Below are 57,671 nucleotides of genomic sequence, written 5' to 3' on the forward strand. Positions count from 1 at the left end.
CCCGGCCAATGCTGGTCACAGTAGCTGCACTACCGTTTGCCAGGCTATGTACGCAATCAATTACAGCTTTTTGTCTGGTGGCATGCATTTTGGGTGTGACAAATGAAACGATATTGGTCAAGATAGCGCGAACATTCATGGTTGTTTGGTCTCGGTGATGTTTGGCGATAGATCTGATCATCGAACGCCATGAATGTTCCTTCCGAGTTCATCTTTTTGTTTTAGCTGATAATTTTGTGGGGATACCTCAGACTCTGACCCTATTGATCCTATTGATCCGTCAGAATCAATGACTCTGACCCTATTGATCCCTGACCCTATTGATCCCCGATCTTTCAATTGTTACTACTGGAGCGTGAAATGTGGCATTTATACGCGGATTGATGATTAGTCTTTTTGTGGTGTGTTTTGCAGTTGACTCTGCTGAGTTGCTGCTGCATTTTGAAAAAGAAACAGACCGTTTATTGGTTGTGGTTGTTAATGACAAAGATGAGCCTTTATCGGTTGATCAGGGCTCATTTCGCATATCATCTTTAGGGCAGCTGCATTTTGAGTTCAAGCAAAATAAAGGAGGGTCGTTTACTCTAGTCGCATTAGTGAACGATCGGTCTGCACCTTCTGTAACAACGCTAGAGTTTGGTGATGCAGCGGGTCGATTTTTTTATTTAAGGCATTTATTAGCTGATTATGGTGTGATTGATCAGGGGAAATATACTGTTACAGCCTTCATGTGTGATAAAAACAACGCGGCCTATGATGATGAGTTACTTAAAAGAGATGGTGAAACATGTTTAATCAGCAATCAAGTTGAGTTTGATAAGTAATTCGCCAAGAACCTTCAATCAATAGCAATCAATAGGGTCCAATCAATAGCAATCAATAGGGTCAGAATCAATAGGGTCAGTGACATTGATTTTTGGACCTTAGCGGGCTAGCTTTTATCAGGTATTTCACGGAGGAAATCTGATGGCCCGCTTGCCCCACAGTTCATCCGCTCAGCGTTTTTTCGGGATCCAGGCCCAGGTCATGCTGGCGTTAACCGGCTCTATTCCGGCGCTGTCGGTGATGCTTACCGCTACTGTTACTTCGCCTTTATCTTCGTTATGCATCGCCGCAATTTGTTGATCAGTTAAGGTTGCCACTGCGGTTAAATCGCCGCTTGAGCGTTTAATATAGTCAATTTGCATTTGTTTTAGCAGCGGTAACTTGTTGTCTGGCAGGTGAATACCCACTAAAAAGCCGGTGGCCGATTCAGCCAGTAAGCCGGTGGCGGCCGCATGCACCGAGCCGATATGATTCTGGGCTTTTTTACGGTTTTTTAATCGCAATACTGAGCGGGCGCCTTTTAATTCCAGCACTTCTACCCCGGCGGTGCCGGCAAATTTAATCACCCGGCCAAATACCGTACTTAAGGCAAAAGCCTGTAATGCAGTAGGCAATTGGTAACACTTGCTGACAATGCGTTGTAGTTTATTGGGTTTGGTTGCCGTTTGCTGTTGCGACTGGGTTGGGCTCATGGTGGTCTGACCTGATGGTTGTTTTGCTTACTATGCCTTTGGCGAACGGCAATTGCAAGCCGCTGCTACTGTCACCAGAGATAGCTAACACCACAGCTCACTCACCGGAGTATCCGGGCTATAGCGATGACTTAGTTGCGCCTGCAATAATTCAGCGCTGGCGATAGCATCCGTTACCGCATGATGGGGCCGGTAAGGCGGTAACTGATAGCGGCTGCGGCTGGCATCCAGCCGGATAGAAACCTGCTGGCGCCGGCACAATTTATCCCACCAGCTAAGTGGCCTGGCACGGTGCAGGCGGGCTTCCAGCTCCAGGGTATCGATTACCGGGAATAAAATACTTTCCCCTAACCTCACTTTTACACTGGCAGCCAGAAAATTGCGTTCAATCTGGCGGTAGTGTACCACTGCTACTTTACCTGCAAGCAATGGTAGCAGGTCCGGCAATACGGTACTGAGATCGGGCGCATTGCTTACTTCAGAATGGGTGATCCGGTGCACAGTAACTGAGTTGTCAGTCAGAGCAAAGCGCGGTTTCAGCAACCACTGGCGGGCATGTGAGCTGAAAATTCGCTGCAGATTAAAAGGTACCAGGCCAATACTGACAATACCGTTGTCTGCTGCACTTAAGCCGGTGGTTTCAAAGTCGATGGCAACCAGCGGCACCCGGCTGATTGGCGTGCTGGCCGCTATCATACCTTTACTGTAAAACTGTTGTAGCAACGGATGTTTAACTATGGCAGCTTGCTGTTGATAGAACTGCTGCCAGTCGGCGCTGGTATTATTCTGTTTAGTATTGTCAGTCTTGTCGGGTCCGAGGTAAAGCATGCTTATCTCAGGCTTTAAAATGAAACTTCAGGAATTTCTGAGCATTGCTCAGCACCTGAAAGGCTTCTTTTAAGTGCTTGCGCTCAAATTCCGACAGTTGCTCGGGCAGCACGTTATTATCGGGCTCCTCGCCGTTGCTAAGCGCCGCCGCCTGATGACGAATACGGGTCATGGCGATAACTTCAAAGGCATCTCTTAAATCTTCGCCGCGGCCTTTAGGCAGTAATTCTGCGGCAATAATTTGCTGCAGGCGGCTGAATGAGTTGCTTTCGGTTGAGCCAATAGCTAACGCATGAATGCGGATTAAATCGACAAAGGGCGCGGTGCCGCGGCGCTTTATATTTAAAATATTGTTTTGCTTGCCGTCCTGTTCCATGACAAAGTCTTTAAAAAAGCCCAGCGGCGGGGTGCGGCTTAGGGCGTTGCGGGTCATGCTGGCTAAAAACAGCGGGTGTTTTTGGGCCAGGTTGCTGACCAGTTGCTGCAATTGCTCAGCCCACTGGATCTGACCCCATACGCCATCCAGATCAAAAAAAATGGAGCTGTGTAATAAACGTTCAGCTGAGGGTTGGCTTATCCAGTTCTGAAAATATTGCTGCCATACCTGCAATGGCTGACGCCACTGCGGGTTAGTTGCCATTATCTTGCCGGTGCAATAGGTATAACCGCAGGCGGCTAAGCCGTCAGAGACAAAGTTGGCCAGTTGTTTAAAATAATCGTCGTGCAGCTTGGGGTCAAAGCGGTTGTCCAGGATCAGGGCATTGTCCTGATCGGTCAGCACAAGCTGCTCGTCACGGGCCATCGAGCCCAGTGCCAGAAAACAATAGGGTACCGGTGGTGGCCCCAACTCGGCTTCAGCTAACTCCAGTAGCCGTTGTTTAAAGCTGCGGCCAATGGCTGCCATCGCGCTGCCAATCATTTGTGAGTTGGCATCTTCGTTTACCATTCGTACGAAGCAGGCATGCACATCCGGCACCAGTGCCTGCAGTTCATCGACGGTTTGCTGGCGGAAAATACGGCTAACCACATACAGGCTGCTTTGTGATTCGAAACGGATAATATCGGAAATGGCGATTACGCCGACCGCTTGCTGTCGTTTTAACACCGGTAAATGATGCAGATTATGGCGTAGCATCAGCATCATGGCTTCAAAAATATACTGTTGCTGTTCAATCGTCACCGGGTTGGCCGACATGATATCGGTGACCGGAATTTCTGACTTTAACCCGGGTGCCACTAACCGGCTGCGGATATCTTTATCAGTAATAATGCCGGCCAGGTGCTGCTCCGTATCTAAAATAAGTAAGGAAGAGACATGTTGTTCGGTCATCAGCTGTGCCGCCTGCCAGACACTGGCATCACTGCCGATGGTAACCGGTTCCCGGCTTAGCAGGGTGCTTACGGTAGCGCCGAGTAAATCAGCCCGTGCCTGGCTGCCAGCCTTACTGGTTTTACGCCGTTCACTGTCGCCAACCTGGACATAGTCTGCAAAAAACTCATTTTCATCAAACAGCTGCTGAAATGTTTCATCCGGAATAAAGTAAATCAGGGTATCTTCCAGTGCCGTTGCCGGAAAGCGCACTTTGGCACCCCGTAATAAACCTTGCTCACCAAAAAAGCCGCCTTCGCTCATCCGGTTGTATAAATCACCATTGCGCCGGTAGGTTTCAACCGCGCCACTGCGGATCAGATGCAAAGCATGCAGTGGCTCGTTAAAGCGCAGGATTTCGCTGCCTGCTTTGAAATAGCCGATATCAATACTAAGCGCCACTTGTTTTAGCTGCTCAGCAGGTAGCTCCTGAAACGGCGGGTGCCGCTTCAGAAACTCCAGGATTTCAATCTGCTCAATTTCCATGGCTGCTGAACCTAGTTGCCACGGGGTTCAGACATCAGCCCTTTTACTACTGCCATACAGGAGGCCAGCAGCACTATGGTAAACGGGAAGCCGGTAGAGACTGCCATCGCCTGCAATGCGACCAGGCCACCACCCAGAATAAGGGCTATCGCAACCAGGCCTTCAAAGGTACACCAGAACACCCGCTGCGGCGTGGGCGCATTAACCTTGCCACCGGCGGCAATGGTATCGATAACCAGCGAGCCGGAATCTGATGAGGTAACAAAGAATATCACCACCAGAATAATGGCGAGAAAGGAAGTAATACCCGCTAGTGGCAGAGCATCCAGCATGCTGAATAGCTGCAACGGCAGGGCGGCCTCAACTGCTGCCATGTAACTGTCTTGCACTACCTGGCTTATAGCGGTACCACCGAAAACGGTCATCCACAGTACGCAAGCCAGCGACGGAATAAGCAATACAGAAATTAAAAATTCACGTACTGTGCGGCCACGCGATACCCGGGCGATAAACATACCAACAAAGGGTGACCAGCTAATCCACCAGGCCCAGTAAAAGGCAGTCCAGCCCTGAGAGTAGTTTGCATCTTCCCGGCCAATTGGGTTAGCCAGTGCCGGTAAATGCTGCAAATACGCACCTAAGTTGGAAAAAAAACCGGTTAAAATGGCCAGAGTAGGGCCGACGATAATGACAAACAGCAACAGTAACGCTGCCAGGGTCATATTTATTTCTGATAAACGCTTAACGCCTGCTTCCAAACCAGCCAGCACAGAAACCAGCGCTATCATGGTAATGCCAATAACCAGTAGGATCTGGGTCGTCACGCCTTCCGGCCAGTTAAACAGGTAGTTTAAACCGGCACTAGCCTGCGATGCACCCAGGCCAAGCGAGGTGGCCAGGCCAAACAAGGTGGCAAAAACCGCCAGAATATCAATAATATGCCCCGGCCAGCCCCAGACCCGTTCACCTAAAAGTGGATAAAACACTGAGCGGATCGTCAGCGGTAAGCCTTTATTAAATGAAAACAATGCTAAACCCAGCGCTAAAATGGCATAAATCGCCCAGGGGGGCAGCGCCCAGTGGTAGATAGTAGCTGCCATGCCTAGTCGTTCGGCTGCTAATGCATCACCGGCGGCACCGGCTAATGGTGCCCAATCTGTCCGGACACCGTCTACCACAGTGGTACCGGCATAGGCGCTGTTAAAGTGAGACAATGGCTCTGATACGCCATAAAACATCAGGCCTATGCCCATACCGGCGGCAAATAACATCGAAAACCAGCCAATGTAACTAAAGTCTGGGGTGGCTTCAGTGCCGCCGAGGCGCACCTTGCCCAGCGGGGAGACAATTAACACCAGACAGAGCAGTACGAAAATATTGGCGGCGCTGATAAAGAACCAGTCAAGGTTACTGGTAAGCCAGCCGCGCATATCGCTGAAAACCGTTGCCGCCTGGCTATGAAATATTAAAGTAAGAAGCACAAAAACGATGATAGACAAGCCGGAAATCAGAAATACCCGGTTATGAATATCCAGACCAAAAGGGCCGACTTTAACAACGATGTTGTCCTGGCCAACCTGATAATCGGTATCTATCGGATTAACTTTGCCATCCGGGATCATCGGATCCTTTTCAGTTGTCATTAGTATATCCTTGTTGTGATTTTAGAAATAATAACCAATGTTGATATTGAATCGACGTTCGGTTTCACTGCTGTCGCCACTGGCACTGCCACCGACAAAAGGTTGGTTTTTAGCATGCACTAAATCGAAATAGGTAAAGAAACCACCGGCTGCTACCGATACGCCGGTAACATTCATCATGGTATCGCGACTGCCATCAGATTTGTCGTAGACCAAACCATAGTTGTTATAAAACTGCAGGCCGCTAACCGGGCCCCACTCTACTGGCAGGCTGTAGGCCAGGTTTACCGTGGCTGAGTTGGCTTCGGCAGCAATAGAGTCGTAAAAGGCGTAGGCACCAACGGCCATCCGGTCTGCGCCATTGTCAACATCGTACTGATACCTGGTGTACTGTAACTGCAGGTTCCAGTTGAAGTAGTGGCTATTGCTGTGCACTGCCCAGGCATGGTAATCACCGGCACGGGTCTGGCCGTTATGCAGCCCGCCCGCTAACGCCGATACACCCAGCTCGGTTTTCAACTCGCCCTGGCTGACATGGTAACCAAAACGACCACTCAGAGTATTGTATTCACCTAAAGGCTGCGCCGGGTCATCATAAATCCCGTCACCAGGTAAGCGGGTACCGACGATATCATAAGAATAGCGGTCAGCCCGGCTGCCGACATAACCATCTACTCCGCCCAGCTCATCGTTTTTGAAAACCCTAAATCTAGCTGCCAGTTATCACTCAGTTGGCGTTTAAATAAAATACCCAGATCAAAGTCATCTTCCAGCCCGATATAATAATTAGTACTGAAAAACCAGTTATGAGAGTTATAAGGCCAGTTGCCAAATGGCACCTGAGTAATACCGGCCTGCACCTGCCAGTCATCAGTAAACTGATAACCGACATAGGCATATTTCACCGCGGTCATATAATCAAAAAAACGAATTTCGGCATTCAGTAACACATCACCGATACTGCCGTTTAAATTAAGCCGGAAAATATCAAACGCAAAATCGCCACCGCGGTTTTTATTACCATCACTGTATGAGGTGTGGCTGTAATTGGTGCGGATGGCGCCGCCCAGTTTAATACCGTCTTCGCTTGCTGCTGCCGACTGTTCAGCCGACTCATTGGCCGCTAACTCAAGCTGCTGGCTGTTTAGCTCAGCCTGAGTTTCTTCTTGCTCTGCCAAGCGGGCTTCCAGCGCGGCAATCTGCGCTTTTAGCTGGCTGAGCTGTTGTTTTATGTCGTCTGTGTCGGCAGGTGTAGCGGCGAAGGCTGCTGGCGTAACTAAATATCCAGCAGCAGCGATCAGGGCGATTCTGCAGTGGGTTTTCATAAGCGGGCCTTATTATTAGCGGAAAAACAGGTAACGCAGTCGGTATAAGGATAGTCTAAATAGCCGGTTATACCAAACCGGAATTCGAGATTGACGAATCGGACACCGCTTCGATAACAATGATTTAGCTTAGCAACAGGCTTAAATTAAAAGATATTGGCCGACAAATAGCGGTCACCGCGGTCGCAGATAATCGCCACTATAACCGCGTTGTCGTATTGCTCAGCCAGTGTAATTGCAGCATGCACCGAACCGCCGGAGCTGACGCCGGCAAAGATTCCTTCTTCTTTAGCTAAGCGGCGCATGGCGATGAGTGCATCGTCCTGGCTTATATCGATAATTTGGTCAACCCGGCTTTTTTCAAAAAAGCCCGGCAGGTAAGCTTCAGGCCAGCGCCGGATCCCAGGAATGCTGGCGCCCTCGGCCGGTTGCAGGCCAATAATCTGAATAGCCGGGTTCTGCTGTTTTAAGTAGCGCGACACCCCCATAATGGTGCCGGTGGTGCCCATACTGCTTACAAAATGAGTAATGCGCTGCTGGCTTTGTTGCCAAATTTCCGGCCCGGTACTGGCGTAATGCGCCGCCGGGTTGTCGGGGTTATTAAACTGATCCAGCACTATACCCAAACCATCGGCCTGCATTTGCAGGGCCAAATCGCGGGCACCTTCCATGCCTTGCTCTTTGGTCACTAAAATCAGCTCAGCGCCATAAGCGCGCATCGAGCTTTTACGCTCTTCAGTGGCGTTATCGGGCATAATCAATGTAATGGCGTAGCCTTTAATTGCCGCCGCCATCGCCAGGGCGATACCGGTATTGCCACTGGTGGCTTCAATAATCCGCTCACCGGGTTTTATGGTGCTGCGCAGCTCGGCCTGAACAATCATATTCAGCGCCGGCCGGTCTTTAACCGAGCCCGCCGGGTTATCGCCTTCCAGCTTCAGCAGCACCGTGCTGTTAGTGTGGGCGGCCATCCGCTGCAATTTAACCAGCCGGGTGTTGCCAACAGCATGCTCGATAGTGGGAAATGTCATGGTAAAACCGCCAGCCTTGTTACATCACAGTGGCGCTAAGTTTAACCCAAAGCAGGCCAGCTGTTAATGGCTAAGCCTGAGCAGGTTATCGCAGATAACCGCTGCGGCGATGCCGACATTCAGTGATTCAGCGCCGCCAAAGGCCGGAATGGTGATTTCGCGGCTGATATGCTGGCCAATATCGCTGCTGATGCCATTGGCTTCATTGCCAAGCACAATAAAACCACCCGCTTTACTCAGCTTTAGCTGATGGACATTTTCCCCGTCCAAATAAGCGCCGTACACCGGCATGCTGGCGTGGGCTAATACTTCGGCCAGTGGCAGATAATGTAATTGCACCCGCAGGAATGAGCCTTTGGCGGCTGCTATTACTTTAGGGTTGTAGCAATCGGCAGTGTCGGGCGAGCATAGAATATGCTCAATCCCGTACCAGTCGGCGATGCGGATAATGGTACCGAGGTTGCCCGGGTCGTTAATGTTATCCAGTACCAGGGTCCAGCTGTGCGCTTTTGCGCTAAATAGCGGCCACTGCGGTATTGCAACTACTGCCAGCGCGGCATCATTGCTACTGAAGGTTCCATTTTTTACCAGTTCGTCACTGCTGCATGGCTGCAGCAATGCAGCAGCTTTTACCGCCTGACTATGCTGCTGAATAAAGGCTTCGGTGGCAAATAACGCCGGCACTGTCCAGCCTGAGGCTAACACTTCCAGCACCGCTTTTTCGCCTTCGACAAAAAACAACTGCTCGGTTTTACGGTACTTTTTCAGGTGCAGCGATTTAATCAGCTTGGCCCATTTGATACTTATCATGCTGTTGGCTTTAGTCGGTGAATATTACGGCTATTTTAACCAGACTTTGCTGTGCTGTCTGATTTAATCGGCGATAAATTATTAAGGCAGGCCTTGAGTGTGACGCTGAACGTCTCCAGATATGTAGTAGCAGCATGCAACCATTCGACACGGGTGGGGTCTGTAAAAGCAGTCCCGACTCAGAGTCATCAACAGGAGTAGTCTATGCAAGTTCAAATTAACAGTGACCGTAATATTCAGGCCGACGAGCGATTGGCTGAGTTTGTGCGCGAGACATTACACACTAAATTAAGCCGCTTTGCCGATCACGTAACCCGGATTGAAGTGCATTTAAGTGATGAAAACGGCAGTACCAAACACGAAGGAAACGATAAGCGTTGTCTGCTGGAGGCCCGGCCAGAGGGGATGGAGCCAATAGCAATTACTGAGCATGCCGCGACAGTGGGCCAGGCAGTAACCGGCGCCGCTGATAAACTGCAGCGCAAGTTAAGTTCGGCCGTAGGTAAGCTGCGCGATAAACAGACCCGGGCCGGTAGCCCGGATTTCTCTGAACCCGCGCTGGCTGATGAGCCGCTGGACGAAGTCAGCTAAAGGTTAAGCCGCTGGTTAGTCAGCCGCAGTGTTGTGTTCCAAGCCACACTGCGGCTTTTTCTTTGGCAGCACTTTGTGACCATAATGCAAATCCCATTGTCTGAGTTTAGGTGCCATCAGCCGGAACCATAATGGTGGCAGTAATGCCAGCAACATGGAACCAAGATAACCAGTGGGTAAATCCGGCGCGTCCGGATAAGCTTTTAACTGGTAAAATGGCAGCTGCGCCCGGGCATGGTGGTGTGAATGACGGGTCAGGTTAAAACTGGCCCAGCTGCTAATCCGTTTTGTGCTGTTCCAGCTGTGGTAAGGTTGCACCGGCTGGTTTACAGCCCTTTCAATACCGTAGTGTTCAATATAATTCACCACTTCCAGCACGGCTTTCGCCAGCATGGCACTGGCGCAAAACAGCAGCAAGCCGGCCCAGCCCGCCAGAATAGCGGCCAGAATACAAAGCAGCAACGACATCGCCGCACCCCGTAACATCCGGTTATGCACGCTAAAAAGTGGTTGCTGCCGGCGAGCCAGCCGCTGTTTTTCAATAAGCCAGGCACTGCGGTTGCCGGCAAGGGTAGAGTGCAGAATGTGTCGGTACACGGTGCGCCCTCGTGGCGCGGTAGCCGGATCCCGTGCTGTGCCAACATAACGATGATGGCCATACACATGTTCAATAGCAAAGCTACAGTCAAAGCTGAAGGCCAGTAACCAGCGGCCGGTCAGCATCGCCAGCGGATCAGCGGTGCGGTGGGTCAGCTCATGCGCGGGCACGGTGCCTACCATTGCTATTAACAGGCCGGCGCCGAGCCATACCGGCACAAAGTGCCACCACTGGTTGGTTGCGCGCGCTGCCAGCGCATCATAGCCGGTTAGCTGCTGCACCAGCTGGCCATAGCCAAACAGATCTGTGGTGGCGACACTCCATAAGAAAGCACCAACAATTAATAAGATAAAAAGTAACGAGCTGTACACCAGGCCATGCAGCAACCAGGGCTTTGTGTAGGCAGGCTCTGCCCGGTCATCACCCAGCAACAGATCGCCAAACACCACCAGCAGCAATATTGCCGCCAGCCCCAATGCCATCCAGCTGCCGCCGAGGGTAATGCCAATAATAAAAGGCAGCGTTAGCAGGTGAAACAGACTGAACTTGATATAGTTAAACATGGATTTTGCTCTGCAGTGACTATGCAACAAGCTTAAGCTAACGTTGGGGGTGATGGCAGGGCCACAGCAGCCAGCTTATGGTCATTTGCGGCCAGAATATGCCGCGGTTGAGCACAGTAAGGTACACTGAACACTACCGTTTTGGCTGGCGACACTCAGGAGTAGCCGCTTATTATGTTCAGCAGTAATGTTATAGCCAACAGTAAAATAGCCGGCAATCAGGTTGCTCTGCCCGGCCATTACCTGCGTAACCTGCTTGAGCTGATTCAAAGCCGCGGCGCTGATCCGCAGGCGGTACTGGCGCATGCCGGGCTACCCGTAACTTTGCCAGAGCAGGTCGATGCCACCCTTAGCTGGCAACAATTTCAGGCAGTAGTTACACGCTGTTGTGCACAGACGAAAGAGCCGGCGCTGGGGCTGTATCTGGGGAGTCAGTTAACCATTACCACCCATGGTCTGTTAGGCCTGGCAACGATGAGCAGTGGCAACCTGCAGCAGGCTCTGGCCTTAATCTGCAAATATACCAGCACCCGCAGCCCGCTGCTAACCCTGGCGATGCAGCAACAGCGCCAGCAGGTGTCACTGGTTTTGACCGAGCTGCAGCCTTTGGCAGACATTCGCCAGTTTGTGGTCGACACCTTTGCGGTGGCGTTGCATGCCATTCTGGATTTTGTCTCCGGCCACCAATACCGGTTGCGCCAGGTGCATTTTGCCTATGCCGGGCCGGCATACCGTGCTTTATATCAGGCATTTTTCCCTTGCCCGGTGCTGTTTGCGCAAAAAGACCACAGGTTAATCTTCGATGTTGCCGATCTGGCCATAGTTTCACCGTGGGCCGACAGGCAGGTGCAAAGCCAGCTTACTGCACAATGTGAACAGGAATTGCAGCGCTGGCAGCAGCGTCAGAGTATGGCGGGTTTAATTCGCTTGATGCTGGGGCGCACCAAAGGCAGGATCCCGGGGATTGAGCAGGTTGCAGCGGAATTTGCGTTATCCAGTCGTACGCTGCGCCGACGCTTGCAACAGGAGCAAACCTGTTATCATGAGCTGGTCGCCGCCTGGCGCCGCGATATGGCCTGTCAGTATTTAGGCACGACAAGCCTGCCGGTACAACAAATTGGTTATTTACTGGGATATGCTGATCCAGCTAATTTTGGCCGGGCGTTCCGGCGAGAGCATGGCCTCTCGCCGCAACAATACCGGCAACAGGCTCAGTCAGCTGCTTGCTGAAACCGCAGTTTACCATGCACCCATGTTTGCTCGGTTTGTACCTGCCATAACCGGCTCGGGTCGATATTAAAAATATCCTGATCAATTAAAATAAAGTCGGCCCGGCTACCGGGGGCCAGCGTACCCATCGTTGCTTCCTGAAAAGCCCCATAGGCGGCATCTATGGTAAAGGAGCGCAGCGCCTCAACCAGAGTGAGTCGTTGCTCTGGCAGCCAACCACCCTCCGGTTGATTTTGCTGATCCTGGCGGGTTACTGAGGCATGTAAACCATGAAACGGGTTAGCCAGCTCTACCGGGAAATCAGAACCGCCGACAATAATACTGCCCTGGTCAATAAAACTGCGCCAGGCGTAGGCACCCCGTAAGCGGGCCACCCCCAGGCGGTCGCCTGCCATATTTTTATCCGAGGTGGCATGCACCGCCTGCATTGATGGCAGTACATTTAACGTTTTAAAACGCGGTATGTCGTCAGGTGCCACTATCTGGGCATGCTCTATCCGGTGGCGGCCAGCCAGCCGTTGCTCTGGTGTAGCCAGTTGTTCAAAGCGGTCCAGCACCAGGCGATTAGCGCGGTCACCAATGGCATGGACATTGGCCTGAAAACCGGCGTTAATTGTCAGCTGCATAATCTGAGTCAGCGCATCAGGCTGGGTTACCAGTAAGCCGGTATGGTCTGGCTGATCGCTGTAGTCTGACAGTAAGGCCGCGCCGCGACTGCCCAGGGCGCCGTCACCATAAATTTTCACCGAACGAATACTCAGCCAGTCTGCCGGTTCTTGCCAGATACCACTCGCCAGCCAGTCTGCCAGATCAGCATTGCGTGATGACAACATTGCATATATGCGCAATGGCAACTTACCATCAGTAGCCAGTTGCTGATACAGGGTGGCCAGTTCGCTGCTGATCCCTGCATCGTGCACACTGGTAATACCCAGCGACAGTAACTGCTGAAAGGCAGCGTGTAAGGCGCTGATATTATCTTCGGTGCTGGTTGCTGGCAGTACCCGCGCTATATAGCTACGGGCATTATTCATCAACACACCGGTTGGATTGCCATCGGCATCGCGAATAATCTTGCCACCGGGTGGGTCCAGGGTATCTTTGGTAATGCCAGCCAATGCCAGTGCTTTGCTGTTGGCCCAGCCAGCATGACCGTCAATCCGGGTAAGCCAGACTGGCCGGTCCGGAACCGCTTCATCCAGCAAGGCGGTAGTGGGGAACTGCTTACTGTCCCATAGTACCTGATTCCAGCCCCGGCCTTTAATCCAGGCGGCTTGTGGTTGGCTGCGGGCGAAATCGGCAACCACCTTCACTGCAGCTTCTTCGCTTGGCTGGCCCCTTAAATCAGCCTGGCTCAGCTCTTCACCCAACCCCAGTAAATGCCCATGGCCATCAATTAAGCCGGGTAATACCGTCTTGCCGCCACCATCTATACGGCGGGCATCGACATACTGCGTTTGCAGCGTCTGGTCACCACGGGCCAGCACTTTTCCGCTGGCATCATCAAACGCCAGTGCGCTGAACGGCACCAGTTCACGTTCGGCGTTAAAGCCATAGCCTTTAATATTGTGCAGCAGCACCGTTTCTGCCAGCGCACCGCTGCTTATCAGCAGGCTGACCAGCAACATAAATTTGCAGTGTTTCATCGAAAACCTTTAATGTTGTCAATAAGCTGGCATTTACTATAGCAGCTATAGCCTTGGCGCGATATCGACCGCGGCTGGTGGGTGGTTAGGTGCGACAAAAGCCGGTTGGTTGCAAGATCCGCTTATCGGTTACTGGTAAGCCGTGCCGGATCGAGTAACTCTTGCAGCTGTTCTTTGCTTAAGTCGGTATGCTCCAGCGCTACATCCAGCACTGGCCGTTGTTGCTGGTAGGCCTGCTTGGCGATGATTGCCGCTTTCTCGTAGCCAATTACCGGGTTTAACGCAGTAACTAAAATGGGGTTTTTATCGAGTGACTGCGCAATATTAGCCTGGTTAACCTGAAAGCCACTAATGGCTTTATCGGCCAGCGCAGTGCAACCGTTACTCAGTAACTCAATGCTTTGCAATAAGTTATAGCCAATAACCGGTAGCATCACGTTCAGTTCAAAATTGCCTGACTGGCCCGCTACAGTAATAGTGGTGTCGTTACCAATCACCTGAGCACTTAACATGGCGACAGCTTCAGGGATCACCGGGTTAACTTTACCCGGCATGATAGATGAGCCTGGTTGCAGCGCCGGTAGCTCAATCTCAGCCAGGCCAGAGAGCGGGCCGGAGTTCATCCAGCGTAAATCATTACTTATTTTCAGCAGGGCCACGGCCAGGGTTTTCAGGGCACCTGAGCAGGCTACGGCTAAATCCTGGGAGCCAATATTAAAAAAGAAGTCGTTACTGGCGCTTAAACCCAGACCGGTATCAGTGCTTAGGTGGCGGGCAAAGCAGCTGGCAAACTCCGGGTGCGTATTAACACCGGTGCCCACTGCGGTGCCACCCTGGGCCAGTTGCTGCAGCCGCGGTAATTGCTGTTGTAACAGCTGCTCAGCGTGGGCCAGCTGACTTTGCCAGCCGCCCAGTACCTGCGCAAAGCGCACCGGCATCGCATCCATCAGGTGAGTACGACCGGTTTTAACAATGTTGCCAATTTGCTGGCTTTTCACTACCAGCACTGCCTGCATATGCCGTAGCGCCGGGATAAGCTGATTATGAATAGCCAGAGCGCTGCTTAGCTGAATCGCCGTAGGGATAACATCGTTGCTGCTCTGTCCTGCATTGACATGGTCGTTGGGGTGCACCTGCTGGCCCAATTGCTTAGTGGCAAGGGTGGCAAGCACTTCATTAACATTCATATTGCTGCTGGTGCCAGAGCCGGTCTGAAAAACATCAACCGGATAATGTTCCGGTTCAAAGTGCTTAAGTTGCTGGGTAGCTGCGTCGATAATCGCGCTGGCAATAGCGGGATCAAGTTCACCCAGCTCGCTGTTGGCGGCGGCGGCAGCTTTTTTAATTTGCAGGATTGCCTGAATAAAAGCCCGCGGCAGGGTCAGCGGGCTTAGCTTAAAGTTATCGATGGCGCGCTGAGTCTGGGCCTGATACAGCGCGTTTGCGGGCACTCGTAGTTCACCCATGCTGTCATGTTCAATCCGGGTTGCCATTGCAGGTTCCTTTTCCTTGTCAATGTTAGGGCTGAACCTATAGCATGGGATCCTTTTCGTCGCTTCTCAAGGCTGCCAGGCCAAAGTCAGTACTTTGCGGCCTTGCCCGTTGCTGGCAGTGCATTTAAAATAAACTCTCGCAGGTCGTCATTCGATTTCTTTAAATCTTCCGCCCGTAAGTACATCATATGGCCACTGCGATAGCCTTTGAAGCTCATCCGGTGTTTCATTTTGCCGCTGGGATCCAGCTGCCACATATTGTATTTGGCATCAAAATAGTTGGTGGCACCGTCATAATAGCCCGACTGGGTCAGCACCTGCAGGTAGGGGTTCTGAGCCATGGCCTGGCGCAGGTTTTCGCCGGTATTGTCGTTAGTTCTGTCCCATGGGTGCACCGGGCCAAACATATTATATTTAATGTCGGTTTTATAGTTCAGCTCAGTCCGCAGGTAATGGTTAATCGCCGGCGTGAACGAGTGCAGCCAGGAGGTCAGTTCCGCCCAGTAATCCGGCCGCTCGCCGATATCGTTTTTATCCAGCCCCAGATAGCGTGAGTCGAGCCGGCCGATAGTCTGGCCGCGATCGCGCAGCAGTTCTTTCCAGTAATAACTGGTGCTGATATCCAGGTTACTGCGCAGCACATTTTGTACGCTGATCCCCGAATAACGGCTAACCTGCTCGGCAATCCGCTGTTTTTCCTCAGCGCTTATCATATTGCCCTTGGCCAGCGCCGGCAGGTACTGATTAATGGTGAATGCTTCGACCTCCGGCAGAATGTCGTATAAATCTTTTTGCTGTAAATCAGCAGCCAGCATCTGGTGATACCAGGCGGTAGCGGCAAAGTAAGGTAAACGGTTGGCCGCTTTTACCGGGCCATTGCGCTCAATGCCGATATCGGTGGGCGATACCAGAACCACCCCGTTTAAGTACATCCACTGCTGGTTTTGCAGCGCCAGCGCCAGGCCGGCTACCCGGGTGGTACCATAGCTTTCGCCAATTAAAAACTTCGGTGAAGTCCAGCGCTCGTAACGGCTGACAAAGCTGTTAATCCACTCTGCCAGATAGGTAACATCGGCATTGGTACCAAAAAACATCTTTTGTTGCTGATCTTTGCCAGGAATTTTGCCATCGGCGCCCGGCAGTACCCGCGAATAACCGGTATTCACTGGGTTAACAAACACAATATCTGCTACATCCAGCACCGAGTGCGGATTGCTTTTCACCCCGTATGGTTGAATGGGATAGCCTTCGTCATCAACATTCAGTGACTTTGGGCCGGTATAGGCAACATGCATCCAGACAGACGCAGAGCCCGGGCCGCCATTAAACGAAATCAGTAATGGTCGCTTAGCGGTATCTTTAATATCGGTGCGCTGATAGTAGGTATAGAACAAGGTGGCAGTAGGGTTACCTTCGCTGTCCCATACCGGCTGGGTGCCGGTATGGGCTTTATAATTAACTTTTTTGCCGTTAATTTCTGTGCGGTGTTCAGTGATCACCACCGAGTCGGCTTCAATTTGAATTTGCTCAGCGGCTTGAAGATGCCAGCTGGCGGTGAGCAGGGCGGCAAGCAGGCCGCTGATTTTAATTAAACGCAGCATAAACAACTCTCTTGGTTGGATTAACCCTGTTACTGTACCGACAAAACGCCTTGCTGCGAAGTCGCGATGCGACTGATAGCCGTTTTACAGGATAATCCGGTGCTAAACGGGATGAAAATGCGAATGCTTATTAGTTGTATGGCTATGATTTTAAAAGTAATTTTGCTTAATGCGCCATAATGGCCTAAGCTTATCCGACTGTTTTTGTGAACCGGAGCTATTTTATGCAAGGCAACCCTAAAGTACTTAGTAAACTAAATGAAGTACTTACCTTTGAACTGACCTCGATAAACCAGTATTTTTTGCATGCCCGCATTTATAAAAACTGGGGCTTTAACTGCTTAAATGATGTTTGCTACAAAAAATCGATTAAAGATATGAAGCAGGCCGATGAGCTGATTGAGCGGATTTTAATGCTGGAAGGCTTACCTAATTTACAGGCGCTGGGTAAATTACGGATTGGTGAAGATACCGAGGAAATGCTGCAGTGTGATATGGATTTTCAGTATGAACAGTTACCGTTACTGCGTGAGGCCATTGCCCTGTGTGAGACCGAGCAGGATTATGTCAGCCGCGATATGCTGACTGACTTGCTGGAGTATGAAGAAGAGCACCTCGACTGGCTGGAAACCCAGCAACATCAGATAAGCGTAATGGGGCTGGCGAATTACCTGCAAGCTCAGGTGGGAGGTAAGTAATTATGAAAGGTAATCAACAGGTCATAGCAGCCTTAAACGAATTGTTGGCCAATGAGCTGGCGGCGATGGACCAGTATTTTATTCATTCGCGGATGTATCACGACCAGGGCTTGCATAAGCTGTTTGAGCGGATTGATCACGAGTTCGACGATGAAAAAGGCCATGCCTCTAAACTTATTGAACGGATCCTGTTTTTAGAGGGCACGCCTGATTTAAAGAACCGCGATGCTATTCATGTCGGTAAAGATGTAACAGAAATGCTACAGAACGATTTAAACGTGGAATATAACGTGGCTAAACTGCTGAAAAAAACCATGGCGTTGTGCGAAGCAGAGCAGGATTATGTCAGCCGCGACATGCTGCAGCAGTTGCTGGATGACACCGAGAACGACCATGCTCACTGGCTGGAGCAGCAGTTGCGATTAATTAAGATGTTAGGTTTATCAAACTATCTGCAATCGCAAATGTAGTGCCTCAAGCGCCGTTTTAAACCACAACACCGGCAGCTATTCATGCTACCGGTGTTGTTATTACACTCTCTTACACTCGCTTACACTTTTTCAGCTGCATCCTTTGGCCGTGCTGGTAGCTTTGTGTTAATTTTCCGGTACTATTTTTTATTGAGCATCAATCTATGTATAAAAATGCAGTCACTCTGTTACTGGCCGCCAGTTGGGTCAGTAGTTTCTGGCTCAATGCCAACGATCTTAACCGCAATTTGCCGCCGGTCGCAGTGCAGCAACCTTATACGGTCAGTTCGCCACATGGTGACCGGCAAGACCCTTACTACTGGTTGCGCGATGATAGTCGTACCTCACCAACAGTGCTGGATTATCTGCATCGTGAAAACGACTATTTTGCGGCCTATGCTAAAGCCTATCAGCCGTTAACGGACAAGCTTACCGCTGAAATAATTGGCAGGATCAAGCAGGACGACAGCTCGGTACCCTACAACAAAGGCGATTACAGCTATTACAGCTATTATGAAAGTGGCAAGGAATACCCGGTTTATGCCCGTAAATCGTTAAAAGACGGCACCGAGCAGGTAATGCTGGATGTTAATCAGCTGGCTGCAGATAAAGATTATTACCGGGTGGCAAACTGGCAGGTCAGTCCGGATCAAAACCTGCTGGCCTATCTGGAAGACAACAGTGGCCGGCGCCAGTACACTTTGAAAATTCGTGATTTACGCACCGGGCAGGATTTAGCCGACCAGTTAACCGGCTTATCAGGTAGTCTGGCCTGGGCGGCAGACAACCAAACTCTGTATGTTATTCAGAACGACCCGGTAACTCTGTTAAGTACCACGGTATTGCAACATAAACTGGGTAATCCGCCGGCGCAGGCTAAAGCAGTGTATCAGGAGCCTGATAACAGCTTCTATTTAAGCCTTGGGAATAGCCGGGATGATAGCTATGTGATGATCACCTCTGAAAGCACGGTATCCACTGAGATCCGGGTGCAGCCAAGCAGTCAGCCTGAAACCGGCTTTAAAGTATTGGCACCGCGTCAGCGCGATGTTCAATACAGTGCTGAGCATCATCAGGGGCGCTGGATTATAAAAACTGACTGGCAGGCGCCAAACTTCCGTTTAATGACTGTCGCAGCAGATAAAATTGGTGACCGCCAGCATTGGCAGCCGCTGCTGGCGCATGATGAACAGGTATTTATTCAGGATTTTGCAGCTTTTGATAACTACCTGGCAATCAGTGAACGAAGTGATGGCCTGCGCCGGATCAGAATAATGCCATGGCAGAGTCCTGATAAAGCTTTTTATGTGACATCAGATGAAGCGGCTTATGTTACCCGCTTTGAAGTTAACCCGGAGCAAAACACTGACTGGTTGCGTTACAGCTATACCTCGCTGACCACGCCGAACAGCGTGTATAAGCTGAATATGAACACCGGCGAAAAACAGCTGCTGAAACAAACCGAAGTGCTGGGGAATTTTGAGCAAAGTAACTATGTTACTGAGCGGGTTTGGGCCACTGCGCCAGATGGCGTTAAAGTGCCGGTATCGCTTTTGTATCGCAAAGGGTTGCCTCGGGATGGTTCTGCCCCTCTGTATCAATACGCTTATGGCTCTTATGGTAGCTCGGCTGACCCGATGTTTCGCTCAACGGTGTTTTCGCTGGTAGACCGTGGTTTTGTTTATGCCATTGCCCACATTCGCGGCGGCCAGGAAATGGGCCGGCATTGGTATGAAGATGGCAAGCTGCTTAACAAAGTTAATACTTTTACTGACTACATTGCGGTTACCGACCACTTAATTGCCAATAACTATGCAGCAAAAGACAAAGTGTTTGGGATGGGCGGCAGTGCTGGTGGCTTACTGATGGGGGCCGTGGCCAATATGGCACCGCAGAAATACCGCGCTCTGATAGCCCACGTGCCGTTCGTTGACGTGGTGACCACCATGTTGGACGAAACTATTCCGCTTACCACCAATGAGTTTGATGAGTGGGGTAACCCAAAGGAAAAAGCCTACTACGATTATATGCTGGCCTACTCGCCTTATGATCAGCTAAGCAAGCAGGCTTATCCGGCCCTGTATGTAACAACGGGTTTATATGACTCGCAGGTGCAGTATTTTGAACCGGCCAAATGGGTAGCAAAATTGCGGACGCATAAAACCGACCAGAACCCGCTGTTATTTAAAACCAATATGGAAGCCGGCCATGGCGGTAAGTCGGGGCGTTTCTCACGCCTGGCCGAGCATGCTCAGGAATATGCCTTTATTCTGAACCTGCTGGCAATTAACGAATAAAATGTGATTGCTGATAAAGCAAGCCGGGCAACGCCCGGCTTTTTATTGGTGTTTAAAATTTAGCGCCTATACTGGAGTTTACTCTAACGTTAATTATTTGAATTTACAGGCAACCGCTTAACGAGTGGCGGCAGGAGCAGACATGAAGCAATCGTTGATGCAGCCACCCTGGCTGAGTGGCCGCAAAGTGTTTGGTGCACTGATTATATTAATGGGAGCAAGCTACGCAATCCAGCAGCTGGTGTTGTTGATGCAGCAACAACAAAATGTGCGCTATGCATTTTATGCCGGTATGGTTGCGGCCGGGGCCACCGCTGCCGGGGCAATTCCTGCGCTTTTTTTACGGCGTTTATCGCAAAAGTTACATGATGTGATGCTGGGCTTTGGCGCTGGCGTAATGCTCGCTGCCTGTATGTTTTCACTTATTGCGCCGGCGTTAGCTATTTTGGAACGCAGTGGTGCCTCGGCGTGGCGCAGTTCGGGCAGCGTGGCACTGGCGATTTTGCTGGGGGCGTTATTAATGCTGCTGGTTGAGCGGCTGGTACCGCACCAGCATTTTATTAAAGAAGAAGACCGGTTACTGGGGCTGAAGCTTCGGCGCAGCTGGTTATTTGTATTTGCTATTATTCTGCATAATATTCCTGAAGGTCTGGCGATTGGCGCCACTTATGCCAGTGGCGACATTGCTGCGGCTAATGCCTTAGCTACCGGTATTGCTATGCAGGACATACCAGAAGGGCTGGTGGTGGCCATGGCATTACTGGCCGTGGGTTATAGCCGTGCGCTGGCAGTGAGTATGGCGGTACTTTCTGGCCTGACCGAGCCCATTATGGCCTTGATTGGTGCGGCCGTACTCGGCGATTCCAGCCTGTTATTGCCCTGGGGCCTGGCGTTGGCAGCGGGTGCCATGTTGTTTGTGATAAGCCATGAAATGATCCCGGAGTCACACCGACAGGGTCATGAACTACCCGCGACTTCCGGCCTGATGCTGGGTTTTGTGTTGATGATGCTACTGGATACTGCGCTAGGTTAAGCAGCATCTTCGAGGCCATTTTCTTGATTAGTTACCAATAATATCTGATGAAACTTTGATAAATATCGGATAGCTGCAGTGAAAGATAACTATAAGTTTTATCTTCACCTACAATGCAATAGCCCCAATAGCTTTTAACACGAAATCAAGGAAAACAGGCTATGAAAACAGCATTAGTAATTGATGACAATGCGTTAATTCGTGAAGTTTTACGGCAAATTTTGTCGTCATTAGGCGTTACGCAGATTATCGATGCGCCCAATGGACGGCTTGGTTTAGAACATGCTCTGTACGATGCTGTTGATATTATTTTTTTAGATCTGGAGTTGCCCGATACCAAAGGCATCAGCCTGCTTAAACAACTGAAAGAAGCTTGCAGCGTACCAGTGGTGATTATCACCGCACATAGTACCCGCGAGAATTTGGAACAAGCTATTCAAGCGGGAGCGTCAGCCTTTATCACTAAGCCCTTTTACAGCCAAAGAATCGCCTCGGTGCTACAAAAATTAAAAAACTCTGGGAAAAACCCAAAAAAAGAGCAGCTGGCCTGACCGGTCAGAACTTTATTTTGTTCTGACCTGTTTTGCCGATCTTATTACTCCCTCATTCCCGACACATTTGATTACAATCTGCCTGCAGGCTTTGCTGGCAGCTTGCATGCGTATTCATTACATTATGCCTACAACATTTCACATTTACGTGAAGCCTAGAAAGCTACTACAGGTGTTCTAATGAAAAAAATATTTGTTATCAGTGCTGTAGCATTGGCAGTACTGACGGGTTGCGCCGGTGAGCGCGCCACCGTTACTGCAGAGCAGCGTTTCGAGCAGCAGGTTGCCGGCCAGGTATTAGTCAGCCCGAATGACGAGCGCCAATATAAAACACTTGTGCTGCCAAATAAGCTGGAAGTGATCCTGGTATCAGACCCTACCACCGAAAAATCGGCAGCCTCACTGAGTGTTGGCGTCGGTTTATTGCAAGACCCGATGAGTCAGCAAGGCATGGCGCACTACTTAGAGCACTTATTATTTATGGGAACTGAGCGCTACCCCGATCCGGCATCATACAACGGCTTTATGTCACAAAATGGTGGTGCCGCTAACGCTTATACCTGGTTGGATATTACCAACTATATGTTCCAGATAAATAATCCGTCATATGATGAGGCGCTGGATCGTTTCTCCGATTTTTTTAAAGCGCCATTGTTACTGCCTGAATATACCGAGAAAGAACGTAATGCAGTCAATGCTGAGTGGTCGATGCGCCGGGAGATGGACTTTTTTGGCCAGTTTAAACTTTCCCGCAGCATGTTTGGTGAGCATCCGGCTAATCGCTTTTTAATTGGCAACCTGGAAACGCTCAGTGATAAGGAAGGTAGTAAACTGCACGATGAAACAGTAAAGTTTTATCAGCAGTATTATTCTGCCAACACCATGAAGCTGGCATTGTTAAGCAATTTACCGCTGGCAGAAATGGAGTTGTTAGCCCGCAAACATTTTGCCGCTATTGAAAACAAAGAAATTGCCAAACCGGCAGTAGACACTGAACTTAAATATCAGGATTTTGGCGCGAAACGGGTGCATTATGTACCGAATGAAGATGTAAAGCAGCTGAGACTGGATTTCACTATCACTAATAACAGTGATGAGTTCGCGGTAAAACCGAATGAATTTATCACTTACTTACTTGGCTCGGAAATGCCCGGCACTCCGGCCCAGCAACTTAAAGAGCTTGGTTTAATTTCATCGTTATCGGCCAGTGCCAACCCCGGCGCTTACGGCAACTATGGCAGCCTGACCATTGATATTAACTTAACTGATGCCGGTATGGCGCAGCGAGAGGTCATTATTGCCAGCGTGATGCAATACCTGGAGCTGATTAAGCAGCAAGGAGTAGATAGCAAATATTTCAGTGAAATTCAAACCAGCCTGGCCAACCGTTTCCGTTTTCTGGAAAAAACTGATGGTTTTGGCTATGTGTCTAACCTGGCCCACGCCATGCAGTTTGTGCCGGCCCAACACGCAGTAAATGCGCCTTATCATTATGAGCGGTTTGATGCGGCAGCTATTAATCAGGTGCTGGAGCAGCTGACGCCGCAAAGCTTACGGGTATGGTATATCAGTCAGCAGGAGCCTTTTGACAGCCAACTGCATTTCTATGATGGTCGCTATAAAATTACTGATATCAGCGAGCAGGAAATAGCCAGCTGGCAGCAAAGCCCGCTTGCACTTAACTTACCGGCTGTTAACCGTTTACTGCCGGAGAACTTTGAATTGCGCACTGCAGTGCAGGCCGATAAGCCTGAACTGGTTGTGGAAGATAAGGGCATTAAAGCCTGGTTGTATCCCAGCCAGCAGTTTGCCAGCCAGCCACGTGGCCGCCTGAATATTTTTCTTAACAGCCCGGCGGCGTTGCAGGACATTAAAGCGAAAGTGATGTTTGCGCTGTGGCAGGATTTATATAACCTGGAGCAAAGCGTGCTGGCAACTGAAGCATCAGTGGCCGGTATGGATGTGCGCCTGACTGACAGTAACGGCTTACTGTTAAATCTGGGTGGGTTTACCGATAAGCAACCGCAATTATTACAGCAGGCATTAGCTGGGCTGGCACCAGAGGTTACAGCTGAGCGTTTCAGTCAGGCGGTGGACCGCTATGTGCGCGGTATCCGCAACTTAGAGCGGCGCTTCCCGTTTCAGCAGGCGTTTATGGCATTTAACAGCTTGTATCGGGGCGGTAACTACAACAATGAGCAGTTAATTGCCAGTGCGGAGCAGCTAACCGTAGCAGACTTACAGCAATTTATGCAGCAGATGCTGAGCAATCACCAGGTGCGGATTTTTGCCTTTGGTAATTACAATCAGGCTGATGTAAAACAGCTTGTTGATACCGTCGCCGCCGCGTTACCGGCAGAGCGGACAACCCCGGCTTATACCCGCAGCCCGGTATGGCAGCCTGCACCAGCTGAAGTCATTAGCCTGCAGCAGGATTTAGTAGTAGCGGATGTGGCAGTAGTAGACATGCATATTCATCCGGACCCTTCAGTAAAACAACAGGCTCGCGGCCGCTTACTGCAGAGCCATTTTTCCAATCAGGCTTTTGACATACTGCGTACTGAAGAGCAGTTAGCTTATGCGGTAGGTGGCGCTGCTGTCAGCATTGAAGACTACACCGGTTTTGGTTTGTATATTCAGACTCCGGTTAAAGCGGTGGCCGACATGCAGCAGCGGTTTGATGACTTTAAACAGCAATACTGGCAAACCTTGCAGCAGCTGGACAACGCCGGTTTTGAGCAGTTGAAGCAAAGTTTGCTGGTAAGTCTGAAAGAGCCGCCGAAAAACCTGCAGGAAGAAATGGCGCCGCTGATCAGCGACTGGTATCAGGAAAAATTCAGCTTTGACAGTAAGCAAAAACTGATAGCCGAAGTAGAAAAATTAACGCTGGCAGATGTGCAGGCATTTTATCAGGAAACCCTGTTAAACAAAGATGCCGCAAGAATTTCGGTACAAATGCGTGGTACTGGTTTTAACCAGCAACCGTTTGCTGAAATCGAAGGCCAGCGGGTGATTACTGATTTAGCCGAGTTTCACCGACAGATGAAAACGCAGTAACCTGCTGTTTATCTGCCAAAACGCAGCTTCGGCTGCGTTTTTTATTGGCAAGATGAAAATAGTTCGAGTAATCACTTTAAACGCTTGTAGACAAAAGTTTATGGCTGCTGTCAGAGTTTAGCGCCTGTCATCCTTGCTATGATAAGCAATCAAAATTTGTGCGGATGCCTTATTAAAACAGCATTCATGTTAACTGGTCAGCTCAGAGCTATTTGTCCCGAAAAGTGCCGCTTGCAATCAGTGGCTGCTGTTCTATTTTTGTTCACTGAGTCAGGACAGCATTACCAGTCTCAACCAACAATTATAAGATTAAAGACGAGGATCTGTGATGAAAAAACTAACAGGGCTGCTTAGTGCAGCTTTACTAGGCAGCTTCGCTGTCAGCTTTAACCTCTTTGCCGCCGTTGGTGGCTACCCGGTGGTACTGGTGCATGGTTTGCAACCCGACCAACTGGCCAGTCGCCCCAGCGCCAGTGAAGTAACCAGCGATGGTGCTGCTTACTGGCAGGCCTACTGGCGGGATCGGGCCGATGTCCGAATTGACTGGCCGGCCCATGAACGGGTAGCCGGTAAAATTGCCAGTGACTATATCTGGCCAAAGCTGCAGCAAATGTCGGTAAATGGTACCTGCGCTAATGGCTGTATTTTTGTTACCCACTCCACCGGCGATTTAGTGACCCGCTATTTACTGGATAATCAGGCGTTATGGCTGCAAAATGCCGGCCTGCAACCGCTTAATATAGTTGCTACGTTCGATTTCGCCGGTGCTGGTGGCGGCTCTGAACTGGCTGACCTGGCGGTTAATGTCGCCAGTGGCTCTGGCCTTATTGATTGGACCTTACGGTTGGCGCTGGCCGCCTGGCTCGGCGAAATACCGAATGCTGGCACGGTAGGCGTTCTGAATGATTTGCGGGTAAACAGTGCCCGCCAGCTGGCGTCGTTTCCGGACAGCCGGGTGCCGCGGTTACGTTTTGTTGGCGCCGGCTCTGACTATCTGGGCGCTACCGGGGTATTTTTACCGGGTGAAGATGACGGCGTTGTGGCCAGCCATTCAGCCTGTGGTGCCTCGACCGCTGCCAGTTTTAGCAGTTGTTCACGTAGTGTGGCCTTCGACGGTAAGCTGGCTAGCCAGAGTAACGGTGTAGGTAGTTTTATGCCTTACCATTACCCTTTGCTGATGAGCGAAGGGTATAGCCACGGTGGTTTAATTGAAAACCGGGTGCAGGATGAAGTCACCGCAGCCAACAGCAACGCCGGTTACCTGAATAACGACAGTTTGCAGTTCAGTACCTATGATGAAAAACGTGGCTGGTGGATATTCAGCTCGCGCTACCGGGTCGTGCGTAACTCTAATAACACCAGCATGTCAGCATTGGTTTATCAGGCGGCGAACTAAGCGTGACTAAACGTATCTTGATATTCATTGGCCTGGCAGCACTGCTGTCAGGCCTTTGGTTGTTTTGGCCAGCACCTGCTGACATCCCTTTACCATTGGCGGCGCCTGAGGTGGCTGCTACAGCTGCTAAGCCTGAAGCAACGCCCAAAGCCAAACCGCCCGCTGCGCCCACTATTACCGTTACCGAACGGCTGCCTGAGCCAGTCAGCGACAGCTTTAAGTTACTGGCAACAGCCTATGCCAGTGAGCTGCAGTACCCGGGCTATTCAAGGCCACTGTCTGAAGCTGACAGCCACTTACTGAACCCCAATATTTATGTGGTGCAACCGGTACCACTGGAAGGCGGCGCCAGTGCAGCGATAGTGCTGCCGAAATACCGCTTTAGTTACCCTGAAACTATACCGGTAAGCCTGCAGGTAAGTGGCTTAACGGTGCATAGCGTCAGTGTGCAGCTGCATAGTGAACAAGACACTACATTACTGGCCAGCGAGGCGATGCAAAACACTGCCGGCGATGGATACAGCCAGAGTGCAGAGCAAAACTGGCAGACAGAATTAACCCCAGAAGATGACTGGGATGGCCCATTGGAAGTGAGTGTTACCTTTAGCGCTAATGGCCGGGAGCAAACGCTGAAAACCGGTTTTGTTTACAGCCACCCGGTTGCAACCATCACCGGTGTTGGCTCCAGCCGCGGCGTTGGCAGCGATATGCTGATCCCGGTAAAGCTAAATGTTGAACAGGCCGGTTACTACCGGCTGCGGGCCAATTTGTTTACCGCAGAACGCCGGCCACTGGCATTACTTACTGCAACAGAAAGGTTGAGTGAAGGTAAAGCTGAGCTAACCTTGCGCGCCTACAAAGCGGTGCTGCGTCAGCAGGAAGGGCCATTTATTCTCAGCAGTTTTGTGCTGGAACGCCGCCCTGCTGTGCCCGGTGAGCTAACCCGCTATGGCGACAGCGAGCAAAGCGAATATCCGCTGGAGTTTTTCTCACTTAGTCAGCTAACCGACGAGCCGTGGCAGGCCAGTGCCGAAGAGCAGCAACGGCTGCAGTTTTTGCAGCAGATGGCAGAGCAGTAAGTGCTGGCATTGGGCAAAGCAAAAATCTGAGTTTTTATCAGCAGCTATTCATCTCTATTTAATAAAATAACAGGCTGATGTTCATCTAATCCCGTCATTCTGGTTAATCTGCGGTTGTTATTCTGTATTCATTGAACAATAAACCATTGCCCGAATGACGGCATAACCGAAGGTGAAACAATGAAACGATTAACCGTAACTGTACTAAGCAGTGCTATGTTGTTTATTGCGACTGCACAGGCTGCACCTGCGCATAATGTTATTACTGAAGCAGAGCTCAAGGCAGCGCAGCAAGCCTGGGGTACTGCGCTGATTGCTATCAGCCAGGCATATGAAACTGGTGGCTTTGCGCAGGCAGAAGACACTGCGCGGGCAGTGTTAGATGCAGCATATGGTTACAACCTGGGGCCCGTATTGTTTAAACCAACATTAGCCAATGGTGAGCAGACATTCCGTACTGAATATGATGGGGCTTTATCTTATTTCGTTGGCGGCAATAACCTCTTTGCCAACGACAGTGGCTTTGCACTTAAGGGTTGGCAAGCATACGAATTTAACAACGCCGCAGTGCATTTTAATGGTGATTTGGCGCTGACGATGGGGCATGTCAAAGTGACAAACAAAGCAGGTGAGGTAACAACGGTCGATAAAACCTGGGGTTTCAAAAAAGATAATGAGGGCGTACTGCGTATCGTATTACATCATTCCTCTTTACCTTACAGCGCACAGTAAGTAACAACTGAGTTCCACATAGGGTTCCAACCCATTTTGGCTGGTAAGGCACCTCTGCTTACCAGCTCTTTTTTATTCAGCCTGCAAGCAATAGCCCAGACCTCGCCGGGTATGCAGCAGTTTAACGGGGTAAGGGTCATCGACTTTTTTCCGAAGCCTGGCCAGATACACATCTACGATATTGGTTAGCGGATCTTCATTCATGCCCCAGACATTGGTTAAAATACGCTCACGGCTGTACACCTTACCGATGTTGCTCATTAACAGTTCCAGAATACCCAGTTCTTTGGCGGTAAGAATAAGATCATCGCCAGCGCGTTGCACCCGCTTACTGTCTAAATCCAGCACCAGATCGGCCACCTGCAACTGACGGTTTTGTTCAGCAGTAATGGTCCGTTTGGCCAGTGCTTCTATTCTTGCCAGCAGCTCTTCAAAATGAAAGGGTTTGCCCAGATAATCATCGGCGCCGGCGCGTAAGCCTTTTATCCGCTCATCGACCTCAGATAAGGCCGATAAAATTAAAATTCGCGCCTTGACCTGCTGGCTACGCAGTTGCTGGCATAGGGTTAAACCATCCAGTTTTGGTAACATGCGGTCGAGGATAATGACGTCCGGTTCAAATTGTTTTACCGCTTCCTGTGCATGCAGGCCATCGTTAAGCAGTAATGTCAGATAGCCTTCAGCTTTCAGGCCCCGTGACAAAAAGCTGCCAACCCGCTCATCGTCTTCAACTATCAATATTTTCATCGGTGGCTCCGTTAAAAAGCGGCAGAGTTAATACAACCCTGGTGCCTTGCGGTTTATTCGCTTCCAGTCTTATCGTCCCATCGTGTGCCTGCATAATGGCTTTAGCGATACTAAGGCCAATGCCCAGGCCATCAGGACGGGTCTGGCGGGCTGCTGCACTGCGGTAATGGCGTGTAAACAACTGCTGCTGATCTTCCGGGTTAATGCCTATGCCTTCATCAGACAGCTCCAGCACCATTTCGTTATCAGTTGGCAGGAAGGCAAGCTGCAGCTGATCACTTTGTTTGGCATAGTGCTGAGCGTTATCGGCGATGATACCCAGTACAGTGGCAAATTTTTCGCTGTCGACTAACAACCACTGCCCGTCGCTAAGATCAGACTGCGGCGAAATAGTTAATTGAAAACGTTTATGTAACTGCTGCTGAAACTGCACGCAAACCTGGCTGGCAAACTGCGATAGCGACAGCTTTTTTAAACTAACCTGCAACAACCGCTCTTCGCCACGGGCCAGAAACAACAGGTCATCAATCCGCCGGTTTAGTTGCTGGCTGGAGGCCAGGATCCGGCCGAATGCTTCTTTGTACTCCTGGTTATCTTTATCTTTACCACGCAGGCTTATTTCGGCTTCACCCTGAATACTGGTCGCCGGAGTGCGCAATTCATGGCTTATATCAGTTAACAGCTGTTTCTGACGTAACTCTGCCTCGTGCAGCTGCGCCAGCGCTTGCTGTAACTCTGCGGTACGAACCTGAACCCGTTGTTCGGTAGCTTGCTGGCTTTTCTTTTCCTGTTCAGTAAAGGCATAGATATAGCCCGACATCAGGTTGAACTGACGTGCCAGCTCTGCAAACTCGGCGGGACCCTGCTCGTTAATGCGGTGAGCAAAGTTACCGCATTGCAGTTGTTTAGTGCCATCCAGCAACTGTTGCAATGGCCGGCGCAGCGCTTTTGACAGCTGATACCCCAGTAAAACAGCTAACAGAATACCGGCAATACTAATTAATACCAGTACCCGTTTTACATTCTTAACAGCCTGGATTGAATCATTTTCCGTTGCACTGGCCCACTCTTTTTGTTGGGCAATGGCCAGCTGCAGCAATTCGGCTAAGTCGGTATCCTGGAATTTATCAAACAGCGAGATTAAGGTTCGCCAGCGTTCAGTATCATCCTGGTAACCAGCCAGATCTCCGGTTTTCAGGGCTTTTTCAAGTGTTTGCAAATTGGTTTGCAGTAACGAAATAACCTTCACTTGCTGCATGGTATGTTGTAAGTCAGCCTCGCTACGACTAAACAACTGATCGCGGATCGCCAGTTGGTCCAGAGTGAAAAGTTGTTGCTGCATCCGTCGGAACTGGCTGTCTCTGAAGCTGATATTCGCATCTGCTGTTAGCAGATATTCGGCCAACCACACTTTTAAGCGCTGTTTATCGGCCCGTAAGGAAATAAACTCAGACAACATCTGGTTAGCAATCCGGTTACGCTCGGTATGAAACTCAGATTTATGATGTGCCCAGAAACCAATACCTGATTGCAGCACAATAATGGCCATCAGAACACACAAAGAGACAATCAGCTTACGCAGATACATGGCACAGTCCGCAGCGACAAATAACAGCAGTATATGGCGTTGTTAAGGCCAAAGCATGAATATCAGGTTAACTTTTTACAGCAAGCACCGGCGCAAAACAGTATTTCAGGAACTCAAACAATAGTACTATATTTGACAATGCGAATCACTCTCATTATTATTAACCAATATTTTAGTTGAGGGAATAATAATGAACGGGTTTCAGTTATCAGCAGTCAGTGCTGCATTATTGTCGTTTACGGCAGTCACAGTGGCACAGACAACCACAGAACAAGCGCCAGCAGAAACAGCCAAAACCAAAGACTATGTTGAAACAATAGAGGTTATCGGCAGATTTACCGGCAAAACTTTTTCTGAATACAGTTACTCTGCTACTAAAGTCGCTGCAGATGTACTGGATATTCCGCAGTCTATTAGTGCTGTAACCAAGGAAACCATCAAAGATCAGGCGATGATGCGGCTGAATGATATTTCGCCTTTTGTCAGTGGTGTGAATGAGTTTTCAGTTTACAACGACATTACTATCCGTGGCTTTCGTAACTGGGATGATCGCCGGGTAAATGGCATGCGCACCTATAACGATTTCTGGTCGCAGTCGGTTATTGCTCACGTGGAGCGGGTAGAAGTGATCAAAGGCCCGGCCTCGGCGATTTTTGGTGACGCCAGCCCTGGTGGTACCGTTAACATGGTCACCAAAAAACCGTTATCGGAGCAGCGTAACGAACTGAGCGCCAGAGTGGGCAGCTATGCCGACAGGTATATTGCGTTTGATACCACCGGCCCGGCGACAGCTGATAACTCCTTGCTGTATCGGTTAAATCTGGGATATGAAGATTCAGATTCGTTCCGCAATCAGATATTTAATAAAAGTTTGCTGGCCTCTCCCAGCGTAACCTGGCTGCCCACCGATAATACCCGGGTAAACGTTGAGCTGGTGTACGCAGATACTAAGGGCATTCTCGATCGGGGCCAGCCAAACTTAAGAAATGCGGCGTCGTTAGGCCAGGTACCGATTGAAGTGTCGGTGACCCAGCCGGGTGACAAAATGGATACAGAGTCATTAAGCACAAGTGTCGCTATCGATCACAAACTGACTGACGGCTGGTCTGTGGTGTTTAACTACATGTATCAGGATTATCAGCAAAAATTAATTGAACATCGGATCCGCAACTATGTAGAAGGCTCTGATTCAGTAATCAATCTGCTGTATGTTGATCGTGATGAGAATGCAACGGTGGATAATGTATCTGCTTATCTGACTGGTGTATTTCAGCTTGGCCGGGTAAGCCATAGCCTTGTTGCTGGTGTCGATTACGTTGACCGCGCTTACCACTCTGCTCAGTTAAGAGCAAATAACGTTGATACTTTTGATATTCTGCAACCTGTGTATCAACGGCGCGATCCTGCAAGTTATGGCGCTACGGCCGACGCACCCTGGGGCGGCGATTTTAACAGCACCGGTTGGTATATTCAGGATCAGATGGACTTAGGTAACTGGTCATTGTTATTAAGTGTCCGCGCTGAGAACTACGATATTGTTGATACCGACGGCTTTGGCGCCGATGACAACGCCATCTTGCCCAGAGCCGGCGCTATTTACCGCTTATCGCCTGATTCAAGTTTATATGCCACCTGGGTGACCGGCTTCGAGCCACAGGACTTATTTTCCAATAACCCGCAAAGTGGTGGTCCGTTCGATCCCCAGGACAGTGAACTGCTGGAAGTGGGTTACAAAACCAAACAGTTTGACGGCAATTTGCTGCTGACGTTATCTGCCTATCAGATAACCAAAAACAATATTATTTTATACGATGATGAGGCCACTCAGGCTGCAAACGACGGCTTTGACAAATACCGCCAGCGTGGTGAAGAGCAAGCGCGTGGGGTTGAACTGGAAGTGAATGGCCAGCTGACCGACCAGTTAGCCGTTATTGCCAACTACGCCTTTAACCGCGGCAAAATAACGGAGGATACTAATCCGGAACTGGTGGGTAAAACCAAAGAGGGCGCACCTAAACACAGTGCTAGCTTGTGGACTAAATACCAGTTTAGCGACAACTGGGCTGCCGGTGCGGGTGTCAGCTATGTCGGTGAGCGCCGAACCTTTGAGCAGGCGCTGAATTTGCCAGCTTACAGCCTGTGGAATGCGGCACTTTACTATAAGGCCGGCACCTGGGATGCAGCACTGCAGCTGCGTAACATCACCGACAAAGTGCACTGGACCGGCGGTTACAATTTTGGCCGGATTTTTCCGGGCGACCCGCGTTCAGCGAGCCTGACCTTTAGTTACCGGTTCTGATCCTGCTCTGATAGTAATACCGCCAGCCTGACAGCATTATCAAGCTGGCATCTGGCAGTAAAATAGGCGTAATAATGAAGGTAAAACAATGGTTTAACTGGCATAGTTTAACAGGTGTCTGGACTGGGCTACTGTTGTTTATTATTTGCTGGAGTGGCACTTTTGCGACCTTGTCGCATGAGTTCGACTGGCTAACCAATAATGCGGTCAGAGCTGCCAGCACGGATGAAGAACCAGTTAGCCTGGCACAGGCCTACGAGATTGTCCGTCAGGCAAAGCCGGATGATAAAATTTCGTTTGCCAGCGCGCCCATTGCCAGTGGTTTTAACTATGTTGTGGTAGTTGAAACGGCTCAGGGACAGTGGCGGCATGTCTATGTTGATCCAGCCAGCGGCCAGATCAAAGGCGATAGCAGCTACTTTACCATTCAGCGGTTTTTCCGTGATTTTCACCGTAACTTGTTTGGGGCGGTTAACCGTACCTTTGCCTCTTATCTGGTGTTTTTACTGGCTATCCCTTTGCTAATCTCAATTATATCAGCGCTGTATTTGTATCGAGGCTGGTGGCGAAAGTTTTTCACCTTGAGCTGGGGCCAGCAACGCCGGGCCAATGTGGCCAGTATTCATAAGCTGGCCGGCGTCTGGAGCTTGTGGTTTAGTTTACTTATCGCCCTGACCAGTGTCTGGTATTTGTATGAAGCTTTTCGCGCAGATGCTATTGATGGTAAGGTAACCTATACAGGCGCCGGAAGGTATGCCGTGCAGCAACTGCCGGAGATCACCGCAGCGGATCAGCCAGCTTTGTCGCTGAGTCAGTTGCTAGCTAATGCCCAGCAAGTAAGGCCTGAGCTGGATATACGCTCAATCTGGTTCGATAATGGTTACTTGCAGGTCACTGGCCAAGCCGGACATCTGCTGGTGCGTGACCGAGCTAACAAAGTTTACCTGAATGCCTCTGACGGCCAGATAGTGCATGATCAAAATGCTAGTGATTTATCACTGTACTGGCGTTTGTCTGATACCGCAGACCCGCTGCACTTTGGCGATTTTGGCGGTTTAATCAGCAAAATTATCTGGTTTATTTTCGGCCTGCTGCTGTCGTTTCTGTCGCTTTCGGGCAGTTACATGTACTTAAAGCGGCAATTTGCCAAACGTCAGCAACTTAAGTACCGCAAAACCCTGTTGGTCAGCCTGGGGGGCTCAGTACTGATGCTCATCAGCAGCGTCTGGGCCGGGTATCGCGCCATGTTGTCTTATGGCAGCAATGGCCAGTGGCCCGACATGCCGCTGGCGACCATTAGTTTCCTGCTCGGTTGGACCTTACTCACATTATTGATCGTTAGTTACTGGTTTTACCGGTTACTGACATTGTATCAACGAAACTGACCCGCTACATCGGATCCAGGGTCAGTAACACCCGCGGTAAGGCGGTAGCCGGCGAGCGGTGCACTATTGCCTGCTTTTCATTGCCCTCCCAGCCTGAGCCTTTTAACAGGGTAATAGCAAAGGGGGCGGCTTGCGCGCTGGTATTCTGTTGCTGGCTGCCCGGCTCTGGCTGCCACTCTGTTCCCGGGCCGAGGTAAGTACAGACCAGCCGGCAGACCAGATGATCGGTATGAAACTTTGGGCACATTGGTTTGCTTAAGGTTTCCAGCCGCAGCCCCAGTTGCTGGCAATCCATCAGGCAGCTGAATATTTCGCACTGCAGGGCAATATCGGCCAGCAGCTCAGTTTTCCCGGGGGCATCGGGCAGCGCTGCAGCGATATCCGCTTGCAGGCTGTCGATACTGACAATCCGCTTAATGGGCAGTGACAGACTGAGCCGCTGACAATAGACAGATATCGCCGCTATCTGCTGCCGTTGCCAGCTCACCAGATTAACATCGGGTGCAAAAATCTGAGTGAGTACCTCAGGATCGCTGGTTACCAGTTGGCGGCTAACCGGTTGAAATGAGCTAAATGACTGAAATGACGGGGCGCTCATGCCAGTTGCTCCTCAGTAAAGGGGCTGGGTAACTGCTGCCAGCCTGCCTCACCCAGCGCCAGTTCTGCATCGGTTAGCAGGCAGGCTTCCAGTTCAAGCAACATGTTGCTTTTATCCAGCTGCTGACCGATAAATACTAACTCCTGGCGCCGGTCGCCAAAGGGTTCCTGCCAGCTTTGCCTGATAGCCTGACGCATTTCAGGGTCTTGCGGCCAATCGGCAGCCGGTACCGCCTGCCAGAACAAGCCGGCCATATTATAGCGGGCGATACCGCCAGCCTGATGCCACAGCCAGGCATACTCCGGTGTGCTGGCCAGCCAGAAGTACCCTTTAGAGCGGAGCAGGCGACCTGTTGGCCAATCCTGATGTAAAAAAGCATTGAAGCGCTCAGGGTGGAAGGGTTTGCGGGCAGTAAAGGCAAAGCTACTGATGCCGTATTCTTCGGTTTCCGGCTTATGTTCGCCGCGCAGTTCCTGCAACCAGCCGGGTGCTTGCTGGGCTTGCTCAAAATCAAACAGACCGGTATTGAGAATATGGGTTAAGTCGACTTTACCATGCTCAGCGTGAATAATCCGGGCCCGGCTATTCAGACTGCGTAAAATCACATCGAGCCGCTGCAATTGCAGCGAACTGACTAAATCACTTTTACTGATAACCAACACATCACAAAACTCGACTTGCTCTATCAGCAAATCGGCCACGCTGCGTTCATCATCTTCGCCGAGGCTTTCGCCACGTTCGGCTAAATCGTCGGCAGCTTCAAAATCGGCCAGAAAGTTGACGGCATCAACTACTGTAACCAGGGTATCTAACCTGGCGATATCGGCCAGGCTCTGACCATCTTCATGCTCAAAAGTAAAAGTTTCGGCAATGGGCAACGGCTCGGAGATGCCGGTTGATTCAATCAACAGATAATCAAAACGACCAGCTTTGGCTAATTTGCCTACTTCCAGTAACAAGTCTTCACGCAAGGTGCAGCAAATACAGCCATTGCTCATTTCCACCAGTTTTTCTTCAGCGCGGTTCAGGCTAACTTCCTTATTCAGCTGGTTAGCATCAATATTGACGTCGCTCATATCATTGACGATAACGGCAACACGCAGGCCGTCGCGGTTATGCAATACATAATTGAGCAGGGTGGTTTTACCGGCCCCCAAAAAGCCAGACAGTACCGTTACCGGTAAGCGCTGATCTTTTAAAAGAGTATTGTTAACAGGGTTAGTGTGCGGCATGTGGGGTCTCCTGTGAGCGTTGTAACAACACGCGGTTACGCAGGTGGGCAGTCGCCAGTAGCAAACCACCTGCTACCGATAAGGGTAGCTCGGCGTCATGGCCCGCAAACAGTGCCACAACCAATAACAGAAAACCGCTCAAACCCAGAATAAATGGGGTTTTATTGTGATGGACACACCAGCCGCCGGGCAGGCTCCAGGCCAGCAAGACACTGATCGGCAATAGCATCAGATAATGAAACCACTCTGAACTGAAAACGCCTAACAACAAGCCGGAACTACCCACCGCCAGTAAAATGGGCAGGGTTAAACAATGCACCACGCAAAGTCCGGACAGTGCTGCTGCAATAAGATCTTTCATAGTAACTCCCTGACAATTAATACCTGGCGGAAAAGCTGGCAAGACATTGCCACTAAAAAAACAATGTTATAGTATAACAAAACAATGGAAAATGTTATAACATATCAATTATTCGGCCAGTTGCAGTTGGTTGACCGAAAACCGTTGCCAGCGATTTCAGTAAAATCGGTATTCTTATGGGGAACAAGATGTTTAAAAAAACTATGATAGCCAGCGTCGTTGCTGCCGGCATGCTGGCCAGTCCGCTGATGGCAGAGACTATTTCCGGGGTGGTAACAGATGAAAATGGCCAACCCGTTGCCGGCGCAGAAGTTAGTGTTATTGGCGAAAACCAATTGATTGTTACTGATGCTAATGGCCGCTTTACCGTAACCAATCTCAGGACCGGAGAGGCTGAACTACATATTGAAGCCCGCCGTTTTGGCCATCGTAATTTCCGGTTTGACGTCCCTGCTCAGGGGCTGAGTGATGTTAGTCTGACTTTGCTTAGCAGCACCATTGAAGTTATCGACGTAACCGCCAGCCCGTTTCATGCCTCTGCTACTGAGTCTTCATTACCGGTTAGTGTGCTGGCTGGCGATGCCTTAAAAATGCGCCAGGCTGCCACTTTAGGTGATACCTTAAAAAATGAAGTTGGGGTGCACTCTAACTTTTATGGCAATGTGGCCAGCAGTCCTATTATCCGCGGCCTGGATGGGCCGCGGGTGCTGATTACCCAGAATGGTTTAGATGCCGGCGATGCGTCGCGGATAGGCCCGGATCACAGTGTAGCAAGCGAAACCAGTACCGCGACTCAGATTGAAGTGCTGCGCGGCCCGGCTACTCTGTTTTATGGCAGTGGTGCTATTGGTGGCGTGGTTAATGTGGTTGATCAGCGCATCCCTACCGATAACACCACCCGGGCTGAATGGATGGTCCAGCGCGAGTCAGTTAATGATGAAAAACTGGCATCTGGCTCATTGGTAAGTGGCGTCGACAATATTGGTTTATATATTGATGGTTTCTGGCGCGATAACGACAGTTACCGTATTCCGGGTTTTGCGGAAGCACAGCCGGATGACGATGCAGTAAAAGGCCGGGTTGATAATACCGCTGCCACGGCCAAAGGCTTTACCCTGGGCGGCAGTGTACTGCTGGATAACGGCTTCATTGGCTTATCTTACGGCCGGCTGGATCGTGAGTACGGTATTCCGGGGCATTCACACGGTGGTCATGGCGGCGACGATGAGCATGAAGGCCACGACCATGGCGACCATGATGAACACGAAGAGCACGGCGCTGAAGAAGAGGTGTATGCCGATCTGACTCAAAATCGCTATCAGCTGTTAAGCGAGCTGAATATTAACTCTGGCTTTATCCGGGCAATAAATACCAAACTGGCATTTACTGATTATCAGCATAGCGAAATTGAGAACGGTGAAATTGGTACCACCTTTAAAAACCGCAGCCATGAAGCGCGGATTGAAGTGTTGCACCGGACATTTCAGGATTGGCGTGGCGGCATAAGCCTGCACTATAAGTTCAGCGATTTTGAAGCACTAGGAGAGGAAGCGTTTACCCCGCCATCGGAAACCGAAATGCTGGCATTGGGTTGGGTAGAGGAGCGCCATATCGGTGACTGGTTGCTACAACTGGGTGCTCGTGTAGAGCGGGTAACCGTTGAGGCACCCAACGTGGTGTTGCCTGAGTTGGCGGCGCACGGCCATGATGAGCATGGGGCTGAAGACGAGCATGATCATGGCCATGGAGGCACGGAATATATCCGGGTATTTGACGTAAAACAGCGTTTTACGCCTTATAGCTTATCGGCCGGTGCAGTATGGGATTTTGCTGCAGGCTATAACATTGGTTTGTCGGCTTCGCATTCGCAGCGGGCACCTTCAGCAGCCGAATTGCTGTCGTTCGGGCCGCATATCAGTACCGCGTCTTATGAAATTGGTGCGCTGTTTGTGCAGGATGAGCATGGCTTTGAGCTAAATACTCAACCGATTGAGCTGGAAAAATCCAATAATCTGGATATTACCCTGCGTAAGTTCAGTGGTAACACCGGTTTTGTGTTAAACGCTTTTTATAACCGCATTGATAACTATTATTACCAGAAAAATACCGGCTTGTTTGCCGAAGATGGCCATGAAGAACATGCAGCCGAGGCTGCTGATGAGCACGAAGGTGAAATGCCGGTATATTTGTTCGCTGCGGCTGATGTAACTTTACACGGCCTGGAAGCACAATATGTCTGGCAAATTAATGATCCCTTTAAGCTGACTTTGCAGGGCGATTATATCCGCGCCCGGTTGCAGGACGGCGGTGATTTACCGCGGACTCCGCCGCTGCGCATAGCAGCAGAAATTGGCTATGAGCAAGATGCGATCAGTGCTGATTTACGTGCCACCCGTTATTTTAAGCAGAATAAAGTTGCCGAAATGGAACAGGCTACAGCAGGCTATACCTTGCTGGATGCCAGTGTAAGTTACCGTTTCGATGTTGGCCTGCAGGAACTGACCTTCTATCTGAAAGGCCAGAATCTGACCAACCAGACTGCGCGGGTTCATACCTCATTTTTAAAAGACTTAGCACCGCTACCAGGCCGCTCGCTGGCAGTGGGTTTGCGCGGTCGGTTCTGATTTTTTTGCAGTGGGGGATTCCTGGCCCGCTGCTTTTTTTATTTTTTGGGAGTTATTATGTTACAAACTAAATTGACCATGCTGGCGGTGCTGATTAGCGTCTCTTTGCTGAGCGGTTGTGGTGACAGTACCACCACTATTATTGAAAAAGACCCAATAGCGGTGGACGATGACCATGATCATGGCGACGACCATGATGACGAGCACGACCATGGTGCTGAAGGCAGTGCCGGCCGGCTGGTGATCTCCGCTATCGACAATGATTTTGTCCAGGTACTGACGTTACCGGAAAAAACCGAACTGGAAACCTTTTTAGTTACCGCTACCCCAAGTGCTATCGTTGCCTCTGGCGATAACCGTTATGCCGCTATAGTGCAACGTAACCAGGATTTAGTGCAGTTTATTGATGGCGGCTTGTGGCAGGAAGACCATGTTGATCATATGGATGATTTTCAGGCGGCACCGCGCTTAATGCCATTCCAGCTTGCACAGGTTAGGCCAACGCATTTCAGCGCGGCTGACGGCCAGTTAGCGGTATTCTTTGATGGTAATGCCACCACAGGTGCGGCGGCTGGCGTTGCCGTATTAACTGATGCTGACATTGGTGAAGATAGCAGCAATTATCCGCAACTGAGCTTAACCACCCATCAGCATGGCGCGGCTCAGGCCCGCGGTGAGTATTTGCTCAGTACGATTCGTGACGAAAACAGCAGCACTACTTTGCCGGACCAGGTGGGCTTGTATCATCAGCACGATGATCATTTTGATTTGGAGGAAACCTTCGCTGTTAGCTGCCCTAATTTACATGGCAGTGCCCAAAATCACGATTTTATTGCTTTTGGCTGTACCGATGGCGTCTTGCTGATTGAGCAAGTCGGCGATACCTTTACGGCCAGCAAATTGGCGAATACTGAAGATTTTACTGACACTATGCGGATTGGTACCCTGGCGGGTGATCACAGTGCCGGGCACTTTATCGGTATAGCGGGTAGCGCGGTTTTTGCCATTCATGCTGAAGATGCTGAAATGGAATTACTGGACTGGCAAGCTGATGCCGCTACCGCAATCTGGGGCTATGGTTTTGCTGAGCAGGGCGAAAAGTTTGTATTACTGGATAACACCGGCACCCTGACCATTTTTAACTATCATGGTCACGAGCATGCAGGTGAAGCAGAGCCTGCCTTTGAATTTGTTGCAAAACTGCCGTTAACTGCAGCTGATCTGGCTGATATGCCTGCCGGTGCCCGCTTCCAGCTGGCCATCTCTGCCGCTGACGATAAGGTGTATGTCACCGACCCCATCGCAAATCAGTTACATACTGTTGATCTGCACGATGCTGAGGTGGTTAGTACCAAGCAACTTAGCTTTACCCCGCATCGCCTGACGTGGCTGGGGGTGGCAAATCCATCGGATGATCATCACGATCATTAACCCGCTAAGCTATAGCGTATAAAAAACCGCTGCCAGGTAAACCCTGCAGCGGTTTTTTGTTACCGTTTTATACTTACTGTATTAAACGTGCTTAGCGTAAGTCAAAGCGATCGGCGTTCATCACTTTTACCCAGGCTTTGACAAAGTCTTGCACAAACTTCTGTTTATTATCATCCTGCGCATACACTTCAGCATAGGAGCGTAATATCGAGTTTGAACCGAATACCAGATCAACCCGGGTTGCAGTCCACTTTGTGGTGCCGGTTTTACGCTCTACGATATTGTACAAGTTACGTCCTGCAGGTTGCCAGGTGTAGTTCATATCAGTCAGATTAACGAAAAAGTCGTTAGTCAGTGCGCCAACATTATCAGTGAATACTCCGTGTTTAGTGCCATCGTAGTTAGCCCCTAACACCCGCATACCACCAACAAGCACTGTCATCTCAGCCGCTGTCAGACCAAGTAACTGAGTTTTATCAAGCATCAGTTCTTCAGGTTGCACGGTATAGTCTTTTTTCAACCAGTTGCGATAAGCATCATGTATTGGTTCTAACACCTCAAATGATTCAATATCCGTTTGCTCCTGACTTGCATCGCCACGCCCTGCTGCAAATGGCACATTTACTGCTACGCCCGCTGCTTTTGCCGCTTGTTCAATTGCCGTACTGCCACCTAACACGATCAGATCGGCAATGCTTACCTTTTTGCTTAAACCAGCCAGGATGTTTTCATATACTGCGAGTACTTTTTGCAGACGCTCCGGCTCATTACCCTGCCAGTCTTTTTGCGGTGCAAGGCGTATTCTGGCACCGTTAGCGCCGCCACGATAATCTGAACCACGGAAAGTGCGGGCACTATCCCATGCTGTTGCTACCAGCTCTGCTGTTGTTAAGCCGCTTTGGAGTATTTTTGCTTTCAGATCACTGATTTCAGTGTCACTTAAGCTGTAATCGACAGCAGGTACCGGGTCTTGCCAGATCAGATCCTCTGCTGGCACATCGGCACCCAGATAGCGACTTTTCGGTCCCAAATCACGGTGAGTCAGTTTAAACCAGGCGCGGGCAAAAACCTCTGAGAAATATTCGGGGTTTTTATAGAAATGCTCGGAAATTTTGCGATATTCCGGGTCCATCTTCATCGCCATATCAGCATCAGTCATGATGGGGTTGAGACGAATAGTCGGATCCTCAACGTCGACCGGCTTATCTTCTTCTTTAATGTTGATAGGTTCCCATTGCCAGGCGCCGGCCGGGCTCTTTTTCAGTTCCCAATCATAGGTAAACAATAAATAGAAATAGCCGTTGTCCCATTTTGTTGGATGAGTAGTCCAGGCACCTTCGATACCACTGGTCATGGTATCGCGACCAATGCCGCGGGTTTTATGGTTGTTCCAGCCCAGGCCTTGTTCTTCAAGCTCCGCTGCTTCCGGCTCTGGCCCTAAGTTTTCGGCTCTGCCATTACCATGGCATTTCCCTACGGTGTGACCACCCGCAGTTAACGCGACAGTTTCTTCATCATTCATCGCCATCCGTTCAAAGGTAACCCTTACATCATGGGCTGTTTTTAACGGGTCGGGCTTGCCATCGACACCTTCTGGATTAACGTAAATTAACCCCATCATTACTGCTGCCAACGGATTTTCCAGGTTACGTTCACCAGAATAGCGACTGCCGTCACTACCAGAGGGCGCCAACCATTCTTTTTCAGAGCCCCAGTAGGTATCTTTTTCCGGGTGCCAGATATCGGCGCGGCCACCAGCAAAACCAAAGGTTTTTAAACCCATTGATTCATAAGCCATATTACCAGCCAGGATAATTAAATCTGCCCATGACAATTTATTACCGTATTTCTGCTTAATCGGCCACAACAGGCGACGCGCTTTGTCGAGGTTGGCGTTATCAGGCCAACTATTAAGTGGCGCAAAACGCTGGTTACCTGTACCACCGCCGCCGCGACCGTCTGCAATGCGATAGGAACCGGCACTGTGCCATGCCATCCTTATCATCAGGCCACCATAGTGTCCCCAATCTGCGGGCCACCAGTCCTGGCTGCTGGTCATAAAATCTTTCAAGTCCTGTTTAACAGCTTCCAGGTCAAGTTTTGCAAATTCAGCAGCATAGTTAAAATCTGCTCCCAATGGATTAGTTTTGCTATCGTGCTGATGCAGAATGTCTAAATTCAGTGCTTTAGGCCACCAGTTCTTTGCATTTGAAGCGGCAGAAGTATTACCGCCATGCATTACCGGGCACTTTCCGCCGGTATTGTTGTTGCCGTTATCCATGTCTTACTCCTTGTGCTGTGCTAATAAAATGGGAATACAACAGGCTCCCGGTTTTCTATACAAGCAATTATAGACTTGATTTTTCAACTATTAAAGCAAGTTTTATGGGACAGCTTAATCGGTTTTTTTGATTGGTGGCGGCCGCTGGCTCCGCTACTCCCAGCGGGCGTCTTCTTCGCTAATATTAAAGGCAACAGCCTGGCCTTTTGCACCAAGCTGAACCACCCGTTTTGGTGAGCCATCGGCATGAAGTTCTACCAGGCCAATGCCCGCCATATTAAGCAAGCGCTCACCAGCTTTAGCAGTGTCGGGCTTATGTGGCACAATTTTCATCCGTCGCCGTTTGGTTAGCCAGTTTAATGGCGATCGTGGTGAATACAGCCAGCGGTTTAACCTGTCCAGAATATCCAGCAGCCGCCCCGGAAACTCGTTTTTTAAACCACTGCTGGTAATTTGCCAGATATCCGGCCCATGCTGGTGGCCGCGCAGGTGAACTTCATACACAAAAGAGTAATGCACGTCGCCGGAGAGAATAACAAAGTGCTTTGGTGTTTTTGGATGGCGGAACAAGTTCATTAATGCGTAGGCGGTGCCGCGGTGCGCCATCCAGTTTTCGGCATCAACCAATAGCGGTTTACCTAACAAAGTAAATAATTTTTGAATACCCTCAATCAGCTTTACACCAAACACCGGCGCCGGTGACACCAGTACCACCGCATCGTGGCCAATTAAATCTTGCTGTAACTCAGTAATCGCTTCCCAGTCAAGCAGGCCAGATGGTTTACCCAGGGCAACTTCTGAGCGCCAACGGCGGGTACGGGTATCCAATACCAGCAGCGGGGGTTCAGTAGGCCATTGATAGTGCCATTGACTAAAGCGTAATAACTCAGTGATCAATTGCTGATGCTGCGCACAACCGCTGTCTGTGAGCGCCTGTTCTGTCTGTTGCAGCAAATTGCTATCAAAACGCTCTGGTGCGTTTCCCCATGCCTGACATAGCAGATAGCCAATTAGCGCATTGCCAATTATGCGGCGTGAAAAGTCATGGTTATAAGCAGTTTGCTCCCATTTTGCGGTCAGATTCCAGTCGTCGGTGACATCATGATCATCAAAGATCATGGCGCTGGGTAAATGGGCCAACAGCCTTCTTACCTTAGCAAGGCCGACAGCAAATTGCTGAATAATATTTTGTTGTTCAGTATAGGTTTGCCGCTCGCTATCAGTCAGTGTTGCGCTCAGTGTTGTGCTGAGTTCTGTCGCATTAGTTTGCCAGCCAGCTGGCGACCACACCAGTAAGTACATACCAAGTACTTCTGCCAGACTGATAAGATGATTGCGCGCATTGTCTGAGGTGAAAACCGGCTTTTTCGCGCCTTTGAATACCTGAGTCAGCACGGCTTCTCCGGCATCGGTTTTTGGCAGCAAACTGTCGCGCCTATAATAGTAAGGGCTGTCCCGGTGTAATTCACTGGATTGACTGATTATCGAGCACGGCAGGCTTTCATCAGAAAAATCCAGCTGGTTTATTAATTGATGAATCGCTCTGAGCATCGGAGCGGCCACATCATCAGCATATATCTGGTCGCCACTTAACAGCAGTAACGCCGGCCATTGCTCTGCTGGCGTTTGCTGCAGGTGTAAGTCTGCGGCCAGCAGGCCATCATCGGCATCGAAATGCGGTTTACGGCATGAGCCATGCAACAGGCTTTGCAGTTTGGGTTGAATAACAAAACCGGGGTTGTTTCGTCCTGGATACACCAGGTCCGGTGCCCAGTGTTGCCAGCCCAACCAGGTTTCTTGCTCAGTCGCCAGCTGTAAGTCGTATTCAATCCAGCAACCGCTTGGTAAGGGCTGCTGCAGCGGAATATGAATCAGCTGCAAAAACAGCTTACCGGCGCAGCGCATGCTCTGACAATGCTGCTGCATTTGCGCTGCATCAAAATGGCGTACGTCTTGGTTGTTTGGGTAAAGATTTAACTGCAAGTGGACTGGCTGGCTGGTAGCCAGCCATAAGGTGACGCTGGTTGGCGTGACTGCGCGCAGCAGAGGACCTGCCAGTACCAGTGGCAAGCTATTATTGGCAGATGGCGCTGCTGCGTAAGCCGTCATTTATTAGTCATCTGAGCGTAACAAACTCTTCTGCACTGGTTGGGTGCAGTGCGACCGTACTGTCAAAATCAGCCTTGGTGGCCCCCATTTTCATTGCCACGGCAAAGCCCTGCAGTACTTCGTCCATGCCTTCGCCAATACCATGCAGGCCAACCACTTTTTCATTTTCGCCGGCACAAACCAGTTTAAAGCGGCTTAGTGCCCGGTGGCTGGTAATGGCGTTATACATGGCAGCAAAATTGGAGCGGTATACTTTAATGTTGTCTTCACCATATTGCTCGCGAGCCTGGGCTTCTGTTAAACCAATAGTACCGATTGGCGGATGGCTGAAGACGACGGTTGGAATTAACGAATAATCCATATGGGCATCCGGCAGTGCAGGATTAAATAAGCGCTCTGCTAACTGCCGGCCGGCTTTAATGGCAACCGGCGTAAGCTGGGCTTCACCGGTAATATCGCCTACCGCATAAATGCCTGTGACATTGGTGTTCTGATATTTGTCGGTACGGATAAAACCATCTTTATCGGTATTAACGCCGGCAGCTTGCAGGTTAATGTTGGCAGTAGCCGGCGCCCGGCCAATGGCCCAAATCAGGCAGTCTACGTCGGTAAATTCCACGTCGTTATCGCAGCTTACGGTTAACTTGCCATCGGCGTTTTTCAGCACTTGTTTGACGTTGGTATGCTTGTGCAGTTGTAGTTTGTCCTGGGCCATCCGCTCCAGCAGCATCTCGGTAATATCGGTGTCAAAGTCGCGCAGTGGCCTATCTTTGCGGATCAACAAGTGGCTGTCAGTACCCAGGGCGTGCAATACCCCGGCTATTTCTACCGCGATATAACCGGCACCCACTACTAAGGCTTTCTTCGGCTGGCGGGTTAAGGCAAAAAAGCCATCTGAATCGATACCATGTTCCGCCCCCGGTACGTCAGGGATTAATGGCTGGCCGCCGGTAGCAATAGTGATATGGTCTGCCGTAATATGTTCACCGTTTACCTCTACCGTATTGGCATTCACAAAGCGGGCGAAGCCTTCGATAAACTCCACGCCGTTACTGGCAAAACCACGCTGGTAACCTGCATGAATGCGCTCGATGTAGGCTTCACGGTTTTTCACTAATGTCGCCCAGTCAAAGCCGTTTTCTGTAAGCTTGAAACCATAGTCGGCACTATATTTAATGGCTTCAGCAATATGCGCGCCATACCACATTACTTTTTTAGGCACGCAGCCAACATTAACACAGGTGCCGCCAACCGCTTTGGCTTCAATAACCGCGGCACTGGCGCCCCGCATTGCCGCCCTGTTAGCAGAGGCAATGCCGCCACTGCCGGCACCTATTGCCAGATAGTTAAAATGCCTTGCCATAAACTATGCCCTTAATTTTAGAAAAACGATTTGCGGCTAAGCGCCGGATATAGGCAAGATATATGACTAACTAAAGCTAAAAACAAGCGTATTGCGACAAGCAACGCCGTCGCTGCCTTGACAAATGAGGCTGACAACCCAACATATGCATCATTATCAGCGCTATTCTCAGGACACTTCTATGCCGGATTCTTTATCAAAACCACAAGCCATGGTAGTAAGCAACAACCCGTTACTGACCTTTACCGATTTACCGCCATTCTCCCTTATCAAACCTGAGCAGGTTAAGCCGGCCGTTGAAGCGGCAATCACCACGTCGCGCCGGGCGGTAGAGCGGGTGCTAGCTGCTGGCAATATCAGCTGGCAAAGCCTGATAGAGCAACTGGAGCACGACAGCGACCAACTGGGCCGGCTCTGGTCGCCGGTGTCACATTTAAATTCTGTGGTGAACAGCCCCGAGCTACGTGAGGCTTATGAAAGCTGTCTGCCGCTGTTATCCGATTTCAGTACCTGGCTGGGGCAGCACGAGGGGCTATATCAAGCGTATCAGCAGCTAAAAAATAGCGACGAGTTTGCCGGCTTAACCCCGGCTCAGCAAAAAGTGATTACTAATGCCCTGCGTGACTTTAAATTATCAGGTATTGGCTTATCTGCAGCAAAGAAAAAGCGCTATGGCGAGATTCAAAGCCGCTTATCAGAGCTAAGCTCGACTTTTTCGAATAACACGCTTGACGCAACCGAGGCCTGGTTTAAACAGATCACTGACCAGGCATTACTCAGTGGTTTACCAGAAGATGCCCGCCTGGCTGCTGCTGAGGAAGCGAAAAGCCGCGAATTAGAAGGTTGGGTCTTTACCCTCGAGTTCCCGAGCTACATTGCGATTATGACCTACGCTGATAACCGGCAGTTACGCGAGGAATTTTACAGTGCTTATTGCACCCGTGCTTCTGATCAGGGGCCGCATGCCGGTCAGTTTGATAACAGTGCCATTATTGATGAGATTCTGGCATTAAAACATGAATTGGCGCAGCTGCTGGATTTTGACAATGCTGCTGAAGAGTCGCTGGTAACTAAAATGGCTGATAGCCCGGCCCAGGTGTTGGATTTTTTAACTGACCTGGCTCGCCGCGCTAAACCGCAGGCCCAGCAGGATTTAACCGAGTTGAGTGACTTTGCCTGTAAACAATCTCAGGCAGCAGAACTGGCAGCCTGGGATGTGACTTATTTCGGCGAAAAGCTGAAGCAAGCCAGATATTCAGTATCAGATGAGCAACTGCGGCCCTATTTTCCGGAAACCAAAGTGGTACCGGGACTGTTTAAGGTGGTTAATAAATTATTTGGGGTAACGGTTAGCGAACGAAAAGCTGTTGATGTCTGGCACCCGGATGTGCGTTTTTATGATATCACCGATAGTCATGGTGAGTTGCGCGGTAGCTTTTACCTGGATTTATATGCCCGCAGCCAGAAGCGCGGTGGTGCCTGGATGGATGATTGCCGCGGCAGACGCCTGTTGCCAGATGGCAGGGTGCAAACCCCGGTTGCTTATTTAACCTGTAATTTTAATAAACCAGTTGGTGGCAAGCCTGCACTGTTTACTCACGATGAAGTCGTCACCTTATTCCATGAATTTGGCCACGGCTTGCACCATATGCTGACCAAAGTAGATGCCGCAGCCGTTGCCGGTATTAACGGTGTGGCCTGGGATGCAGTAGAACTGCCAAGTCAGTTTCTGGAAAATTGGTGCTGGGCGCCTGAAGCACTGGCAATTATCTCCGGCCATTATCAGACCGCTGAGCCGCTGCCACAGGATTTGCTGGACAAAATGCTGGCAGCGAAAAACTTCCAATCGGCGCTGTTTTTAGTGCGCCAGCTGGAATTTGCATTGTTTGATATGCGGTTACATAGTGAATACCACGACTCTTATACCGGTGCAGTTGGTGCCCGGGTGCAACAATTGCTGGATGAAGTTCGCAGCGAAGTGTCTGTCATCGTACCGCCACGCTTTAATCGTTTTCAGCATGGTTTTGGCCATATTTTCGCCGGAGGCTATGGTGCCGGTTATTACAGTTATTTGTGGGCTGAGGTATTGTCAGCCGATGCATTCAGCCGCTTTGAAGAAGAAGGGGTGTTTAATCCGGCTACCGGCCGTGATTTCTTAAGCTGGATTTTAGAGCGTGGTGGCAGCGCCGAGCCTATGGAGTTATTTAAAGGCTTCCGCGGCCGCGAGCCATCTAATGAAGCCTTACTGCGGCATATGGGAATTGCCGGTTAAGCTGTTAACATTTAATTAATTGCTTATTCAGTTTTGCTCTGTCAGGATTAAACAAAAAGGAAAGTGGCGGATGAAATACCAAACAGCATTACTGGCAATATTCTTATTGGCGTTAACAGGTTGCCAGCAAGGCCAGGCAGCAAATGAAGAGCGGTTAGCGCCCGAGCCGTTAGTGGAGGCCATCGATCCGGTAAAAGACCCGATTGCCGCCGTAAAAGCGAAGGAGAAGCAAATGAGTTTAACAGCAGATCAAGATGTCGAGGCCTTAAGACGCGAAGCACTGGCGTTAATTGGTGACGCCAGCGCCGATGATAACAGGCAGTGCCGGGTAACAGGTTTTGGCCATAAACCTTGTGGTGGGCCGGCCCGATATATTGCCTATTCCACCAAAGACGGTAATGAAGCAGAGATTCTGGCAAAAATTGCGGCCTACAATGCTGCAGCCGAAGCAGAAAATATGCGGCTGGGCCGGATGTCAGATTGCGCCGTGGTGCCTAAACCTGCCGTAGAGTTGTCGGGTGGCCAGTGTAAACTGGTAGATAGCCTTAGTTACTAATAGCCAACAGTAAACAGCACGGAGCAGTATGGCAGGTACAGTAGAACATTTTACTGCTATTTATCAGCGGGCTTGTCAGCGTAAAGGCGGTGATACTGCGCTTAAGGCGTTAACCAGCAAGCCGCTGGCGCCTGCAACACTGGCACAGTTGCCTGATAACCAGCTACTGGCAGAGCTGACTAAAAAAGTATTTCAGTCAGGTTTTGTCTGGCGGGTAGTGCGACAGAAGTGGCCGGGTTTTTGCGAGCTGTTTTTCGATTTTGATATTGAAAAAGTGTTGCTGCTCAGCGATGAAATGCTGGAGAAAAAAGCGGCCGACCCACGGATTATCCGCAACTTAAGTAAAGTATTTACCATTCGCGATAATGCCCTGATGATTTTCAATGTCCAGCAACAAGAAGTCCAGCAACAAGAAGTCCAGCAGCAAGAAGCACAGCAGCAAGAAGTTCAGCAAGAGCAGCAAAGCTTTGCCCGCTTTATTGCCGACTGGCCCACTGACAATATTATTGGCTTGTGGGCTTACTTAAAAAAGCATGGCGCCAGACTGGGGGGGAACACCGGCCCCTATGCGCTGCGGGCTATTGGCAAAGATACCTTTCTGCTTACTCAGGATATTGAAGCTTACTTGCGGGCCTATGGTGTATTTGATGGCGGTATTAACAGCCAGCGCAGCCTGAAGCAAATTCAGCAACAATTTAATCTGTGGCAGCAGCAATCAGGGTTAAGTTTGCAGGAAATCAGTCAGATAGTGGCGCTGAGTTGTGGCGAAAATTATCTGGGTATGCAGCGTTGATGTCCTCTATTCCGCTGCTGCTAAACGCTGAGTTAAGCGCCAATTACGGCCAGCAGCTGCAACAGCAATTTGGGCTGAGTACAGTAACAGAGCCGGTTGGCTGGTACCTGAGTATGCAACAGGGGGCGCTGGTGCTGCTGAACACTACTTTGGCAAAACAGGGCGCTATTCTGGTTGATTTTGCCAGTGGCGCCAGCAGCTACCGGCGTCAGCACGGTGGTGGTAAAAGCGAAGCTATTGCCAAAGCGGTTGGTCTGAACAAAAGACCCAATTTAACAGTGCTGGATGCCACTGCCGGGCTGGGCCGGGATGCCTTTGTTTTAGCCAGCCTGGGCGCAACGGTAACGCTGGTAGAACGCAATCCGGTTGTCGCGGCTTTACTGGCAGATGGCTTGCGCCGTGCAGCTACTGAGTCGCACTTGAACAAAGTTGCAGCACGAATGCAGCTGCTGCATTGCCCGGCATTGCAGGCGTTAACCAGCAGCCCGGTGGTTGATGTGGTATTTTTAGATCCGATGTTTCCGGCCCGGGAAAAATCGGCGCAGGTTAAAAAAGAAATGCGTGCCTTTCATGACGTGGTAGGCAGTGATGACGATGCCGATAGCTTACTGGCACCGGCGCTGCAGCTGGCGCAAAAGCGGGTAGTGGTGAAACGGCCCGGCTATGCGCAGTGGTTGGCAGGCCGGGCGCCGACTATGAGCGTTACCGGCAAGAACAACCGGTTCGATGTTTATGTTAATGCCGCTTTCTAACAAGATAATCGAATTAATAATTTTAAAAAGCAAACTCAGGGGAAATACCAATGATTAAAACAGGCGATAAATTACCAGAAGTCAGTTTCTCGCAACTGACTAAAGAGGGCGTAATGAACCCGACCACCAGCCAGATTTTTGCTAATAAAAAAGTACTGATGTTTGCGGTACCTGGTGCCTTTACCCCAACCTGCTCTGCCGCCCATTTGCCCGGTTATATTGCGCTGGCCGACCAGATTAAGGCGAAAGGTGTTGATACCATTATCTGCACGGCAGTAAACGACGCTTTTGTGATGAGTGCCTGGGGTAAAAGCCAGAACGCAGAGGAGATTGTGTTTTTAGCCGATGGCGGTGCAGCGTTTCATAAAGCAGTTGGCCTGACCATGGAAACCGGCGATTTTGGCGGGGTGCGCTCGCAGCGTTATGCCATGCTGGTGGAAAACGGTGTAGTGACCAAACTGAATGTGGAAGCACCGAAAACTTTTGAAGTCAGCAAAGCCGAAGTGATGTTAGCGGCGCTGTAAAGAATTTTACGCGAGCTGGACTTTAAATAGGAAAATTCCAGCTTTTTTCACTCAGAAACTCAAAAGTCGTTGCTCTCACCAAAGTTTTTCTTATTCGAGCGGATTTGGCAAATATCAACCGTGATCAATCAACTTATTTTCCTATCCCTATTTTTCTTACAAAACACTGACATTAATTTGATTTTAAAAGGATATTCTTGATCTGCTGTTGAGTTTAAATGAGTTTAAATGAGTTTTTGTTAGCTTTCCTGAGCCCTTCGTGGGTAATTAAGACGATTAATTTTTAATAAGGTAAATAATGAAAACTCTATCAAAAAAAGCATTTTTGTTCGGCGCCGTAGCCTTAGGAATAGCGGCAAGTTCTTCAGCGAGCGAGCTTAACAGTGTTGGAGTAATAACGGATTTTAAAAGTGGTTTCGGTTATAACTTCGAGCTGCCTATGAACTGCGCACTGTTGGCAGGTAACAATAATTCAGGCTTGATCGTTGCTGGAGGGTACCAAAATAGGACGATAAAACGCATAGAATCCTACGCGACTGGCAATTTGTTGGATATAAGGGATCCAGGCTTTCCTGTAAAGTTTTTAACAGGTGAGAACAGATACGGTCCAATAGTTGTTGCAGATGATGGTTACACAATAAAGTATATGGATTCATACTCAAACAACACTTGGAAGTCAATACCAACACCACCTTTTAAGGTTGAAGGTATTGCGGGAAATAACCAAACTGGAATTGTAATATTTAATGATGGTGAAATTGCTTACCTAAGCAGCTATAGTGGATCGTGGGTTAAGAAAAGGCTGTTTGATGACTCTACTTCGCCACTATATGGTGAAATATCTTCAATATCTGGTAATAATACAGCTGGAATTTGGATTGTTAGACAGAATGGCTATGTGTATAAATTAAACAAGTATTCAGCAGTTATGGAGTGGGTAAGTTTTGGGAATGCAGACTATCCTTTTTATGGTGCTGAGGACGTTAGATATGCTGGTTATCCCTCAAATGGTTTAGTAATGATGCCTTATAGTTCAACCGGGTTTGATTTTTACAGCCATTATGGGCTGCAAGGTGACAGGTTCCGAAAGCTGAAGGGTGGTCCCTATGGCAGGGTGGAAAGTGGGGCAATGAATTTAGTCGGCGATCCAAGCGATGGAGTTGCAGTGTGTACTGACTCAGGTGTGTACTAGTTAAGAACTAAAGCATAGTGGCCAAGTAAATTTGGCCGCTATAGCCACTGCAAAAATTGAGTAAAACAAATATATTGTCATATAGTTAAGTTTCACCCGATAATAAAAAATTTCTTCTGATTAAAATCTTTTATTTTTGTTGTGCCTGTTCAAGTCCTATAGTCAGCAGAGGCCAGAGAAAATTTTGGCATTGGAACAACTTTGCTTAAAGTAAAGCCGATCAAGTAAGGCATTAGTTTTTAAAATAAGCTTGTCCCAGCGTTTTAGCAATATCTTTATGCTTACTTTGCTAACGCTATTAAACAATAAAGTTAACGAGCGAAAAGTCGTTTGTCCCCGAGCGCATCACATCACTTTGGACAGCGAGCGTAATTTACAATCTTACTGGCACTGGCAGACCAGATAAAAACCAAATGGGTGTATTCCGTTATTTGTATTGCGGTAAATGATGCTATTGTTATAAGCGTCTGGGGCAAAATCCAGAATTCCGAGGAAATTGTGTTTTTAGCCGATGGCGGTGCAGCCTTTCATAAAGCCGTTGGCCTGACCATGGAAACCGGCGATTTTGGCGGTGTTCGCTCGCAGCGCTACGCCATGCTGGTGGAAAATGGTGTGGTAACCCAGCTTAATGTTGAAGCGCCGAAAACCTTTGAAGTCAGCAAAGCCGAAGTAATGTTAGCGGCACATATAATATGTTAAAGCGTGATCAGTTGCTGATAGTCACTAATTACACTGCTTGAAGAGATTTTGGTATGTCAGTTTTATCGACGCTAAAGCGTCACTTGCAGCGCAAGTTTAAATCGTTAAGTGGCATCCCGCTACAATATACAGCATCGTCGGTATTGGCTAAGCAATGGTCCCGGCGGGCAAAGTTAAATCAGCGTAGTCATAATCTGGCGGGTGAGCTGATAGTAAATCTAACCTCATATCCACCACGTTTTGAGACGTTGCATCTAACCTTGAAATCTTTGTTGCTGCAACAAGTCGCAGCTGACAAAGTGGTATTGTGGCTATATCAGCCTGATTACCAGCAGCTGCCAGCAGACGTTTTAGCGCTTGAGCAGCAAGGGTTAACTATCAATTTGGTAGATCAGGATATAAAGTCTTACAAAAAGCTTATTCCTGCGTTGCAAGACTACCCTGATGCCTACCACGTCACTGCTGACGATGATATTTATTATCGTAATGACTGGCTGGCCGAGTTACTGGCCGGTTACCAGGGGGGCGAACGGGAAGTAGTGTGTCTGCGAGCTCACTATATCACCCTCGATAGCCAGAGTAACTTCCAACCTTACCGGTTCTGGCAGGCAAAAACTGAACAACGCGGGCCGGATAATCGCTTATTTTTTACCAGTGGCGCCGGTGCATTGTTCCCGCCAGGTGCATTGCACCCTGATGCAACTGATGCCGACAAATTTTGCCGTTTATCTCCGCATGGCGATGATATCTGGTTGTACTGGATGGCGACATTAAATGGTTGCGCTATCCATCGTACTGGTAGTAATAAAAAGCTGATCGTCTGGAAAAGTAGTAAGGCTGTGACTTTGTGGCAGCTCAACAAGCAACCCGATAGTGGTAATGACTTTCAAATTAATAACATGGTGCAAGAGTATGGCCAGCCGACGCTGGACAATTAAATCCAGCGGGCCAGCTCTGATGTTGCCAACTTATTTATTAATCAGCGCCGATTTGATCCGGCGAATGGTTTTGCGGATAACCGATACTTTACTGTCTTCTTTATAGCGGCCTTTTTCAGCGTGGCGAATAAGCAACAGGTTAGGCAGTGCTATTGGCACGCCCTGAGTGCCAAGTAGCCAGCGCACGGCGCGATCTTCGTAAGTTTTGGTCCAGTGGTATTTCGGTTTCTGATATACCGCTAAGTCATCACAATAGCCACAATTGCGTGCCACTTCACCATGTATTATCTGAATGGCTCCGGTGGCCCGGTCAAATTTACGCGGTTTAAATTTGCTTTTATCGACTTCCAGCAATGTGGTTTTATCTTTGCCGGCGGAAATCATCGGGTCGGCCTCGGTTAATAGTGGCGTTACCAGCAAGGTATCCGGAAACAGTAAAATTTCCTGGCGGCCTTTTAACAGCTGCTGCAGAGCGTCGAGGCAGTTCTCGTGAAACACCATATCGCAGTCGGCAAACCATACCCAGTCGGCTTTGGTCTCCTTAGCGGCACGATTGCGGCCTATGGCCCGGCGTAACAGTAATGGTGTTGGCAGCGGCTGAAAGTTCCACTCGACATTCGGTACCGACAGGGTTTGAAAATGTTGCAGTAATTTAGCGGTAGCTTCATCTTGTTCTGAGTAAAACACGGTAAAGCGCACTTGCATGCCTGTTGGCGGATACTTTACCAGTGAACTTAACTGATAAACAAAGAAGCGGGCATAGTTCCAGCAGTGGGTTACTATTTCCAGCTTGATATTGTCATGTACCACCGGCAGTTCACTTTTAACCGGCTGGTTTTTAATAAAAGCGCTGGCCGGAAAATAGCCTGAAGCTGCAAAACGCAGTAAAACTTCTTTAATATTATCGAGCAGGGTCGCTCTCTCGAAGGTAGTGTTGTCTGAATTGACGGTAGGCATGCACAGCTCCAGCGCGTGGCTTTACTTTGGTTTCTGGTAAGACAAACCGGCTTAAAAGGCAAAAAGTTTAGCATTAAAGCCAATATCACAACAGATTCTTTTGGTGTAGCCGGCTGATATTTGGCATCATAGCGCATTTCGGCAGCACGGCCTTACTGCCGGTTTAAATGGGATTTTACTATGGCTCAGGCGTTAAGCCGTGTGGCATATCAGCTACTGTTATATCTGGGACTGGTGCCTTTATTGGTTTATCTGGGCTGGCGCGCTATGCGTGACCGCCGCTACGGCCAGCGTCTGGCAGAACGTTTCGGCTGGCTGCCTGCTGGCTGTCAGGCCGGAGGTATAGTGGTGCATGCAGTCTCTGTTGGTGAAACTATCGCTGCCATCCCATTAATCAAACAATTACAACAGCAATATCCGAATCAGCCCATTACCGTAACCTGCACCACGCCGACTGGCAGCGCCACTATTCGCAGCCGGCTGGGTGATAGTGTGCAGCACTGCTATTTGCCCTTTGATTACCCTGGGGCAATCCGGCGCTTTATTAATAATTTACAGCCGCAACTTATTGTTATTGTTGAAACGGAGCTGTGGCCTAACCTGCTACAGCAGTGTCATAAGGCAATGATCCCTACGGTATTGGTGAACGCCCGCTTATCGGCCCGTTCAGCCAAAGGTTACCGCCGCTTTGCCTGGCTTACCCGGCCAGCACTGCAGCAGGTTAGCTTATTGCTGGCGCAGGACAAAGCCAGCGCCCGGCGCTTTCGGGCGCTTGGCCACAGCCAGGTGCAGCTTTGCGGAAATTTAAAGTTTGAGATGCGGCTGCCGGATAATCTGGATGCTATCAGTGCGGCACTGGCACCAGCGCTCAGCGCCCGACTGGTGTGGGTTGCTGGTAGTACTCATGAAGGTGAGGACGAGCAACTGTTAGGGTTGTACCGCCAATTACAGCGCCAGTTCAGTAACTTACTTCTGGTGCTGGTGCCGCGCCATCCGGAGCGTTTTAATAAGGTGGCAGGCCTGACTACTGAGGCCGGCTTGCAGTTGTGGCGTCGCAGCGACGGTGGCATGCCCGCCGTGACAACTGAAGTGGCCTTAATTGACAGCATGGGCGAGTTGCTGGCCTGGTATCAGCAGGCCAGCTTGGTGTTTATTGGTGGTAGTTTAATTAATCGTGGCGGCCACAACCCATTGGAAGCCATTTGTTTTGGCAAGGCCGTGCAAACCGGGCCGCACTACTTTAACTTTGCTGATGCTTATAACCAGCTGGCGCAACGCCAGGCAGTCAGCGTTGTCCAGAATGTTGCTCAGTTACAGCAAAATACTGCTGCGTTACTGGCCGATACAGTGTTGCGGCAACAGCAGGGCGAGCGGGCGCGCCGTTTTTACCAATCGCAACAGGGAGCCGTTGCGCGCAGCAGCAAGGCGATAGCAGCTCTGTATGGTGATAGTCTGCTGAATGTGCAGCGCCACGCTGCCGGCAGCGAATTATATTGGTACCGGTCGGATTGGTTTGACAGCATTAGTGCAGAGCAGTTTGACCCGCTTTGGTGGCAGCAACAACATGCAGTAACGGGTAGCTCTGCTGGCCGCAATACCGCCTGGTTTGTGCAGCATCGGCAGCAGCAGCTGGTGTTACGTCATTATTATCGTGGCGGCCTTGCCGGTAAATTGAATAAAGACCGTTTTTTCTATCAGAGCGCATTGTACAGCCGCGCCATGCAGGAGTTCAGCTTATTGCAATGGATGCGTCAGCAAGGGTTGGCGGTGCCCAAACCAGTAGCGGCACGCTATCAGCAGCATCGCCTGAGTTATCAGGCCGACTTGCTGATTGAGCGGATTAGCGATGCCCGCGATCTGGCGACCATATTACATACCGGGCGGGCGCTGACAGATAACGAATGGCAGGCTGTTGGCACGGCGATAGCCCGTTTACACAAAGCCGGCGTAGATCACACCGATTTAAACTGCAGGAACATTCTGCTAGACCAAAGCGGCACGGTATGGCTTATCGATTTTGATAAATGCCTGCGCCGGCCAGCTGGCGACTGGCAGCAACACAATCTGCAACGGTTACTACGCTCATTGCATAAAGAGCAAGCCAAACTTAGCCCCTTTCACTGGCAGCTTGCTGCCTGGCAACATGTGATTAATGGTTATCAGCAACAAAAAGTGCCGTTAAACCCACATAACTAGCGCTTTGTCGCAGTTTTAGGGGGTCGTTTTACCATTATTTAACGCTTATATAATGGATTAAGCTGTTGGTGTCTTAGTTGAACTTTGGTATAACTATGACAGCGGAGGGGCATCTATGCGGCTAAATATAATAACAACGGCATTGCTCGCAGTCAGTTTGGTGGCAGCAGCAGATAATTCCGAAATAATGGCAGAAGCGAAAACTGCTTTTGAGGATGGCAGGTACGCCAGAGCAGTAGAGCTCTGGCAGGATCTGGCCATGGAGGGGGTGACTGCAGCCCAGTTTGAACTGGCTAAAGCCTATTCTTTAGGCCAGGGGGTAGAACAGGACCCGCTGCAGGCTTCTTACTGGCTGGAGCAGGCTGCATCAAGCAGCACTGATTTTGCGGAGTTGGCGGCTGCCCGGCGTGATATAGAGCTGGGTGCTGAACAGCTTAAGGCTGAACAAACTCCCCCGGTGACCAGAACTGCTTCTGCTCCTCAGCAAATAGTGGTAGCTGCGGCACCCGCTACCCCTGCTGCGGGTGGTAATGACGGCTCTGAACTAAGGCTGGGCACCAGCAACCCGGCGGCAGCTATGGCGGCAGCGAAAAGCAGCCAGGACCAGAGTAACGAAAATGTTGCTGCTGAACGTAGCGCCGAAAAAACCATCAGTAACGCACCAGTGGCGACATCCAATGTCAGCTCTGTTGATGTTGGCTCAGCCGATTTTAATACCGGCATGCGAGCC

Annotated in this window: 47 protein-coding genes and 1 pseudogene (1 of these 48 running past the window's edge); 26 read left to right on the top strand and 22 right to left on the bottom strand. The window is 49.9% G+C overall.

Features of this window, described 5'->3' with window-relative positions:
* Window positions 1-181: pseudogene (locus H141_RS21785) on the bottom strand (hypothetical protein); the annotation flags it as partial.
* Window positions 182-362: 181 nt separating this feature from the next.
* On the opposite strand from H141_RS21785, the gene H141_RS0115120 reads away from it, so the two are divergent.
* Window positions 363-824 carry a hypothetical protein gene (locus H141_RS0115120; RefSeq protein ID WP_157610959.1) on the top strand — a complete coding sequence of 154 codons (462 nt, stop codon included), beginning with the start codon at window positions 363-365 and terminating at the stop codon, window positions 822-824.
* 171 nt (window positions 825-995) lie between these two features.
* Here H141_RS0115120 and H141_RS0115125 read toward each other — a convergent pair whose 3' ends face one another.
* The 8 genes from H141_RS0115125 to H141_RS0115155 form a co-directional block, all read right to left on the bottom strand.
* The gene (locus H141_RS0115125) at window positions 996-1,517 is read right to left on the bottom strand and encodes a DUF4442 domain-containing protein (protein WP_019677125.1); all 522 of its coding nucleotides are present in this window, start codon (window positions 1,515-1,517) and stop codon (window positions 996-998) included.
* An 84-nt stretch (window positions 1,518-1,601) separates the two neighbouring features.
* The gene (locus H141_RS0115130) at window positions 1,602-2,345 is read right to left on the bottom strand and encodes a 3'-5' exonuclease (protein ID WP_019677126.1); all 744 of its coding nucleotides are present in this window, start codon (window positions 2,343-2,345) and stop codon (window positions 1,602-1,604) included.
* A 7-nt stretch (window positions 2,346-2,352) separates the two neighbouring features.
* Window positions 2,353-4,200 carry a DUF294 nucleotidyltransferase-like domain-containing protein gene (locus H141_RS0115135; RefSeq protein ID WP_019677127.1) on the bottom strand — a complete coding sequence of 616 codons (1,848 nt, stop codon included), beginning with the start codon at window positions 4,198-4,200 and terminating at the stop codon, window positions 2,353-2,355.
* Between the two features lie 11 nt (window positions 4,201-4,211).
* Window positions 4,212-5,843 carry a BCCT family transporter gene (locus H141_RS0115140; protein WP_019677128.1) on the bottom strand — a complete coding sequence of 544 codons (1,632 nt, stop codon included), beginning with the start codon at window positions 5,841-5,843 and terminating at the stop codon, window positions 4,212-4,214.
* Window positions 5,844-5,864: 21 nt separating this feature from the next.
* On the bottom strand, window positions 5,865-6,362 hold the full coding sequence (locus H141_RS21905) for a hypothetical protein (RefSeq protein ID WP_240473133.1): 498 nt from the start codon (window positions 6,360-6,362) through the stop codon (window positions 5,865-5,867).
* A gap of 152 nt (window positions 6,363-6,514) precedes the next feature.
* On the bottom strand, window positions 6,515-7,168 hold the full coding sequence (locus H141_RS21910) for a porin (protein ID WP_240473134.1): 654 nt from the start codon (window positions 7,166-7,168) through the stop codon (window positions 6,515-6,517).
* A gap of 146 nt (window positions 7,169-7,314) precedes the next feature.
* Window positions 7,315-8,199: a cysteine synthase CysM gene (cysM, locus tag H141_RS0115150; protein WP_019677129.1), complete on the bottom strand. Its 885-nt coding sequence runs from the start codon at window positions 8,197-8,199 to the stop codon at window positions 7,315-7,317.
* Window positions 8,200-8,262: 63 nt separating this feature from the next.
* Window positions 8,263-9,009: an RNA methyltransferase gene (locus tag H141_RS0115155; protein ID WP_019677130.1), complete on the bottom strand. Its 747-nt coding sequence runs from the start codon at window positions 9,007-9,009 to the stop codon at window positions 8,263-8,265.
* Window positions 9,010-9,213: 204 nt separating this feature from the next.
* Between H141_RS0115155 and H141_RS0115160 the strand changes: the two genes are divergently transcribed.
* Entirely contained in the window at window positions 9,214-9,600 is a 387-nt protein-coding gene (locus H141_RS0115160) for an HPF/RaiA family ribosome-associated protein (RefSeq protein WP_019677131.1), read from the top strand.
* Between the two features lie 15 nt (window positions 9,601-9,615).
* Here H141_RS0115160 and H141_RS0115165 read toward each other — a convergent pair whose 3' ends face one another.
* The gene (locus H141_RS0115165; protein WP_019677132.1) at window positions 9,616-10,761 is read right to left on the bottom strand and encodes an alkane 1-monooxygenase; all 1,146 of its coding nucleotides are present in this window, start codon (window positions 10,759-10,761) and stop codon (window positions 9,616-9,618) included.
* A 174-nt stretch (window positions 10,762-10,935) separates the two neighbouring features.
* Here H141_RS0115165 and H141_RS0115170 point away from each other — a divergent pair, with 174 nt between their 5' ends.
* A complete protein-coding gene (locus H141_RS0115170) occupies window positions 10,936-11,991 on the top strand; it encodes an AraC family transcriptional regulator (RefSeq protein WP_019677133.1) in 1,056 nt (351 codons plus the stop codon).
* Here H141_RS0115170 and H141_RS0115175 read toward each other — a convergent pair.
* The 3 genes from H141_RS0115175 to H141_RS0115185 form a co-directional block, all read right to left on the bottom strand.
* Entirely contained in the window at window positions 11,973-13,637 is a 1,665-nt protein-coding gene (locus H141_RS0115175; protein WP_019677134.1) for an amidohydrolase, read from the bottom strand. The genes H141_RS0115170 and H141_RS0115175 overlap by 19 nt on opposite strands.
* Window positions 13,638-13,759: 122 nt before the next feature.
* On the bottom strand, window positions 13,760-15,130 hold the full coding sequence (locus H141_RS0115180) for a class II fumarate hydratase (RefSeq protein ID WP_019677135.1): 1,371 nt from the start codon (window positions 15,128-15,130) through the stop codon (window positions 13,760-13,762).
* An 86-nt stretch (window positions 15,131-15,216) separates the two neighbouring features.
* Window positions 15,217-16,731, bottom strand: coding sequence for a S10 family peptidase (locus tag H141_RS0115185; protein ID WP_019677136.1), 1,515 nt, complete (start codon window positions 16,729-16,731; stop codon window positions 15,217-15,219).
* Window positions 16,732-16,955: 224 nt separating this feature from the next.
* On the opposite strand from H141_RS0115185, the gene bfr (H141_RS0115190) reads away from it, so the two are divergent.
* The 9 genes from bfr (H141_RS0115190) (at window position 16,956) to H141_RS0115230 (ending at window position 28,044) form a co-directional block, all read left to right on the top strand.
* Window positions 16,956-17,429 (top strand): bacterioferritin, encoded by a 474-nt coding sequence (gene bfr, locus H141_RS0115190; protein WP_019677137.1) that lies wholly within the window; start codon window positions 16,956-16,958, stop codon window positions 17,427-17,429.
* A 2-nt stretch (window positions 17,430-17,431) separates the two neighbouring features.
* On the top strand, window positions 17,432-17,899 hold the full coding sequence (bfr, locus tag H141_RS0115195) for a bacterioferritin (RefSeq protein WP_019677138.1): 468 nt from the start codon (window positions 17,432-17,434) through the stop codon (window positions 17,897-17,899).
* A 164-nt stretch (window positions 17,900-18,063) separates the two neighbouring features.
* Window positions 18,064-20,196 carry a S9 family peptidase gene (locus tag H141_RS0115200; protein WP_019677139.1) on the top strand — a complete coding sequence of 711 codons (2,133 nt, stop codon included), beginning with the start codon at window positions 18,064-18,066 and terminating at the stop codon, window positions 20,194-20,196.
* Between the two features lie 142 nt (window positions 20,197-20,338).
* Window positions 20,339-21,229, top strand: a complete 891-nt coding sequence (locus H141_RS0115205) for a ZIP family metal transporter (RefSeq protein WP_019677140.1) — start codon at window positions 20,339-20,341, stop codon at window positions 21,227-21,229.
* A gap of 161 nt (window positions 21,230-21,390) precedes the next feature.
* Window positions 21,391-21,780 carry a response regulator gene (locus tag H141_RS20420; RefSeq protein ID WP_019677141.1) on the top strand — a complete coding sequence of 130 codons (390 nt, stop codon included), beginning with the start codon at window positions 21,391-21,393 and terminating at the stop codon, window positions 21,778-21,780.
* A gap of 180 nt (window positions 21,781-21,960) precedes the next feature.
* The gene (locus H141_RS0115215) at window positions 21,961-24,837 is read left to right on the top strand and encodes an insulinase family protein (RefSeq protein ID WP_019677142.1); all 2,877 of its coding nucleotides are present in this window, start codon (window positions 21,961-21,963) and stop codon (window positions 24,835-24,837) included.
* 328 nt (window positions 24,838-25,165) lie between these two features.
* Window positions 25,166-26,233, top strand: a complete 1,068-nt coding sequence (locus H141_RS0115220) for a hypothetical protein (RefSeq protein ID WP_019677143.1) — start codon at window positions 25,166-25,168, stop codon at window positions 26,231-26,233.
* A gap of 2 nt (window positions 26,234-26,235) precedes the next feature.
* Window positions 26,236-27,312 carry a hypothetical protein gene (locus H141_RS0115225; RefSeq protein ID WP_019677144.1) on the top strand — a complete coding sequence of 359 codons (1,077 nt, stop codon included), beginning with the start codon at window positions 26,236-26,238 and terminating at the stop codon, window positions 27,310-27,312.
* A 180-nt stretch (window positions 27,313-27,492) separates the two neighbouring features.
* Window positions 27,493-28,044, top strand: a complete 552-nt coding sequence (locus tag H141_RS0115230) for a hypothetical protein (RefSeq protein ID WP_019677145.1) — start codon at window positions 27,493-27,495, stop codon at window positions 28,042-28,044.
* A gap of 72 nt (window positions 28,045-28,116) precedes the next feature.
* On the opposite strand, the gene H141_RS0115235 is transcribed toward H141_RS0115230, so the two are convergent.
* Together H141_RS0115235 and H141_RS0115240 are read right to left on the bottom strand one after the other, a co-directional pair.
* On the bottom strand, window positions 28,117-28,791 hold the full coding sequence (locus H141_RS0115235) for a response regulator transcription factor (RefSeq protein WP_019677146.1): 675 nt from the start codon (window positions 28,789-28,791) through the stop codon (window positions 28,117-28,119).
* Complete coding sequence (locus tag H141_RS0115240) at window positions 28,772-30,379, bottom strand: sensor histidine kinase (protein WP_019677147.1); 1,608 nt, start codon at window positions 30,377-30,379, stop codon at window positions 28,772-28,774. Before H141_RS0115240 ends, H141_RS0115235 begins: the two co-directional genes overlap by 20 nt.
* 190 nt (window positions 30,380-30,569) lie before the next feature.
* Here H141_RS0115240 and H141_RS0115245 point away from each other — a divergent pair, with 190 nt between their 5' ends.
* Window positions 30,570-32,678: a TonB-dependent siderophore receptor gene (locus tag H141_RS0115245; RefSeq protein ID WP_019677148.1), complete on the top strand. Its 2,109-nt coding sequence runs from the start codon at window positions 30,570-30,572 to the stop codon at window positions 32,676-32,678.
* Between the two features lie 74 nt (window positions 32,679-32,752).
* A complete protein-coding gene (locus tag H141_RS20425; RefSeq protein WP_019677149.1) occupies window positions 32,753-34,063 on the top strand; it encodes a PepSY-associated TM helix domain-containing protein in 1,311 nt (436 codons plus the stop codon).
* 4 nt (window positions 34,064-34,067) lie between these two features.
* Here H141_RS20425 and H141_RS0115255 read toward each other — a convergent pair whose 3' ends face one another.
* From H141_RS0115255 to H141_RS0115265, 3 genes are read right to left on the bottom strand one after another with little or no spacing between them, the layout of a single operon-like run.
* The gene (locus H141_RS0115255) at window positions 34,068-34,661 is read right to left on the bottom strand and encodes a DUF1826 domain-containing protein (RefSeq protein ID WP_019677150.1); all 594 of its coding nucleotides are present in this window, start codon (window positions 34,659-34,661) and stop codon (window positions 34,068-34,070) included.
* Window positions 34,658-35,893 carry a zinc metallochaperone GTPase ZigA gene (zigA, locus tag H141_RS0115260; RefSeq protein WP_019677151.1) on the bottom strand — a complete coding sequence of 412 codons (1,236 nt, stop codon included), beginning with the start codon at window positions 35,891-35,893 and terminating at the stop codon, window positions 34,658-34,660. Before zigA ends, H141_RS0115255 begins: the two co-directional genes overlap by 4 nt.
* The gene (locus tag H141_RS0115265; RefSeq protein ID WP_019677152.1) at window positions 35,880-36,254 is read right to left on the bottom strand and encodes a MerC domain-containing protein; all 375 of its coding nucleotides are present in this window, start codon (window positions 36,252-36,254) and stop codon (window positions 35,880-35,882) included. The genes zigA and H141_RS0115265 overlap by 14 nt, the downstream gene beginning before the upstream one ends.
* A 188-nt stretch (window positions 36,255-36,442) precedes the next feature.
* Between H141_RS0115265 and H141_RS0115270 the strand changes: the two genes are divergently transcribed.
* Complete coding sequence (locus H141_RS0115270; RefSeq protein WP_019677153.1) at window positions 36,443-38,878, top strand: TonB-dependent receptor; 2,436 nt, start codon at window positions 36,443-36,445, stop codon at window positions 38,876-38,878.
* Between the two features lie 57 nt (window positions 38,879-38,935).
* Entirely contained in the window at window positions 38,936-40,309 is a 1,374-nt protein-coding gene (locus H141_RS0115275; protein ID WP_019677154.1) for a hypothetical protein, read from the top strand.
* A 91-nt stretch (window positions 40,310-40,400) separates the two neighbouring features.
* Here the strand turns inward: H141_RS0115275 and katG are convergent, their stop codons facing one another.
* The 3 genes from katG to gorA form a co-directional block, all read right to left on the bottom strand.
* Complete coding sequence (katG, locus tag H141_RS0115280) at window positions 40,401-42,590, bottom strand: catalase/peroxidase HPI (protein WP_019677155.1); 2,190 nt, start codon at window positions 42,588-42,590, stop codon at window positions 40,401-40,403.
* Window positions 42,591-42,743: 153 nt separating this feature from the next.
* On the bottom strand, window positions 42,744-44,699 hold the full coding sequence (locus H141_RS0115285) for an alkaline phosphatase D family protein (RefSeq protein WP_019677156.1): 1,956 nt from the start codon (window positions 44,697-44,699) through the stop codon (window positions 42,744-42,746).
* Window positions 44,700-44,706: 7 nt separating this feature from the next.
* Complete coding sequence (gene gorA / locus H141_RS0115290; protein WP_019677157.1) at window positions 44,707-46,062, bottom strand: glutathione-disulfide reductase; 1,356 nt, start codon at window positions 46,060-46,062, stop codon at window positions 44,707-44,709.
* Between the two features lie 181 nt (window positions 46,063-46,243).
* Between gorA and prlC the strand changes: the two genes are divergently transcribed.
* From prlC to H141_RS20990, 8 genes are all read left to right on the top strand, one after another.
* Window positions 46,244-48,334 (top strand): oligopeptidase A, encoded by a 2,091-nt coding sequence (prlC, locus tag H141_RS0115295; RefSeq protein ID WP_019677158.1) that lies wholly within the window; start codon window positions 46,244-46,246, stop codon window positions 48,332-48,334.
* 70 nt (window positions 48,335-48,404) lie between these two features.
* Window positions 48,405-48,890, top strand: a complete 486-nt coding sequence (locus H141_RS0115300) for a hypothetical protein (RefSeq protein WP_019677159.1) — start codon at window positions 48,405-48,407, stop codon at window positions 48,888-48,890.
* Window positions 48,891-48,918: 28 nt separating this feature from the next.
* Window positions 48,919-49,683 (top strand): DNA-3-methyladenine glycosylase I, encoded by a 765-nt coding sequence (locus H141_RS0115305; RefSeq protein ID WP_019677160.1) that lies wholly within the window; start codon window positions 48,919-48,921, stop codon window positions 49,681-49,683.
* Window positions 49,683-50,435, top strand: coding sequence for a class I SAM-dependent methyltransferase (locus tag H141_RS0115310; protein ID WP_019677161.1), 753 nt, complete (start codon window positions 49,683-49,685; stop codon window positions 50,433-50,435). Before H141_RS0115305 ends, H141_RS0115310 begins: the two co-directional genes overlap by 1 nt.
* 50 nt (window positions 50,436-50,485) lie before the next feature.
* Window positions 50,486-50,959: a peroxiredoxin gene (locus H141_RS0115315; protein ID WP_019677162.1), complete on the top strand. Its 474-nt coding sequence runs from the start codon at window positions 50,486-50,488 to the stop codon at window positions 50,957-50,959.
* A gap of 298 nt (window positions 50,960-51,257) precedes the next feature.
* Window positions 51,258-52,151 carry a hypothetical protein gene (locus H141_RS0115320; protein WP_019677163.1) on the top strand — a complete coding sequence of 298 codons (894 nt, stop codon included), beginning with the start codon at window positions 51,258-51,260 and terminating at the stop codon, window positions 52,149-52,151.
* A gap of 390 nt (window positions 52,152-52,541) precedes the next feature.
* On the top strand, window positions 52,542-52,850 hold the full coding sequence (locus H141_RS20430) for a redoxin family protein (RefSeq protein WP_338021169.1): 309 nt from the start codon (window positions 52,542-52,544) through the stop codon (window positions 52,848-52,850).
* A 53-nt stretch (window positions 52,851-52,903) separates the two neighbouring features.
* A complete protein-coding gene (locus H141_RS20990; RefSeq protein WP_157610961.1) occupies window positions 52,904-53,788 on the top strand; it encodes a glycosyltransferase family 2 protein in 885 nt (294 codons plus the stop codon).
* A gap of 30 nt (window positions 53,789-53,818) precedes the next feature.
* Here the strand turns inward: H141_RS20990 and H141_RS0115335 are convergent, their stop codons facing one another.
* A complete protein-coding gene (locus H141_RS0115335; RefSeq protein ID WP_019677166.1) occupies window positions 53,819-54,745 on the bottom strand; it encodes a glycosyltransferase family 2 protein in 927 nt (308 codons plus the stop codon).
* 180 nt (window positions 54,746-54,925) lie between these two features.
* Between H141_RS0115335 and waaA the strand changes: the two genes are divergently transcribed.
* On the top strand, window positions 54,926-56,941 hold the full coding sequence (gene waaA / locus H141_RS0115345) for a lipid IV(A) 3-deoxy-D-manno-octulosonic acid transferase (protein WP_019677168.1): 2,016 nt from the start codon (window positions 54,926-54,928) through the stop codon (window positions 56,939-56,941).
* 115 nt (window positions 56,942-57,056) lie between these two features.
* Window positions 57,057-57,671 carry the start of an SEL1-like repeat protein gene (locus H141_RS0115350; RefSeq protein WP_019677169.1) on the top strand. Its footprint extends 1,617 nt past the window's final position, so the window shows 615 of its 2,232 coding nt (coding positions 1-615); its start codon is at window positions 57,057-57,059; the stop codon falls past the right edge of the window.

Source organism: Arsukibacterium perlucidum DSM 18276, assembly GCF_000382165.1.
GTDB classification, from domain to species: domain Bacteria; phylum Pseudomonadota; class Gammaproteobacteria; order Enterobacterales; family Alteromonadaceae; genus Alishewanella; species Alishewanella perlucidum.

What these genes read in the sequence shown, in the direction of transcription:
- H141_RS0115125 (WP_019677125.1), bottom strand. Translation starts at nt 1,517, where the DNA reads ATGAGCCCAACCCAGTCGCAACAGCAAACGGCAACCAAACCCAATAAA.
- H141_RS0115130 (WP_019677126.1), bottom strand. Translation starts at nt 2,345, where the DNA reads ATGCTTTACCTCGGACCCGACAAGACTGACAATACTAAACAGAATAAT.
- H141_RS0115135 (WP_019677127.1), bottom strand. Translation starts at nt 4,200, where the DNA reads ATGGAAATTGAGCAGATTGAAATCCTGGAGTTTCTGAAGCGGCACCCG.
- H141_RS0115140 (WP_019677128.1), bottom strand. Translation starts at nt 5,843, where the DNA reads ATGACAACTGAAAAGGATCCGATGATCCCGGATGGCAAAGTTAATCCG.
- H141_RS21910 (WP_240473134.1), bottom strand. Translation starts at nt 7,168, where the DNA reads ATGAAAACCCACTGCAGAATCGCCCTGATCGCTGCTGCTGGATATTTA.
- cysM (WP_019677129.1), bottom strand. Translation starts at nt 8,199, where the DNA reads ATGACATTTCCCACTATCGAGCATGCTGTTGGCAACACCCGGCTGGTT.
- H141_RS0115155 (WP_019677130.1), bottom strand. Translation starts at nt 9,009, where the DNA reads ATGATAAGTATCAAATGGGCCAAGCTGATTAAATCGCTGCACCTGAAA.
- H141_RS0115160 (WP_019677131.1), top strand. Translation starts at nt 9,214, where the DNA reads ATGCAAGTTCAAATTAACAGTGACCGTAATATTCAGGCCGACGAGCGA.
- H141_RS0115165 (WP_019677132.1), bottom strand. Translation starts at nt 10,761, where the DNA reads ATGTTTAACTATATCAAGTTCAGTCTGTTTCACCTGCTAACGCTGCCT.
- H141_RS0115170 (WP_019677133.1), top strand. Translation starts at nt 10,936, where the DNA reads ATGTTCAGCAGTAATGTTATAGCCAACAGTAAAATAGCCGGCAATCAG.
- H141_RS0115175 (WP_019677134.1), bottom strand. Translation starts at nt 13,637, where the DNA reads ATGAAACACTGCAAATTTATGTTGCTGGTCAGCCTGCTGATAAGCAGC.
- H141_RS0115180 (WP_019677135.1), bottom strand. Translation starts at nt 15,130, where the DNA reads ATGGCAACCCGGATTGAACATGACAGCATGGGTGAACTACGAGTGCCC.
- H141_RS0115185 (WP_019677136.1), bottom strand. Translation starts at nt 16,731, where the DNA reads ATGCTGCGTTTAATTAAAATCAGCGGCCTGCTTGCCGCCCTGCTCACC.
- bfr (WP_019677137.1), top strand. Translation starts at nt 16,956, where the DNA reads ATGCAAGGCAACCCTAAAGTACTTAGTAAACTAAATGAAGTACTTACC.
- bfr (WP_019677138.1), top strand. Translation starts at nt 17,432, where the DNA reads ATGAAAGGTAATCAACAGGTCATAGCAGCCTTAAACGAATTGTTGGCC.
- H141_RS0115200 (WP_019677139.1), top strand. Translation starts at nt 18,064, where the DNA reads ATGTATAAAAATGCAGTCACTCTGTTACTGGCCGCCAGTTGGGTCAGT.
- H141_RS0115205 (WP_019677140.1), top strand. Translation starts at nt 20,339, where the DNA reads ATGAAGCAATCGTTGATGCAGCCACCCTGGCTGAGTGGCCGCAAAGTG.
- H141_RS20420 (WP_019677141.1), top strand. Translation starts at nt 21,391, where the DNA reads ATGAAAACAGCATTAGTAATTGATGACAATGCGTTAATTCGTGAAGTT.
- H141_RS0115215 (WP_019677142.1), top strand. Translation starts at nt 21,961, where the DNA reads ATGAAAAAAATATTTGTTATCAGTGCTGTAGCATTGGCAGTACTGACG.
- H141_RS0115220 (WP_019677143.1), top strand. Translation starts at nt 25,166, where the DNA reads ATGAAAAAACTAACAGGGCTGCTTAGTGCAGCTTTACTAGGCAGCTTC.
- H141_RS0115230 (WP_019677145.1), top strand. Translation starts at nt 27,493, where the DNA reads ATGAAACGATTAACCGTAACTGTACTAAGCAGTGCTATGTTGTTTATT.
- H141_RS0115235 (WP_019677146.1), bottom strand. Translation starts at nt 28,791, where the DNA reads ATGAAAATATTGATAGTTGAAGACGATGAGCGGGTTGGCAGCTTTTTG.
- H141_RS0115240 (WP_019677147.1), bottom strand. Translation starts at nt 30,379, where the DNA reads ATGTATCTGCGTAAGCTGATTGTCTCTTTGTGTGTTCTGATGGCCATT.
- H141_RS0115245 (WP_019677148.1), top strand. Translation starts at nt 30,570, where the DNA reads ATGAACGGGTTTCAGTTATCAGCAGTCAGTGCTGCATTATTGTCGTTT.
- H141_RS20425 (WP_019677149.1), top strand. Translation starts at nt 32,753, where the DNA reads ATGAAGGTAAAACAATGGTTTAACTGGCATAGTTTAACAGGTGTCTGG.
- H141_RS0115255 (WP_019677150.1), bottom strand. Translation starts at nt 34,661, where the DNA reads ATGAGCGCCCCGTCATTTCAGTCATTTAGCTCATTTCAACCGGTTAGC.
- zigA (WP_019677151.1), bottom strand. Translation starts at nt 35,893, where the DNA reads ATGCCGCACACTAACCCTGTTAACAATACTCTTTTAAAAGATCAGCGC.
- H141_RS0115265 (WP_019677152.1), bottom strand. Translation starts at nt 36,254, where the DNA reads ATGAAAGATCTTATTGCAGCAGCACTGTCCGGACTTTGCGTGGTGCAT.
- H141_RS0115270 (WP_019677153.1), top strand. Translation starts at nt 36,443, where the DNA reads ATGTTTAAAAAAACTATGATAGCCAGCGTCGTTGCTGCCGGCATGCTG.
- H141_RS0115275 (WP_019677154.1), top strand. Translation starts at nt 38,936, where the DNA reads ATGTTACAAACTAAATTGACCATGCTGGCGGTGCTGATTAGCGTCTCT.
- katG (WP_019677155.1), bottom strand. Translation starts at nt 42,590, where the DNA reads ATGGATAACGGCAACAACAATACCGGCGGAAAGTGCCCGGTAATGCAT.
- H141_RS0115285 (WP_019677156.1), bottom strand. Translation starts at nt 44,699, where the DNA reads ATGACGGCTTACGCAGCAGCGCCATCTGCCAATAATAGCTTGCCACTG.
- gorA (WP_019677157.1), bottom strand. Translation starts at nt 46,062, where the DNA reads ATGGCAAGGCATTTTAACTATCTGGCAATAGGTGCCGGCAGTGGCGGC.
- prlC (WP_019677158.1), top strand. Translation starts at nt 46,244, where the DNA reads ATGCCGGATTCTTTATCAAAACCACAAGCCATGGTAGTAAGCAACAAC.
- H141_RS0115300 (WP_019677159.1), top strand. Translation starts at nt 48,405, where the DNA reads ATGAAATACCAAACAGCATTACTGGCAATATTCTTATTGGCGTTAACA.
- H141_RS0115305 (WP_019677160.1), top strand. Translation starts at nt 48,919, where the DNA reads ATGGCAGGTACAGTAGAACATTTTACTGCTATTTATCAGCGGGCTTGT.
- H141_RS0115310 (WP_019677161.1), top strand. Translation starts at nt 49,683, where the DNA reads ATGTCCTCTATTCCGCTGCTGCTAAACGCTGAGTTAAGCGCCAATTAC.
- H141_RS0115315 (WP_019677162.1), top strand. Translation starts at nt 50,486, where the DNA reads ATGATTAAAACAGGCGATAAATTACCAGAAGTCAGTTTCTCGCAACTG.
- H141_RS0115320 (WP_019677163.1), top strand. Translation starts at nt 51,258, where the DNA reads ATGAAAACTCTATCAAAAAAAGCATTTTTGTTCGGCGCCGTAGCCTTA.
- H141_RS20990 (WP_157610961.1), top strand. Translation starts at nt 52,904, where the DNA reads ATGTCAGTTTTATCGACGCTAAAGCGTCACTTGCAGCGCAAGTTTAAA.
- H141_RS0115335 (WP_019677166.1), bottom strand. Translation starts at nt 54,745, where the DNA reads ATGCCTACCGTCAATTCAGACAACACTACCTTCGAGAGAGCGACCCTG.
- waaA (WP_019677168.1), top strand. Translation starts at nt 54,926, where the DNA reads ATGGCTCAGGCGTTAAGCCGTGTGGCATATCAGCTACTGTTATATCTG.